63 protein-coding genes, 1 other RNA gene and 1 pseudogene (2 of these 65 running past the window's edge) are annotated in these 55,254 nt (G+C 65.8%); 17 read left to right on the top strand and 48 right to left on the bottom strand.

What is annotated here, in order from left to right; translation table 11 throughout:
• From nuoH to hisN, 24 genes are all read right to left on the bottom strand, one after another.
• On the bottom strand, window positions 1-730 hold the 5' portion of the coding sequence (gene nuoH, locus ACIUM1_RS07950; protein WP_406817587.1) for an NADH-quinone oxidoreductase subunit NuoH. 533 nt of this gene lie to the left of the window's left edge; 730 of the gene's 1,263 nt are visible here — the first part of the coding sequence; it begins with the start codon at window positions 728-730; the stop codon falls past the left edge of the window.
• A gap of 5 nt (window positions 731-735) precedes the next feature.
• Complete coding sequence (locus tag ACIUM1_RS07945; protein ID WP_406816655.1) at window positions 736-3,153, bottom strand: NADH-quinone oxidoreductase subunit G; 2,418 nt, start codon at window positions 3,151-3,153, stop codon at window positions 736-738.
• A gap of 7 nt (window positions 3,154-3,160) precedes the next feature.
• Window positions 3,161-4,501 (bottom strand): NADH-quinone oxidoreductase subunit NuoF, encoded by a 1,341-nt coding sequence (nuoF, locus tag ACIUM1_RS07940; RefSeq protein ID WP_406816654.1) that lies wholly within the window; start codon window positions 4,499-4,501, stop codon window positions 3,161-3,163.
• Window positions 4,501-5,256 (bottom strand): NADH-quinone oxidoreductase subunit NuoE, encoded by a 756-nt coding sequence (gene nuoE, locus ACIUM1_RS07935; RefSeq protein ID WP_406816653.1) that lies wholly within the window; start codon window positions 5,254-5,256, stop codon window positions 4,501-4,503. The genes nuoF and nuoE overlap by 1 nt, the downstream gene beginning before the upstream one ends.
• Window positions 5,253-6,578 carry an NADH dehydrogenase (quinone) subunit D gene (gene nuoD, locus ACIUM1_RS07930; RefSeq protein WP_406816652.1) on the bottom strand — a complete coding sequence of 442 codons (1,326 nt, stop codon included), beginning with the start codon at window positions 6,576-6,578 and terminating at the stop codon, window positions 5,253-5,255. Before nuoD ends, nuoE begins: the two co-directional genes overlap by 4 nt.
• Entirely contained in the window at window positions 6,578-7,285 is a 708-nt protein-coding gene (locus tag ACIUM1_RS07925) for an NADH-quinone oxidoreductase subunit C (protein WP_406816651.1), read from the bottom strand. Before ACIUM1_RS07925 ends, nuoD begins: the two co-directional genes overlap by 1 nt.
• On the bottom strand, window positions 7,282-7,836 hold the full coding sequence (locus ACIUM1_RS07920) for an NADH-quinone oxidoreductase subunit B family protein (RefSeq protein WP_007772881.1): 555 nt from the start codon (window positions 7,834-7,836) through the stop codon (window positions 7,282-7,284). The genes ACIUM1_RS07925 and ACIUM1_RS07920 overlap by 4 nt, the downstream gene beginning before the upstream one ends.
• An 8-nt stretch (window positions 7,837-7,844) precedes the next feature.
• Entirely contained in the window at window positions 7,845-8,222 is a 378-nt protein-coding gene (locus tag ACIUM1_RS07915) for an NADH-quinone oxidoreductase subunit A (protein WP_406817586.1), read from the bottom strand.
• 335 nt (window positions 8,223-8,557) lie between these two features.
• Window positions 8,558-8,959: a hypothetical protein gene (locus ACIUM1_RS07910; RefSeq protein ID WP_406816650.1), complete on the bottom strand. Its 402-nt coding sequence runs from the start codon at window positions 8,957-8,959 to the stop codon at window positions 8,558-8,560.
• Window positions 8,960-9,013: 54 nt separating this feature from the next.
• Window positions 9,014-9,550, bottom strand: a complete 537-nt coding sequence (locus tag ACIUM1_RS07905) for a YceI family protein (RefSeq protein ID WP_406816649.1) — start codon at window positions 9,548-9,550, stop codon at window positions 9,014-9,016.
• Window positions 9,551-9,582: 32 nt separating this feature from the next.
• Window positions 9,583-9,984 (bottom strand): nuclear transport factor 2 family protein, encoded by a 402-nt coding sequence (locus ACIUM1_RS07900; protein WP_406816648.1) that lies wholly within the window; start codon window positions 9,982-9,984, stop codon window positions 9,583-9,585.
• 25 nt (window positions 9,985-10,009) lie between these two features.
• Window positions 10,010-10,348, bottom strand: a complete 339-nt coding sequence (locus ACIUM1_RS07895) for a DUF6285 domain-containing protein (RefSeq protein WP_406816647.1) — start codon at window positions 10,346-10,348, stop codon at window positions 10,010-10,012.
• Window positions 10,345-11,337, bottom strand: coding sequence for a phosphotransferase family protein (locus tag ACIUM1_RS07890; RefSeq protein ID WP_406816646.1), 993 nt, complete (start codon window positions 11,335-11,337; stop codon window positions 10,345-10,347). The genes ACIUM1_RS07895 and ACIUM1_RS07890 overlap by 4 nt, the downstream gene beginning before the upstream one ends.
• A complete protein-coding gene (locus ACIUM1_RS07885) occupies window positions 11,337-12,575 on the bottom strand; it encodes an acyl-CoA dehydrogenase family protein (protein ID WP_406816645.1) in 1,239 nt (412 codons plus the stop codon). The genes ACIUM1_RS07890 and ACIUM1_RS07885 overlap by 1 nt, the downstream gene beginning before the upstream one ends.
• Window positions 12,576-12,583: 8 nt before the next feature.
• Window positions 12,584-13,261, bottom strand: coding sequence for a TetR/AcrR family transcriptional regulator (locus ACIUM1_RS07880; RefSeq protein ID WP_406816644.1), 678 nt, complete (start codon window positions 13,259-13,261; stop codon window positions 12,584-12,586).
• 14 nt (window positions 13,262-13,275) lie between these two features.
• A complete protein-coding gene (locus ACIUM1_RS07875) occupies window positions 13,276-14,172 on the bottom strand; it encodes a hydroxymethylglutaryl-CoA lyase (protein ID WP_406816643.1) in 897 nt (298 codons plus the stop codon).
• On the bottom strand, window positions 14,169-15,374 hold the full coding sequence (locus ACIUM1_RS07870; RefSeq protein WP_406816642.1) for a CaiB/BaiF CoA transferase family protein: 1,206 nt from the start codon (window positions 15,372-15,374) through the stop codon (window positions 14,169-14,171). The genes ACIUM1_RS07875 and ACIUM1_RS07870 overlap by 4 nt, the downstream gene beginning before the upstream one ends.
• Window positions 15,371-16,582 (bottom strand): alpha/beta hydrolase family protein, encoded by a 1,212-nt coding sequence (locus tag ACIUM1_RS07865; protein WP_406816641.1) that lies wholly within the window; start codon window positions 16,580-16,582, stop codon window positions 15,371-15,373. The genes ACIUM1_RS07870 and ACIUM1_RS07865 overlap by 4 nt, the downstream gene beginning before the upstream one ends.
• A complete protein-coding gene (locus ACIUM1_RS07860) occupies window positions 16,582-17,670 on the bottom strand; it encodes a homogentisate 1,2-dioxygenase (protein WP_406816640.1) in 1,089 nt (362 codons plus the stop codon). The genes ACIUM1_RS07865 and ACIUM1_RS07860 overlap by 1 nt, the downstream gene beginning before the upstream one ends.
• A gap of 237 nt (window positions 17,671-17,907) precedes the next feature.
• Window positions 17,908-18,879: an NADPH:quinone oxidoreductase family protein gene (locus tag ACIUM1_RS07855; protein ID WP_406816639.1), complete on the bottom strand. Its 972-nt coding sequence runs from the start codon at window positions 18,877-18,879 to the stop codon at window positions 17,908-17,910.
• A 22-nt stretch (window positions 18,880-18,901) separates the two neighbouring features.
• A complete protein-coding gene (locus ACIUM1_RS07850; protein ID WP_406816638.1) occupies window positions 18,902-19,900 on the bottom strand; it encodes an acryloyl-CoA reductase in 999 nt (332 codons plus the stop codon).
• Between the two features lie 88 nt (window positions 19,901-19,988).
• A complete protein-coding gene (locus ACIUM1_RS07845) occupies window positions 19,989-21,194 on the bottom strand; it encodes an acyl-CoA dehydrogenase family protein (protein ID WP_406816637.1) in 1,206 nt (401 codons plus the stop codon).
• Window positions 21,195-21,227: 33 nt separating this feature from the next.
• Window positions 21,228-22,631 (bottom strand): acyl-CoA dehydrogenase family protein, encoded by a 1,404-nt coding sequence (locus tag ACIUM1_RS07840; protein WP_406816636.1) that lies wholly within the window; start codon window positions 22,629-22,631, stop codon window positions 21,228-21,230.
• A gap of 79 nt (window positions 22,632-22,710) precedes the next feature.
• The gene (gene hisN, locus ACIUM1_RS07835; protein ID WP_406816635.1) at window positions 22,711-23,493 is read right to left on the bottom strand and encodes a histidinol-phosphatase; all 783 of its coding nucleotides are present in this window, start codon (window positions 23,491-23,493) and stop codon (window positions 22,711-22,713) included.
• An 86-nt stretch (window positions 23,494-23,579) separates the two neighbouring features.
• On the opposite strand from hisN, the gene ACIUM1_RS07830 reads away from it, so the two are divergent.
• Window positions 23,580-23,972, top strand: a complete 393-nt coding sequence (locus ACIUM1_RS07830) for a hypothetical protein (protein ID WP_406816634.1) — start codon at window positions 23,580-23,582, stop codon at window positions 23,970-23,972.
• A 3-nt stretch (window positions 23,973-23,975) separates the two neighbouring features.
• On the opposite strand, the gene ACIUM1_RS07825 is transcribed toward ACIUM1_RS07830, so the two are convergent.
• The 3 genes from ACIUM1_RS07825 to ACIUM1_RS07815 form a co-directional block, all read right to left on the bottom strand.
• On the bottom strand, window positions 23,976-25,067 hold the full coding sequence (locus ACIUM1_RS07825; RefSeq protein ID WP_406816633.1) for a PPE family protein: 1,092 nt from the start codon (window positions 25,065-25,067) through the stop codon (window positions 23,976-23,978).
• Between the two features lie 91 nt (window positions 25,068-25,158).
• Window positions 25,159-26,325, bottom strand: a complete 1,167-nt coding sequence (locus tag ACIUM1_RS07820; protein WP_406816632.1) for a PPE family protein — start codon at window positions 26,323-26,325, stop codon at window positions 25,159-25,161.
• Between the two features lie 472 nt (window positions 26,326-26,797).
• The gene (locus ACIUM1_RS07815) at window positions 26,798-28,159 is read right to left on the bottom strand and encodes an FAD-dependent oxidoreductase (protein ID WP_406816631.1); all 1,362 of its coding nucleotides are present in this window, start codon (window positions 28,157-28,159) and stop codon (window positions 26,798-26,800) included.
• A gap of 174 nt (window positions 28,160-28,333) precedes the next feature.
• Between ACIUM1_RS07815 and prfB the strand changes: the two genes are divergently transcribed.
• The 14 genes from prfB (at window position 28,334) to ACIUM1_RS07745 (ending at window position 40,062) form a co-directional block, all read left to right on the top strand.
• On the top strand, window positions 28,334-29,446 hold the full coding sequence (gene prfB / locus ACIUM1_RS07810) for a peptide chain release factor 2 (protein WP_406816630.1): 1,113 nt from the start codon (window positions 28,334-28,336) through the stop codon (window positions 29,444-29,446).
• A gap of 22 nt (window positions 29,447-29,468) precedes the next feature.
• A complete protein-coding gene (locus ACIUM1_RS07805; RefSeq protein ID WP_406816629.1) occupies window positions 29,469-30,422 on the top strand; it encodes a mechanosensitive ion channel family protein in 954 nt (317 codons plus the stop codon).
• Window positions 30,419-30,913, top strand: a complete 495-nt coding sequence (locus ACIUM1_RS07800) for a hypothetical protein (RefSeq protein WP_406816628.1) — start codon at window positions 30,419-30,421, stop codon at window positions 30,911-30,913. The genes ACIUM1_RS07805 and ACIUM1_RS07800 overlap by 4 nt, the downstream gene beginning before the upstream one ends.
• Before the next feature lie 43 nt (window positions 30,914-30,956).
• Window positions 30,957-31,646: a cell division ATP-binding protein FtsE gene (gene ftsE, locus ACIUM1_RS07795; protein WP_406816627.1), complete on the top strand. Its 690-nt coding sequence runs from the start codon at window positions 30,957-30,959 to the stop codon at window positions 31,644-31,646.
• Entirely contained in the window at window positions 31,647-32,540 is an 894-nt protein-coding gene (ftsX, locus tag ACIUM1_RS07790; protein ID WP_085290205.1) for a permease-like cell division protein FtsX, read from the top strand.
• 2 nt (window positions 32,541-32,542) lie between these two features.
• Entirely contained in the window at window positions 32,543-33,052 is a 510-nt protein-coding gene (gene smpB / locus ACIUM1_RS07785; protein WP_406816626.1) for an SsrA-binding protein SmpB, read from the top strand.
• Between the two features lie 53 nt (window positions 33,053-33,105).
• On the top strand, window positions 33,106-33,891 hold the full coding sequence (locus tag ACIUM1_RS07780; protein ID WP_406816625.1) for an EamA family transporter: 786 nt from the start codon (window positions 33,106-33,108) through the stop codon (window positions 33,889-33,891).
• A gap of 54 nt (window positions 33,892-33,945) precedes the next feature.
• Window positions 33,946-34,791, top strand: coding sequence for a maleylpyruvate isomerase family mycothiol-dependent enzyme (locus ACIUM1_RS07775; RefSeq protein ID WP_406816624.1), 846 nt, complete (start codon window positions 33,946-33,948; stop codon window positions 34,789-34,791).
• A gap of 185 nt (window positions 34,792-34,976) precedes the next feature.
• Window positions 34,977-35,939 carry a ferritin-like domain-containing protein gene (locus ACIUM1_RS07770; RefSeq protein WP_406816623.1) on the top strand — a complete coding sequence of 321 codons (963 nt, stop codon included), beginning with the start codon at window positions 34,977-34,979 and terminating at the stop codon, window positions 35,937-35,939.
• Window positions 35,940-36,090: 151 nt separating this feature from the next.
• Window positions 36,091-36,458, top strand: a transfer-messenger RNA (tmRNA) gene (gene ssrA / locus ACIUM1_RS07765).
• A gap of 33 nt (window positions 36,459-36,491) precedes the next feature.
• Complete coding sequence (locus tag ACIUM1_RS07760) at window positions 36,492-37,658, top strand: tyrosine-type recombinase/integrase (RefSeq protein WP_406816622.1); 1,167 nt, start codon at window positions 36,492-36,494, stop codon at window positions 37,656-37,658.
• Window positions 37,655-38,041, top strand: coding sequence for a hypothetical protein (locus ACIUM1_RS07755; RefSeq protein WP_406816621.1), 387 nt, complete (start codon window positions 37,655-37,657; stop codon window positions 38,039-38,041). The genes ACIUM1_RS07760 and ACIUM1_RS07755 overlap by 4 nt, the downstream gene beginning before the upstream one ends.
• A gap of 411 nt (window positions 38,042-38,452) precedes the next feature.
• Entirely contained in the window at window positions 38,453-39,076 is a 624-nt protein-coding gene (locus ACIUM1_RS07750; RefSeq protein ID WP_406816620.1) for a hypothetical protein, read from the top strand.
• Between the two features lie 92 nt (window positions 39,077-39,168).
• The gene (locus tag ACIUM1_RS07745; protein ID WP_406816619.1) at window positions 39,169-40,062 is read left to right on the top strand and encodes a DUF2971 domain-containing protein; all 894 of its coding nucleotides are present in this window, start codon (window positions 39,169-39,171) and stop codon (window positions 40,060-40,062) included.
• Between the two features lie 153 nt (window positions 40,063-40,215).
• Here the strand turns inward: ACIUM1_RS07745 and ACIUM1_RS07740 are convergent, their stop codons facing one another.
• The 16 genes and pseudogenes from ACIUM1_RS07740 to ACIUM1_RS07665 all read right to left on the bottom strand — a co-directional run bounded on the left by ACIUM1_RS07740 (window position 40,216) and on the right by ACIUM1_RS07665 (window position 49,232).
• The gene (locus tag ACIUM1_RS07740) at window positions 40,216-40,806 is read right to left on the bottom strand and encodes a hypothetical protein (RefSeq protein WP_406816618.1); all 591 of its coding nucleotides are present in this window, start codon (window positions 40,804-40,806) and stop codon (window positions 40,216-40,218) included.
• A gap of 27 nt (window positions 40,807-40,833) precedes the next feature.
• Complete coding sequence (locus ACIUM1_RS07735) at window positions 40,834-41,157, bottom strand: helix-turn-helix domain-containing protein (protein WP_406816617.1); 324 nt, start codon at window positions 41,155-41,157, stop codon at window positions 40,834-40,836.
• Window positions 41,158-41,281: 124 nt separating this feature from the next.
• On the bottom strand, window positions 41,282-41,575 hold the full coding sequence (locus ACIUM1_RS07730; protein ID WP_406816616.1) for a hypothetical protein: 294 nt from the start codon (window positions 41,573-41,575) through the stop codon (window positions 41,282-41,284).
• Between the two features lie 72 nt (window positions 41,576-41,647).
• Window positions 41,648-42,807, bottom strand: a protein-coding gene (locus tag ACIUM1_RS07725; protein WP_406814382.1) for an IS3 family transposase whose coding sequence is annotated in 2 segments (ribosomal slippage) — window positions 41,648-42,516 and window positions 42,516-42,807 — 1,161 coding nt in all. Because the reading frame shifts where the segments join, the coding sequence is not laid out codon by codon here.
• 413 nt (window positions 42,808-43,220) lie between these two features.
• The gene (locus ACIUM1_RS07720; protein ID WP_406816615.1) at window positions 43,221-43,367 is read right to left on the bottom strand and encodes a hypothetical protein; all 147 of its coding nucleotides are present in this window, start codon (window positions 43,365-43,367) and stop codon (window positions 43,221-43,223) included.
• A gap of 53 nt (window positions 43,368-43,420) precedes the next feature.
• The gene (locus ACIUM1_RS07715; RefSeq protein ID WP_406816614.1) at window positions 43,421-43,822 is read right to left on the bottom strand and encodes a hypothetical protein; all 402 of its coding nucleotides are present in this window, start codon (window positions 43,820-43,822) and stop codon (window positions 43,421-43,423) included.
• A gap of 49 nt (window positions 43,823-43,871) precedes the next feature.
• Window positions 43,872-44,006, bottom strand: coding sequence for a hypothetical protein (locus ACIUM1_RS07710; RefSeq protein ID WP_406816613.1), 135 nt, complete (start codon window positions 44,004-44,006; stop codon window positions 43,872-43,874).
• A 357-nt stretch (window positions 44,007-44,363) separates the two neighbouring features.
• Window positions 44,364-44,495 (bottom strand): hypothetical protein, encoded by a 132-nt coding sequence (locus ACIUM1_RS07705; RefSeq protein ID WP_406816612.1) that lies wholly within the window; start codon window positions 44,493-44,495, stop codon window positions 44,364-44,366.
• Complete coding sequence (locus tag ACIUM1_RS07700) at window positions 44,488-44,697, bottom strand: hypothetical protein (RefSeq protein ID WP_406816611.1); 210 nt, start codon at window positions 44,695-44,697, stop codon at window positions 44,488-44,490. Before ACIUM1_RS07700 ends, ACIUM1_RS07705 begins: the two co-directional genes overlap by 8 nt.
• Window positions 44,681-45,022, bottom strand: a complete 342-nt coding sequence (locus tag ACIUM1_RS07695) for a hypothetical protein (RefSeq protein ID WP_406816610.1) — start codon at window positions 45,020-45,022, stop codon at window positions 44,681-44,683. The genes ACIUM1_RS07700 and ACIUM1_RS07695 overlap by 17 nt, the downstream gene beginning before the upstream one ends.
• Window positions 45,022-45,327, bottom strand: coding sequence for a hypothetical protein (locus ACIUM1_RS07690; RefSeq protein WP_406816609.1), 306 nt, complete (start codon window positions 45,325-45,327; stop codon window positions 45,022-45,024). The genes ACIUM1_RS07695 and ACIUM1_RS07690 overlap by 1 nt, the downstream gene beginning before the upstream one ends.
• 439 nt (window positions 45,328-45,766) lie before the next feature.
• Entirely contained in the window at window positions 45,767-45,970 is a 204-nt protein-coding gene (locus ACIUM1_RS07685; RefSeq protein WP_406816608.1) for a hypothetical protein, read from the bottom strand.
• 11 nt (window positions 45,971-45,981) lie between these two features.
• Window positions 45,982-46,449: a glucose-6-phosphate dehydrogenase gene (locus ACIUM1_RS07680; protein WP_406816607.1), complete on the bottom strand. Its 468-nt coding sequence runs from the start codon at window positions 46,447-46,449 to the stop codon at window positions 45,982-45,984.
• 699 nt (window positions 46,450-47,148) lie between these two features.
• Entirely contained in the window at window positions 47,149-48,060 is a 912-nt protein-coding gene (locus ACIUM1_RS07675) for an N-acetylmuramic acid 6-phosphate etherase (RefSeq protein WP_406817585.1), read from the bottom strand.
• A 141-nt stretch (window positions 48,061-48,201) separates the two neighbouring features.
• Window positions 48,202-48,867: pseudogene (locus tag ACIUM1_RS07670) on the bottom strand (BadF/BadG/BcrA/BcrD ATPase family protein); the annotation flags it as partial.
• Window positions 48,864-49,232, bottom strand: coding sequence for a VOC family protein (locus tag ACIUM1_RS07665; RefSeq protein ID WP_406816606.1), 369 nt, complete (start codon window positions 49,230-49,232; stop codon window positions 48,864-48,866). The gene ACIUM1_RS07665 and the pseudogene ACIUM1_RS07670, both read right to left, overlap by 4 nt.
• 189 nt (window positions 49,233-49,421) lie before the next feature.
• Here ACIUM1_RS07665 and ACIUM1_RS07660 point away from each other — a divergent pair, with 189 nt between their 5' ends.
• The gene (locus ACIUM1_RS07660) at window positions 49,422-50,153 is read left to right on the top strand and encodes a class I SAM-dependent methyltransferase (RefSeq protein WP_406816605.1); all 732 of its coding nucleotides are present in this window, start codon (window positions 49,422-49,424) and stop codon (window positions 50,151-50,153) included.
• A gap of 7 nt (window positions 50,154-50,160) precedes the next feature.
• Here ACIUM1_RS07660 and ACIUM1_RS07655 read toward each other — a convergent pair whose 3' ends face one another.
• The 5 genes from ACIUM1_RS07655 to ACIUM1_RS07635 all read right to left on the bottom strand — a co-directional run bounded on the left by ACIUM1_RS07655 (window position 50,161) and on the right by ACIUM1_RS07635 (window position 54,298).
• Window positions 50,161-51,330 carry a glycosyltransferase gene (locus ACIUM1_RS07655; RefSeq protein ID WP_406816604.1) on the bottom strand — a complete coding sequence of 390 codons (1,170 nt, stop codon included), beginning with the start codon at window positions 51,328-51,330 and terminating at the stop codon, window positions 50,161-50,163.
• Window positions 51,327-52,298 carry a UDP-glucuronic acid decarboxylase family protein gene (locus ACIUM1_RS07650; protein ID WP_406816603.1) on the bottom strand — a complete coding sequence of 324 codons (972 nt, stop codon included), beginning with the start codon at window positions 52,296-52,298 and terminating at the stop codon, window positions 51,327-51,329. Before ACIUM1_RS07650 ends, ACIUM1_RS07655 begins: the two co-directional genes overlap by 4 nt.
• A gap of 112 nt (window positions 52,299-52,410) precedes the next feature.
• The gene (locus tag ACIUM1_RS07645; RefSeq protein WP_406816602.1) at window positions 52,411-52,848 is read right to left on the bottom strand and encodes a nitroreductase family deazaflavin-dependent oxidoreductase; all 438 of its coding nucleotides are present in this window, start codon (window positions 52,846-52,848) and stop codon (window positions 52,411-52,413) included.
• Between the two features lie 57 nt (window positions 52,849-52,905).
• Entirely contained in the window at window positions 52,906-53,064 is a 159-nt protein-coding gene (locus tag ACIUM1_RS07640; protein ID WP_406816601.1) for a hypothetical protein, read from the bottom strand.
• An 88-nt stretch (window positions 53,065-53,152) separates the two neighbouring features.
• Window positions 53,153-54,298 (bottom strand): LLM class flavin-dependent oxidoreductase, encoded by a 1,146-nt coding sequence (locus ACIUM1_RS07635; RefSeq protein WP_406816600.1) that lies wholly within the window; start codon window positions 54,296-54,298, stop codon window positions 53,153-53,155.
• Window positions 54,299-54,495: 197 nt separating this feature from the next.
• Here ACIUM1_RS07635 and ACIUM1_RS07630 point away from each other — a divergent pair, with 197 nt between their 5' ends.
• Window positions 54,496-55,254, top strand: the 5' portion of a protein-coding gene (locus tag ACIUM1_RS07630) for a cytochrome P450 (protein ID WP_406816599.1). It continues 702 nt past the right edge of the window; the window shows 759 of its 1,461 coding nt (coding positions 1-759); its start codon is at window positions 54,496-54,498; its stop codon lies beyond the right edge, outside the window.

Raw genomic sequence — 55,254 nt, 5'->3', positions numbered from 1 at the left:
ACATCGCGAACTTCAGCGACGAGTACTCCGTGTGGAAGCCCGCGACCAGCTCGCCCTCGGCCTCCGGCAAATCGAAAGGCGCGCGGTTGGTTTCGCCGACCATCGAGATCAGATAGATCAGGAACGACGGCAGCAGCAGGAACACGTACCAGACCCGGTCCTGCGCCGCGACGATCTGCGACGTCGACATGGTGCCCGCGTAGAGGAAGACCGCCGCGAACGACAGTCCCATGGCCACCTCGTAGGAGATGACCTGGGCGGTGGAGCGCACCCCGCCCAGCAAGGGGTAGGTGGACCCGGAAGCCCAACCGCCCAGCACGATTCCGTACACGCCGATCGCCGACAGCCCCAGGATGAACAGCACCGCCACCGGCAGGTCGGTCAGCTGTAGCGGTGTGCGGTGGCCGAACACCGACACCACCGGACCGAACGGGATGAACGCGAAGGCGGTGAATGCCGGGATCGTGGAGATCACCGGCGCGGCGAAGTAGACGAACTTGTCGACACCACCCGGGGTGATGGTTTCCTTGAGCGCCAACTTGATTCCGTCGGCCAGGCTCTGCAGCACACCCCACGGCCCCGCTCGGTTGGGGCCGGGCCGCAGCTGCATCCAGCCGAGAATCTTGCGTTCCAGCAGGATGGCCACGAGCACGTTCAGCATCAGGAACACGAAGATCGCCAGGGCCTTGCCGAGCACCAGCCACCAGGTGTCGTGCCCGAATGCGGTCAAGCCGGTCACTTGCCAACTCCGATCTTGACTGTGCTGCCAACCGATACGCCGAGTTGGCGGTGCACCGACGAGCCGGGCGAGTTCACCGGAAGCCACACCACCCGGTCGGGCATGTCGGTGATCACCAGCGGCAGGCTGATGGATCCGTGCGGCGTGCTGATCGTCACCGCGTCGCCGTCGGCGGCGCCGACTTCGGCGGCCGTATCGGCGGACAGCCGGGCGACGGGTTTGCGCGCGGTTCCCGCCAGATGTGGCTCACCGTCCTGCATGCGGCCGTTGTCCAGCAGCATCCGCCAGCCGGCCAATATCGCCTCACCCGCGGCCGGCTGGGCGACTTCCGGCGCGGCGACGTCCGGGCCGGCGGGACGCTTGCCGTCCCAGTGCCGCAGCGCGGCCAGTTCGTCGCGGGCCACCCCGACGGTGGACATGCCCAGATACACACCCATTTCGTCGGCGAGCGTGTCGAGCACCTGATGGTCGGATTGGCTGGCCTGCTGGGCGGTGCCGCGCAGCGCGGCTTCGAACGGCCGGATGCGGCCCTCCCAGTCGATGAATGCTCCGGCCTTCTGCGTCGTCGGCGCGACCGGGAAGACGACGTCGGCGCGGTCAGTGACGGCGCTGTGCCGCAGCTCGAGGCTGACCACGAAGCCGACGCCGTCCAGCGCCGCCAGCACGGCCTGCGGATCGGTGAAGTCGTCGGGCTCGACACCACCCACCAGCAACGCGCCCAGCGTGCCGTCGGCGGCGGCGGCCAGGATGGCGTCGGCGTCACGTCCACGGGCAGAAGGCAATGTGGACACGTTCCACGCCTGCGCGACCTGCGACCGGGCCGTCTCGTCGTCGACCGGACGGCCACCGGGCAGCAGGCCCGGCAACGCACCGGCCTCTAGCGCGCCCCGCTCGCCCGCGCGCCGTGGCACCCAGGCCAGCCGGGCGCCGGTGGTGTCGGCGAGCCGGGCCGCGGCGGACAATCCGCCGGGCACCGCGGCCAGCCGTTCGCCGACCATGATCACCGCACCCGCGGTAGAGAGCAGGTCGCCCACCTCGCCGGTGGCCAACCCGTCGAGCGCCGACGCCTCGGCGCCGGGAACGGTTTTGATCAGCCGCCCGGACATCTTGGTCAGCGCGCGGGTGGCAAACGGCGCGATGGCGTAGACCGGCAAGCCGTGCTTGCGGACCGCCTTGCGCAACCGCAGGAAGACGATGGGCGACTCGTCCTCGGGCTCGAAGCCGACCAGGACGACGACCGGTGCCGATTCCAGATCGGCGTAGCTGACGGTGATCGGCTTGCCCGCTATCCGCGCCGCCAGGAAGTCGGCCTCCTCGACCGAACTCGGCCGGGCGCGGAAGTCGATGTCGTTGCTGCCCAGCACGATTCGCGCAAACTTGGAGTAGGCGTAGGCATCCTCGAGGGTCGCCCGGCCGCCGACCAGCACGCCGGTGCGGCCAAGCGCCGCTTCCAGGCCCTTTGTCGCGACGGCGATCGCATGCGACCACGAGGCCGGTTGCAGCGAGCCGTCGGCGTCGCGGATCAGGGGAGTGGTGATCACATCGGCCTGGGTTGCGTAGGTGAAGGCCCACCGGCCCTTGTCGCAGTTCCACTCTTCGTTGACTTCGGGATCGTCACCGGCCAGCCGTCGCAGCACCTTGCCGCGGCGGTGATCGGTTCGCTGGGCGCATCCGGACGCGCAGTGCTCACAGATGCTGGGGCTGGAAACCAGGTCGAACGGACGCGCCCGGAACCGGTACGAGGTCCCGGTCAGCGCCCCCACCGGGCAGATCTGCACCGTGTTGCCCGAGAAGTACGAGTCGAACGGTTCGTCGGCGTAGATGCCGACCTGCTGGAGGGCGCCCCGTTCTTGCATGTCGATGAAGATGTCGCCGGCGATCTGCTCGGAGAACCGCGTGCAGCGCGCACACAGGATGCAGCGCTCCCGGTCCAGCAGGACCTGCGACGAGATGTTGATCGGCTTGGCGAAGGTGCGCTTGACATCGGTGAACCGGGAATCGGTGCGGCCGTTGGACATTGCCTGGTTCTGCAGTGGGCATTCACCGCCTTTGTCGCACATCGGGCAGTCCAGCGGGTGGTTGATGAGCAGCAGCTCCATCACGCCGTGCTGGGCCTTGTCGGCGGCCTCCGACGTGAGCTGGGTGCGCACCACCATGTCGTCGGTGGCGACCGTGGTGCAGGAGGCCATCGGCTTGCGCTGGCCTTCCACCTCGACCAGACACTGCCGGCACGCGCCGACCGGCTCCAGCAGCGGGTGGTCGCAGAACCGGGGGATCTGGATGCCCATCAATTCGGCCGCCCGGATCACCAGAGTCCCCTTGGGAACGCTGATCTCGTTGCCGTCGATGGTCAGCGTCACCATGTCCGGCGGACGGACCTCGTCACCGGTCTCGGTCTTGGCCGCACTCGTCATGGGTGCCTCAAGCCTTTCCGTTCGGCGTCAGCATGGAGTCTCGTGGGTCGAAGGGGCACCCGCCGCCCTCGACGTGCGCGACGTACTCGTCGCGGAAGAACTTGATCGACGACATCACCGGGCTGGCCGCGCCATCGCCCAACGCGCAGAACGACTTTCCGAGAATGGTGTCGGAGATGTCCAGCAGCTTCTGAATGTCCTCGCTGGTGCCCTTGCCGGTTTCCAGCCGCTCGTAGATCTGGTCGAGCCAGAAGGTGCCCTCCCGGCACGGGGTGCATTTTCCGCACGACTCGTGCTTGTAGAAGTACGTCCAGCGCCGCACCGCGCGCACCACGCAGGTGGTCTCGTCGAAGATCTCCAGCGCCTTGGTGCCCAGCATCGAGCCGACGCCGCCGACGCCCTCGTAGTCCAGGGGCACATCGAGGTGCTCGTCGGTCAGCAGCGGGGTCGACGAGCCGCCGGGTGTCCAGAACTTGAGCCGGTGCCCGGTCCGCACGCCACCGGCGTAGGCGAGTAACTCCCGCAACGTGATTCCCAACGGCGCCTCGTACTGGCCGGGCCGGGCGACGTGGCCGGACAGCGAGTACAGCGTGAAGCCCGGGGATTTCTCGCTGCCCATCGAGCGGAACCAGTCCACGCCGTTGCCGATGATCGACGGCACGCTGGCGATGGTCTCGACGTTGTTGATCACCGTAGGGCAGCCGTACAGCCCGGCCACGGCCGGGAACGGCGGGCGCAGCCGCGGCTGGCCGCGCCGGCCTTCCAGCGAGTCCAGCAGCGCGGTTTCCTCGCCGCAGATGTAGGCGCCGGCCCCGGCGTGCACCACCAGTTCCAGGTCGAAGCCCGAGCCGTTGATGTCACGGCCCAGGTAGCCGGCGGCATAGGCCTCCGCCACCGCGTTCTGCAGGCGGCGCAGCACCGGCAGCACCTCGCCGCGAACATAGATGAACGCGTGGCTGGCACGGATCGCGTACGCGGCGATGATGACGCCCTCGACGAGGAAGTGCGGCGTCGCAAGCATCAGCGGAATGTCTTTGCACGTACCGGGTTCCGACTCGTCGGCGTTGACCACCAGGTAGTGCGGTTTGGCTGCCGCTCCGGTGTCGCCCTGCGGGATGAACGACCACTTCGTCCCGGTGGAGAATCCCGCGCCGCCGCGTCCGCGCAGCCCGGAGTCCTTCACCAGCCCGATCACCGCGTCTGGCTCCATGGCCAGCGCCTTCTTCATCGCCTCGTAGCCGCCGTGGCGATGGTAAGTCTCGAGGGTCCAGGACTCCGGATCGTCCCAGAAGCGGCTGATGACCGGGGTCAGCGGCGTCGCCTGCGAAGTGTCAGAAGTTGTTGTCATCACTGGCCTTCCGGCGCGCTGGGCGCAGCCATGCCGTGTTCCTTGGCCACCTTCAGGCCGGCCAGGGTCGCGGCGCCGGCGCCGCCCTGCCCCTGGTCGGGACGCTCGTCGGGCAAACCGGCCAGGATGCGCGACGTCTCGCGGAACACGCACAGCGGAGCACCGCGGGTGGGTGGCTGCGGCTCACCGGAACGCAGCGAATCGACGAGTTCGCGCGCCGACTCCGGCGTCTGGTTGTCGAAGAACTCCCAGTTCACCATCACCACCGGTGCGTAGTCGCAGGCGGCGTTGCATTCGATGTGTTGCAACGTCACCGAGCCGTCGGCCGTCGTCTCGTCGTTGCCGATGCCCAAATGGTCTTTCAGGGCGTCGAAGATGGCGTCGCCACCCATGATGGCGCACAACGTGTTTGTGCAGACGCCCACCAAGTAATCGCCGGTGGGGCCGCGGCGATACATGGTGTAAAAGCTCGCCACCGCGGACACTTCGGCCCCGGTGAGGCCCAGCTGCTCACCGCAGAACTCCAGGCCGGCCGGTGTCAGGTAGGAATCCTCGGATTGCACCAGGTGCAGCAACGGCAACAGCGCCGAACGCTTGCTCGGATAGCGGCCGATGATCTCCTTGGCGTCGACCTCCAGCCTGGCCCGCACCTCGGGCGGATACGTCTTGGGTGCACCCTCGACGACGAACGCGTTGGGCTCGTCGGGCGGCGGACCGAGCCGGATGAAGACCGGCTGTCCCTGCGGCCCGGTCACCGGTCCACCCCGCCCATGACCGGGTCGATGCTGGCGACCGCGGTGATCAGGTCGGCGACCATCCCGCCTTCGCACATCGCCGCCACCGACTGCAGATTGGTGAATGAGGGGTCCCGGTAGTGCACCCGGTAGGGCCGGGTGCCGCCGTCGCTGACCATGTGCACCCCCAGCTCCCCGCGCGGCGATTCCACCGCCGTGTAGACCTGGCCCGCGGGAACCCTGATGCCCTCGGTGACCAGTTTGAAGTGGTGAATCAACGCCTCCATCGAGCCGCCCATGATCTTGGCGATGTGTTCGGGCGAGTTGCCCAGGCCGTCGGGGCCCACTTTCAAGTCGGCAGGCCAGGCGATCTTGCGGTCTTCAACCATGATCGGACCGGGCTTCAGCTTGTCCAGACACTGCTCGACGATCTTGATCGACTCCCACATCTCGTTGACGCGAATCATGTAGCGCCCGTAAGCATCACACGTGTCTTCGGTGATTACGTCGAATTCGTAGTTTTCGTATCCGCAGTACGGCTCGCTCTTGCGCAGATCGTGCGGCAGCCCGGTGGCGCGCAGGATCGGGCCGGTGATGCCCAGCGCCATGCATCCGGTCAGATCCAGATATCCGACGTCCTGGGTGCGGGCCTTCCAGATGGCGTTCTCGTTGAGCAGACCGCCCATTTCGCGCAGCACCTGCTTGAGCCCCTTGAGGCCTTCGACGATTTCGGCCTCGGCGCCCTGCGGCAGGTCCTGCGCCACGCCGCCGGGGCGGACGTAGGCGCTGTTCATCCGCAGGCCGGTGATCGATTCGAACAGCGTCAGCACGATCTCGCGTCCGCGGAACCCGACGAACATCGGGGTCATGGCGCCCAGTTCCATGCCGCCGGTCGCCAGCGCCACCAGATGCGACGAGATCCGGTTGAGCTCCATCATCATCACCCGGATGACGTTGACCCGCTCCGGAATCTGATCGGTGATGCCGAGCAGCTTCTCCACACCGAGGCAGTAGGCCGTCTCGTTGAAAAACGGTGCGAGGTAATCCATCCGGGTCACGAAGGTGACACCTTGGGTCCAGTAGCGGTATTCGAGGTTCTTCTCGATGCCGGTGTGCAAATACCCGATGCCGCAGCGGGCGTCGGTGACCGTCTCGCCCTCGATTTCCAGGATCAGCCGCAGCACCCCGTGCGTGGACGGATGCTGGGGGCCCATGTTGACGATGATGCGTTCGCCGGGGTCTGCGCCGCGGGCGGCCTCGACGACCTTGTCCCAGTCCTGGCCGCCGGCGACCACGAAGGTCTCGCCGGCGCCGTCGTGCGTCGATTCAGTGGTGGTGCTCATCAGTTGTACGCTCTCCGCTCGTCGGGCGGGGGTATCTGTGCGCCTTTGTATTCGACGGGAATGCCGCCGAGGGGGTAGTCCTTGCGCTGGGGATGTCCGTGCCAGTCGTCGGGCATCTCGATGCGGGTCAGCGACGGGTGCCCGTCGAAGATGATGCCGAAGAAATCGTAGGTCTCCCGCTCGTGCCAGTCGGTGGTCGGATAAATCCGGAACAGCGACGGGATGTGCGGGTCACTGTCGGGCGCAGACACTTCCAGGCGGACGCGGCGATTGTGCGTGATCGACTGCAACGGATAGACCGCATGCAGTTCGCGGCCCGTCTCGTGCGGGTAGTGCACCCCGCTGACGCCCAGGCACATTTCGAAGCGCAACTGCGGGTCGTCGCGCAGCCGGTGGGCGACCCGCTCCAGCGCGTCGCGTCGGACGTGCAAGGTCAGCTCGTCGCGGTACACGACGACTTTTTCGATGGCGTCGGTGAATTCGACGTCGTCCTTGCTCAGGGCCGCGGCCAGGCCGTCGACCACCTCGTCGAAATAGCCGCCGTAGGGTCGCGGGGTGCTGCCCGGAAGCAGGACTTCGCGCACCAGCCGTCCGTAACCGGACGTGTCGCCCGAGCCCTTGGCGCCGAACATGCCGCGGCGCACGTCGATGACTTCTTCGTCGGCGCGGCTGATTGCTTCTCCCGGGTCTTGGTTGGGTGAGCTCATCGCAGCAGTCCGCGCATCTCGATGGTGGGCCGGGCCGACAGCGCCGCCTGTTCGGCTTCGGCGATGGCGGTTTCCCGGTTGACGCCCAGCGGCATCTCCTGAATCTTCTCGTGCAGCTTCAGGATTGCGTACAGCAGCATCTCCGGTCGCGGCGGGCAGCCGGGCAGGTAGATGTCCACCGGAACCACGTGGTCGACGCCCTGCACGACCGCGTAGTTGTTGAACATTCCGCCCGACGACGCGCAGACGCCCATGGCCAGCACCCATTTCGGCTCGGCCATCTGGTCGTAGATCTGCCGCAGCACCGGAGCCATCTTCTGGCTGACCCGCCCGGCGACGATCATCAGATCGGCCTGCCGGGGGGTGGCCGAGAATCGCTCCATGCCGAACCGCGCGATGTCGAATCTTGGCCCGGCCGTTGCCATCATCTCGATGGCGCAGCAGGCCAACCCGAACGTCGCCGGCCACAGCGAGTTCTTGCGGACGTAGCCCGCGACCTTCTCGACTGTTGACAGCAGGATCCCGCCGGGCAGCTGTTCCTCAAGACCCACGTCTTACCTCAATCCCACGTCAGGCCGCCGCGGCGCCACACATAGGCGTAGGCCACGAAAACCGTCAGCATGAAAATCACCATTTCGACCAGCGCGAACGTGCCCAGCGCGTCATAGCTGACCGCCCAGGGGTATAGGAACACGATTTCGATGTCGAAGACGATGAAGAGCATCGCGGTGAGGTAGTACTTCACCGGAAAGCGCTGCCCGGCGGTCGCATGCGGGCCGCTCACCGACGTCTCGGTGGGTTCGATTCCACACTCGTAGGCCGCCATCTTCGACTTGTTGAAACGTGACGGGCCGGCCAGGCTCGCGATCGCCACCGAGCCCACGGCAAAGGCGGTGGCGATGGCGCCTAGCACCAGGATGGGTATGTAGACGTTCAACTCGCTCCATGATCCGTCGTACGAGCCGCCTGCAGCGGCCAGGCGGTAACCGGGCTGCTGTGACGAACCGGGCCACAAGCCCGTCACAGTGATTTACAACATAGCGGCGCGGCGAGCGGCGCGCTTGTCGGGGGTGGCCGTTTTGCAGTATTGGCGGCGGGATGTCGCGCTGTGCTGCGCAAACTCGGTAGCCGGTGGAAAAACACCAGCAAAGGCGTGGCGGCGCCGATCGCTGCGGCGCTCAAGATCAGACGGCGTCGCCAGGGCGGATGGGCCGTCGTCAGCAACGTCGCGTGGGCGACGGTCGCCGTGCCGGCGGGGCCGGCAGGGCTGGCTCAGCGAACCGGGGCTCGCAGCAGGCTGAGCACGGTGCGGCCCAGCAGGATGGGGTCGATGGGATGCGGCACCGCGCCCTCTGCGCGCGACCAGGAGGCCAACCACGCGTCATCGGGCCGCCCGGTCAGCACGACAATGGGCGGGCAGGTCTCGAGTTCGTCTTTGAGCTGCTTCGCGATTCCCATGCCGCCGGTCGGGGTGGCCTCGCCGTCCAGGATGGCCAGGTCGATACCGCCCTTGTCCATCGTGGCGATCACCATGGGCCCGGTCGCCACCTCCACGTAGCTCAGCTCGGGCAGATCGGGATGCAACTGCTTGCCCAGCGCCCGCATCACCCGTTCGCGGGTTTGGACATTGCTGCTGTAGACGAGGATCCGCAGGGCGATGGTGGAGTCGGACACGGTGCAGATGCTACTGGTGCGGTACCGGGTTCAGCGGGGTGCCCGCAGAAATCATTATCGCGATACGCGCACGAAGATCAGGTCCGCCGCGACCGTTGCCGTCGAACTCATCATGCCGAGCTGGTTCCAACCCAGGTCGAACCGACCGCGATCGAGCTTGGTCTCGCCGGTGATTCGGATCGAGCCGTCGTCGAGCTCGCAGATCGTGACCGGTAGCGGAACCTCCTCGGTGACGCCCTTGATGGTGAAGTTGGCGCGAAGGTCGGCGGCCTTGCCCTTCGTCGGCTGCACCGCGGTGACGACGACGCTGATCTCACCGAACCGGTCGACGTCGAAGAAGTCCGCCGAGCGCAGGTGCTTGTCGCGCCGGCCGATGCCGGTGTCGATCGAGGCGGCCCGGATGTCGACGCGGCCGAAAACCGCTCCCTTGTCGGTCAGTTGGCCGTCGCCGGTGAAGTCGGTGAAGCGGCCCTTGACGTTCAGCAGACCCCACATGTTCCTGACCTTGAAAGTGATGGCAGAGCGATCCGGGACCAGGTTCCACACGCCGGCCATGTCGGGATCGTGAAGCAGTGTCTCCAAAGTCGTCATGTCACCCCCAATGTGTCATGGCGAATCTAGCGCTAGTTCAGCAGTGGCGCGATCCCGGCGGGATCGAAATATTCATCGATCCGCTCGATCAGGCCGTCGGTTCCCACCCGGATCACGATGCAGACCCGCAGCGAGATCGACTGCCCGGCAAGCCCGGTGGCGTGCAAGATGTGCTGCTGGACGAAGCCCCGGGCGGAGCCGTCATCGAAGAGCTGCCGGTCCAGGATTTCGTAGCGACGCTGCGTGGTTGCGCCGATGAACCAGTCGATGACCCGCATCGCGCGCCTCTTGTCGTCGTCGCGCCGCGAGCCGACGCGCCACACCGCGATGTCGTTGCTCCACATCGCGTCAACCGCGGCGACATCGCTTCGCTCGATCGCCCTGAACAGGCGGTTGGCCGCCTCGATGACGGTCTCGGTGCTGGAAGCCGGCATGTCGGGCTCCTATCTGATCGCCGGGCTACTCGCTGTCGTATCGGGGGTGGGCGACGGCCAGTCGGCGTCGTACCAGGGTGCGCAGGCAGGCGGTGACCTGTTGCGCGTGCCCGTCCATTCGGCCGGCCCGGATGGCCGCGGCCAGCTGTTCCTCATCGGCGAAGCCCAGGCCGGCCAGCGCCGCGCGGGATTCCTCGTCGCTGTCGTCGAGCAGTTCGCGCTCGACGATGCGCAATGCGTTGGCCGCGACCCGGGCCTGGAAGTTGACCTGTCCTTCGGTCGCACCGCGCACGTCGTTCTCCAGGAATTCGGCGACCGCGGCCACGAGTTCGGCGGCCAGCGGGCGACCGTATGCGCCGATCACGGCCGCGCCTCGAGCAGCTCGAGGAGATCCCACTCCGTCTCACACACGCGGCGGCCGATGGTGGCCAACTCGACCGAGCGGTGTTGGCCGCTCAGGTGCCGTTCCGCCTGGAAACGGCAGATGACACCCCAGCGCAACGTGGCCAGCACCAGCCACCAGTGAAAGGCCACCCGGTCGACGGTAGTCGCGCTGGCCTGCTCGTACGCTCGCAGGAAGCTTTCGACGCTGCCCAGGCCACCCGCGCCGAGGCTGGCCGGGGCGCCGAACCGCCAGGCCCGGATGCAGAACCAGGCCAGGTCTTCGTAGGCCTGCCCGACGTGCACCAGCTCCCAGTCCAGCACGGCGGCAAGGTTCGATCCGTCGACGATGAGGTTGCCCATCCGAAAGTCGCCGTGCACCAACACCGCCGGCGACGGTTCGGGACGGTGGGCCGCCAGCCAGCGAAACCCCCATTCGAAGGTCGCGGTGGTGTCGCCCATGTCGTCGAGGCGCTGACGCCATTCGGCGAGTTGGTCCTCGTGGGCGAGGTCCGGAATGTCCGTATCGGCGCGATGAATGGCGGCCACCGCCTGCGCGCACTGCTGTAGCAGCCGCGCGCGGGCCGGGTGTCCGTCGGCGCCGTCGAGCTGACGCTGGATGCGCCGCACGATGGTCTCGCCCTTGATCTCGTCGCAGATCAGGAACGGATTGCCCAGGGCGGCAGGCGAATTGTCGGCGATCAAGACATGGGGAACCGGAGCGCCTGCTGCGCGCGCGGCGGCCTGCGTCCTGGCTTCGAGCTCCATGCCGGCATGCACATCGTCGGGTGGGCCGGTGCGCAGGATCAGGGCACGACGCTGCGCGTCGGTGACGGCCTCGAACGCCCAGGTGGTTCTGCTGGCGCCACCGGTCAACGCGCGCAGGTTCTCGACCGCGGTGTCGGCCCCGAGGACTTTGGTGAGCAGCCGGGCCAGTTTGGTGCCCAGTTCTGCTGCCTCGCCGCTGCCCATCACTTCTTGCCGAACTTGAACAGCCGCTGCGCCACCCGGCGAATCTGGATTTCCTCGGCGCCCTCGGTGATCCGGTAGCGGCGGTGGTGGCGGTAGATGTGCTCGAACTGTTCGTGCCGGCTGTAGCCGAGGCCGCCGTAGACCTGCATGGCGCGGTCGGCGGCATCACAGACCAGCCGGTTGGCGCGGTAGTTGGCCATCGACACCTTGTCGGATACCTCCATGTGGTGGTCGCGGTCCAGATGCCAGGCGGCGTACTGCACCAGTAGACGCACCATCTGTGCCTCGGTCGCCAACTCGGCCAGCGGCCATTGCACGGCCTGGTTGACCGACAGCGGCTTGCCGAATACCGTTCGGCCAGCGGCGTATTCGGCCGCGCGGTCGATGCAGTACTGCGCCGCGCCCAGGCTGCTTGCCGCTTGCCGGATTCGGTTCTCGTGCAAGAAGGTTTGGGCGACTTCCAGGCCGCGGTCCACCTCGCCGAGTACCGCGTCGGCGGGAATCCGAACATCGGTCAGCTCGACCTCGCCGTGGTCGGTGGGCATGTTGAAGGTCCACCAGTAATACGGGACGTCGAATCCGGGGGAGTCGGTCGGCACCAGGAACGCGGTGATGCCCACGGGGCTGCCCGGCTCACCGGAGGTGCGTGCGAAGACCAGGTCGTGGGTCGCGCGGTGCACGCCGGTGTTGAACCGCTTGCAGCCGTTGATCACCCAGCTGTCGCCGTCGCGTTCGGCGTGGGTTTCCAGCCAGGTGGCGTCCGAGCCGTGTTGCGGCTCGGTCAGGCCGAAGGCCATGGACCGTTCCCCGGTGATCAGCGCCTCCGACCATTCCTTGCGTTGCTCGTCGGTGCCGAACCGCTCCATCATGATCACCTGCGGGAAGTTGCCGACGATCGACGATTCGTTCTGCAGGTCGTTGTGCAAGCCAAGACCCTTGTGCGCCAGGTGTTCCCGGATGACTGCCATGTCGAGGTTGCTGCCGTCGCGGCCACCCAGCGACGCCGGCAGGCCGTAGCGCAACCAGCCGGCCCTGTCGGCGCGCCTGCGCATCTCGGAGAGCAGATCCTCCCACTCGCGGGTCGGGATCCCGTCGTTGTCCCAGTCGGTGCGTGCGTGCTCGCGGCGCTGATCGAAATACTGCATGTTCTCGCGTTCCAGCGGCTTGATCTCGGCCTCGATGAACTCATCCATCTCGGCGAGCAGGCCCGGAAGGTGCTCTGGCAGAGTGAAATCCACGTGTCTCCCTAAGGTCTCGTCGGGCCGCCGTACAGGGTTTTCTTCCAGACCGTCGCCAAGGTCGCCACGGCATCTTCGTCGCTGATGTTCAGACCGAGGCCCGCTTGGGCCGCAGGCCCCAAAGTGCTGGCGAACACGGTGGTGAAGTTTTCGAACAGCAACGCGATGGCCGCCGCGGTGTGCTGGGGGTGCAGCTCGGCGCCGTAACCCTGCTCCTGCGCCCGGCGCACCGAGGCCGCCACGAGATCCATCCCGAATCGCCGGAATTCGTTCTGCACGGCCGCGAAGCGCCGTTGGGTGGCGGCCAGCTGCGCCACCGCGATCATGATGCCGATGTTCTGTTTGAACAGGTTCCAGTAACCGGTGACCACCGCAGTAAAAAAGTCGTCGTCGTCGGTGCGGGCACCACCCGCTTGCGGGGGAGAGTCCGGTAGGTGGACGCTCAGTCCCGATCGGGTCACCACCTCGTGCAGGAACGATTCCGCGAGGGCGGCCAGCAGGTCTTCCTTGTCGGTGAAATATCGGTAGAACACCGCCGGGGATTTCCCCGCGGCCGACGTGATGTCGGCTAGGGTGGTGCCGTGAAAGCCCCGTTCGGCGAACAGCTTCCGGGCGGCCTGCTCGATCGCCTGCCTGGTCTGGCGGCCTTTGGCGGTCAGCTCGCGGTTCGCCTCCGGGGCTGACATCAGTTCCCCCGCACTTAATGTCTCCGGCGGTCGCCGGCGCGCAACAGGGCGCTCGGCAAATCGTGCCCCACCACCGACTTCGCCACGCCGGCCGCGGCTATGGCGGCCTGCAGGTCGACGTCCACGTCGATCCCGCTGTCGCCGAGCAGGTACACCAGATCCTCGGTGGCGATGTTGCCGGTGGCGCCCGGCGCGAGGGGGCAGCCGCCCAAGCCGCCGACCGAGGCGTCCAGCCGGGTCACCCCGGCGCCGGCCGCGGCGTAGGCGCTGGCCAGTCCGGAGCCTCGGGTGTTGTGGAAGTGCCCGCCCAGCGGCAGGTCGCCGATCACCGGACGCAGTTGTGCGATCAGCGAACTCACCCGGCCCGGGGTGGTGGTGCCGATGGTGTCGGCGATCGACAGGCGGTCGGCGCCGCGGTCGCGGGCGGCCGCGGCGATTTCGAGCACCCGCTGGGGCGGGGTGGGGCCTTCGAACGGCGAATCCCAGGCGGTGGCGATGACCACTTCGACGGTGACGTCGCTCTGGTGCGCGATCGCGACGATCTCGTCGATCTGGTCGGTGGCCTCGGCGCTGGTGCGCCCGACGTTGGCCTTGCTGAAGGTGTCGTCGGCGGCCACCACGTATTCGATGGAGCGCAAGCCGGCGGCGACGGCCCGCTTGGCGCCATTGGGACTGGCCACCAGCGCCGAGAATTCGATGTCGGGATAGTCATGCAAATGGGCGGCCAGCTCGGCGGCATCGGCCATCGACGGCACCTTGGTCGGCGAGACGAACGCGGTGACCTCTACCTCACGAACTCCGGTGGCCGCCACCGCGGCCAGCAGTTCGAGCTTGGCGGACAACGGGATCGGCGCTTCGATCTGCAGCCCGTCGCGCAGGGCCACCTCACGGATGTCCACACGGGCGGTCATAGCACCTCCTCGGCGCGCAGCTCCTCGAGCTCCTCGGCCGTCTTGCCCAGCAGCCCGATGAAGACGTCGTCGTTGTGCTGGCCGGGTCGCACCGGGCCGGCGTTGCGAACCTGCCCGGGTGACTCGGAGAGCAGCGGAACGACGCCCGGCCCCAACACGGTGCGCCGCAGGCGCTCGTCGTAGTGCTCGACCAGCATGCCGCGGGCCCGCAACTGCGGGTCGTTGACGACTTCGGCGACCGTGTTGATCGGTCCCGCGATCACGCCTGCGGCGGAAAGGGTTTCGATGATGTCGCCGGGTTGTCGTTGCGCGGCCCAAGCGCCGATGATGTTGTCGAGTTCGTCTTGATTGCGGCCCCGGGCGACGTGCGTGGCGAATCGGTCGTCGGTGGCCAGCTCGGGGCGGCCCATCGCCTTGCACAGCCGCGCGAAGACGGTGTCCTGGTTGGCCGCGATCACCACCCACGAGCCGTCGGCGCTGCGGTAGATGTTGGACGGGGCGATGCCCTCCAGCCGGGTACCCGACGGCCCGCGCACCACCCCGCCGACGTCGTAGTCGGGAATGGTGGATTCCTGTACGGCCAAGCATGATTCGGTCAGCGCGACGTCGACCACCTGACCGCGTCCGGTGACACTGCGTCGGTACAGCGCGGCCAGCGCGCCCTGTGCGCCGAACATGCCGGCCAGGCTGTCGCCGAGCGACAGCGCCAGCCGGGGCGGCGGGCCGCCCGGGAAACCGTTGAGATGGCGCAGCCCGCTGGCCGCTTCGGCGACCGAGGCGTAGCCGGCCTTGGTGGCCTCGGGTCCGGTCTGCCCGTAGCCGGAGACCCGGACCAGGATGATGCCCGGATTGCGCTCACTGAGCACGTCGTAGCCCAGGTTCCACTTTTCCAGTGTTCCCGGACGGAAGTTCTCCACCACGATGTCGGATTTCTCGACGAGGTCGCAGAACAGGTCACGTCCGCGGGGCTGGCGCAGGTCGAGGGTGATCGCCTTCTTGTTGCGTGCGTGCACGGTCCAGAAGACGTGCTGGCCGTCCAATTCGGCCTGGCCCCAGGTGCGCAGCGGGTCCGGGGCTTTGGGCAGTTCGACCTTGATGACATCGGCGCCCATGTCGCCCAGCAGCCGGCCGGCGAACGGCCCGGCGATCAGGGTGCCCAGCTCGAGCACTCGCACGCCGTCCAGCGGGCCGGTGACGTTCATTCGGCGCTCGCGAAATCGTGCCGCACCAACCAGTCGGTGACGATGGTGGTGGCGGTCCGCAGCGCGTCGCGCTGGTCGGGCCCCGCGTAATAGTGTGTGGCGCCGGGGATTTCGTGCATTTCCTTATCCTCGTGTCCGATCGCCTGGAACAGCCGCCGGGTATGGCTGGGTGTGCAGGCGTCATCCGCCAGATTACCGATCACCAGCGCGGGAATCGCGATGTCGGGTCCGCAGGCCAGCGCGTCGCCGCGGGCGTCGTCGTAGCTCCACTGAGACAGCCAGCCGCGCAGGGTGCAGAACCGGGCCAGCCCGACCGGGCTCATGTTCACCACCTGTGGATCTCCCAGGTAGCAGGTGCCGGGGACGCGTTCGTTGGGATCGACGGCCGGGTCCAGCCACCGCGGGTCGGCCATGGTGCCGTGCACGACGAAACCGAACTCGTCATGGGGCCGGCCTGCGGCCGCCAGTTCGGCCAGCTTTTCCCTGACCCATGCGGTGATGCGGCGGTTGCGGTCGATCTGCGCCTGCCGGTAGCGGTCCAGGAATTCTTGGCTGTAGGGTGGCTGGTTCGGGTTGTCAGGGTTGTACAGATCCAGCTCGGGATCGCGCTTGGTGGGGTCGGTTTCGTCGAGGATGGACGCGTCCAGCCATTCGGTCAGCGTGCCGTGCCGGCTGATGTGCGCGGCCAGCAACATGATGCCGTCGGCGGCGGGCAGGTCGAGCTTGGTCAGGTCGGGGCCGTCGCCGGTCGGGCTGGACGTGATGGTCGGATTCTGGGCCTGTTGCTGGTAGAACACCGACAGCGAACCGCCGCCGCTCCACCCGGCCAGTACCACCTTTTGGTAGCCCAGCCGCTTCTTGGCGTCCTTGATGCACTCACCGAGATCCTCGACGACCTTCTCCATCAGCAGCGCCGAGTCGGTGCCGCGGAAGCGGCTGTTGCAGTAGATGACGTGATGGCCGGCCCGGGCGAGCGCGTTGGTCATCGGCAGGTAGGCGCCGCCGCCGATGGGATGCATGAACACCAGCACGGTGTCCGACGGCCGGTCCTTCGGCTTGAGCAGGTAGCTCTCCAGCACGGTGATCTCGGCCAGGCCGCCGTAGACGTCTCGCACTCCGGAATCGTTCTGGAAGGCAACGAGATAGGGGATTCGGTCGTACTCGAACTTCTTGGGCTTCGCGGCTGCGGTGTCATCGGCGTGCGTCATCAATGTTGTCCTAGGTCGTGGGCCAATACCTCTGCCGACGGGATCAGCCGCCGGCGTGTGTCGATGGCGATCACCTGCCAGTCGACGCGCGAGTAGTCGTCGAATTTCCGGCGCGCCCGTTCGCGTGCTTTTTCCGGTGCGCCGTGGTGAACCCCTTGTGGCGCATGGGAAATCAACCCGGGTGGCATCGGGATGCCGTAGAGCGAGCCGCCGTGGAAGAAGGCGATCTCGTCGTAGTCGACGTTGCGGTGATACCACGGTGTGCGTTCGGTGCCCGCAACCCCTTCGGCGGGCTTGGGCAGGAAGTTCATCACGTAGACGCCAGTGGCCTGCATGAAGAGGTGCACCGTCGGGGGCAGGTGCACACTGTCGGAGGTGACCACGTTGTAGTCGGCGATGTTGAAGGTGAACGCGAAGTTGTCCCCGCGCCAGCCTTCCACGTCGAGCGGATTGTGCTGGTAGAACAGCCTTGTCGGGCCGCCGTGGTGGATGAGCCGCACCTCGAATTCGCCGTCGGCCTCCTCGCCCGGTACCGGCTCGGGGATGACGACCTGCGACGGGTCGAAGGGGAAGTGGCGGCCCAGCGCGCCGGCAGGGGGCACTCGAAACTCGTCGGTGGCCTCGATCATCAGCATCGTCGTCGCGCTGTCGGGCAGCTGACGCCAGGTGCACGCCTTCGGGATGTAGAGCCAGTCGCCCTCCCGGTAGCGCAGCGGCCCGAATTCGGTCTCGGCCAGACCGCTGCCCTGGTGGACGAAGCACAGCAGGTCCCCGTCGACGTGACGGACGAAGAACGACATCGGCTCGCGGCGACGGCTCAACAGGATTCGGCAGTCGTCGTTGCTGAACATCAGCAGCGGTCCACCGTCCGCGTCGGTGGCGTCGCACGGCTTGAGTTCGCTGGACAGCACGTCGATGGGCCGTAGCGGGCCGACCGATCGGTAGGCGGTGGGATCGTGGCGCCGGTACAGGTTGGCGGTGCGGCCGGTGAATCCGCCCCGGCCCAATTCGTCGTCCTTGAGGCCTTCGAGGTCGGCGTGCAGGCGGCGCGGTGTTCGGCCTTTTCGCAGGTGCACAAAGGATTCCATGGTCGGCTCCTCTGCTGGGGACCAGCTGGTGGGCGATCGGGTGTGCAAAACTGAAAGTGACATTACTTTCTCTTTTGGGGCCACACAAGGTAATGGCTGGCCTGATGTCGTCACCTTCGCCCGTTGGTCACCACCGCCACAGGCGTCTCGCCCGGCCAGATCGGCCTGATGCCCGCCTCACAGCGGCCAGATCACCCGGCGGTGAAACCGCGGGGCGGATGGGGGCAAGCGCCGCGCCTAATCGCGGACGCGCAGCACGACCTTCCCCTTGGCGCCGCGGTTCTCCAGGGAGGCGATGGCGGCTCCGGCCTCTTTCAGCGGGTAGGTCACCGGCTCGGGCGGCGCCAACTCTCCTGAGGTGAGCAACCGCTCGAGTCCGGCCCACTGCTCGTCCAAGGCGCCCGGGTGAGTCCCCGTCCAAGCGCCCCAGCCCACCCCCACCACGTCAACGTTGTTGAGCAGCAACCGGTTCACCTTGACGGTGGGAATCTCGCCGCCGGTGAAGCCGACCACCAGCAGCCGTCCGCCCGGAGTAAGCGAGCGCAGCGAATCGGTGAACCGATCGCCACCGACCGGGTCGACGACGATGTCGACGCCGCGGCCGTGGGTCAACTCTTTCACCGCGTCCTTGAAACCGTCGGCCAGTACCACGTCCGTCGCGCCGGCCGCCGTGGCGATGTCGGCCTTGTCCCGCGTGCTGACCACGGCGATGGTGCGGGAGGCGCCCAACGCCGGCGCCAGCCGCAGCGCCGAGGTACCGATGCCGCCGGCCGCACCGTGCACCAAAACCGTCTCGCCACGCTGCAGCCGGCCCCGGACGGTCAGCGCGAAATACACCGTCAGGTCGTTGAACAGCAGGCCGGCGCCCGCTTCGAAGCTCACATTGTCGGGCAGCTTGAACACTCGGTCGGGGGCCAGCACCGCGACCTCGGCCATGCCGCCGGACAGCATCGTGAGGCCGACTACCCGGTCGCCGGCGCGCACGTGCGCGCCCTCGGGTGCCGAGCGGACCACGCCGGCGATCTCGGCGCCGAGCACGAACGGCAATTCCGGGCGGTACTGGTAGAGACCGCGGGTGAGTAGGGCGTCCGGGAAGGCCACCCCGGCGGCGTGCACGTCGACGACGACCCCGTCGCCCGACGGCTCGTCAATGTCGGTCAACTCGACCGCGTCCGGACCATCGAGCCGAGTCACCTGTACCGCGCGCATGCCAGCAGAGCCTACTGGTGGCTCAAAATCCACCTGCGACCCGCACCACGGCCCGGCCGGAGAATTTTCCGGCGCGGACCTGATCGATCACGCCGACGACGTCTTTCACGTCGACGTCGGTGACCAGCGAGTCCAGGTGACGCGGCCGCAACGAATCGCCCAGTCGCGCCCACAATTCGCGGCGCGGCCCGATCGGCATCAGCACCGAGTCCATGCCCAGCAACGCGATGCCGCGCAGGATGAACGGCAGCACCGTGGTGTGCAGGGCCGGCCCGCCGGTGAGCCCGCTGGCCGCGACCGCGCCACCGTATTCGAGCGTGCCGAGCACGTCGGCCAGTGTCGCGCCGCCCACACAGTCCACCCCGCCCGCCCAGCGCGCCTTGCCGAGCGGCCGTGGCTTCGCATCGGGATCGGCGGGCAGCCGGCCGATAACCTCCGCGGCGCCAAGGGCTTTGAGCCGCTCGGCGGCCTCGGCTTTGCCGGTCGAGGCGACCACCCGGTACCCGGCGGCCGCCAGCAGATCCACGCTGACCGAGCCGACGCCGCCGGTGGCTCCGGTGACGACGATGGGTCCGGCGTCGGGCGCGATGCCCCAGTCGATCAGCGCCTGCACGCTCATCGCGGCGGTGAAGCCGGCAGTTCCGATCGCGGCGCCCTCATGTGGGCTCAACGCGCCGAGCGCCACCACCTGGTCGGCCGGCAGCCGCGCGTATTCGGCGTAGCCGCCGTGGTGGCCGGTGCCGATCGCATATCCGTGGGCCAGGACCTGGTCGCCGACGGCGAACTCGGTCGATGCCGACTCGACAACCTCGCCGGTCAGGTCGATGCCCGGGACCACGGGGTAGTGGCGCACCACGCCGCCACCCGGCGTCAACGCCAGTGCGTCTTTGTAGTTGACGCTCGAATACAGGACCCGGATGGTCACATCGCCGGGCGGCAGGTCGGAGTGGTTCAAAGTCTCGACCGACGCGGTTATCCGGTCACCATCTTGTCGCGCGACGAGCGCCTGAAATGTGTCCATATCTCGACGCTAACCTCACCGTATGGATCCATTTCCACTCGGTGCGTTTTCGGTCAACCGCCCGCCAACGAGCGCCTGAACGCTATCGCTACTTGAGCTCGGCGGAGGACAGGCCCAGCAGGCGGCGGGCGACCACCAGCTGCTGAATCTGTTGGGTGCCCTCGAAGATGTCCAGGATCTTCGAGTCGCGCGCCCATTTCTCCAGCAGCAACTGCTCGGAATACCCTGCGGTGCCCGCCAATTCGACCGTCTTGAGCGTGACGTCGGTGACCATCCGGCCGGCCTTCGCCTTGCTCATCGACGCTTCCTTGGAATTGGGAATTTTGTTGTCGGCCTGCCACGCCGCACGCAGCGACAGCAGGTAACTGGCCTCCCAGTCGGCTTCCATCCGCAAGAACTCCGATGCCGCAGCGCTCTGGACGTGCGAGGGCTTGTCGTAGGAGATCTCCACGCCGGCCTCGGTGAGGATCCTGCGAATCTCCTCCAGCGCGGCGCGGCCGACGCCGACGGCCATGGCCGCGACGATGGGCCGGGTGTTGTCGAAGGTCTCCATCACCCCGGAAAAGCCCTTGCCCACCTCGATTTCGGGGTTGCCGAGCAGGTTCTCCTTCGGAATGCGGGCGTTGTCGAACCGGATGACCGCGGTGTCGGAACCCTTGATGCCGAGCTTGTGCTCGAGCCTTTCGACCGTGACCCCGGGATGCTCGCGCGGCACGACGAACGACTTGATTGCCGCGCGGCCCTGCGACTTGTCGAGCGTCGCCCACACCACGATGTGGGTGGCGCGGGAGCCGGCGGTGACGAAGATCTTCTCGCCGTTGATCACGTACTCGTCGCCGTCCAGGATGGCGGTCGTCGACACCGCCGCCGAGTCCGATCCGAAGCCGGGTTCGGTGATGGCCATCGCCGCCCACACCTTGCCCAGGCGCTGCAGCTGCTCCTCGTTGGCGACGGCCGAGATGGCCGCGTTGCCCAGCCCCTGATAGGGGACCGACAGCATCATCGCGAGGTCGCCCCAGCTGGCTTCCAGGGTCTGCAGCAGCGCGGCCATGTTGGCGCCGTTGTGGTTCTTGTCCCGTTCTTCATCCTCGCCGCCCAGCGCGTTGGCTCCGGCGAATTCGATTGATTCCGAAGCTCCTTCGAAGAGGCTGAACAAGGTGTCGAGCTCGACCGGGTACGCGTGTTCCTTGAGGTCGTACTTACGCGCGATCGGTCGCATCAACTCGGCGGCGCCCTGATGCGTCTTCGTCGTCACCGCTTGCATCTTGCGGGGAAGTTCCAGATTGATTGCCATGATTGAACTTTCTCACTCGAGTTAGATAACGACTTAGATGACGACGACGCCCTCGGCGACGCCGATGGCCCGCAGGTCGCGGTACCAGCGTTCGACCGGGTGCTCTTTGGTGTAGCCGTGACCGCCGAGCAGCTGGACACCGTCCAAACCGATCTGCATGCCCTTGTCGGCGCCGAGGCGCTTGGCCAGCGCCGCCTCGCGGGTGAACGGCAGGCCTTGTTCGGCACGGGCCGCGCCGCGCCAGGTGATCAGCCGCAGCCCGTCCAATTCGATGGCGATGTTGGCGCACATGAAGGCCACCGCCTGCCGATGCGCGATCGGCTCGCCGAAGGCCTCGCGTTCCTTCACGTACGGGACGACGTAGTCCAGCACCGCGTGCGAGGTGCCGACGGTCAGCGCCGCCCAGCCCAGCCGGGCCAGGGCGATCGCCTCGGAGTAATCCTCGTCGGTCGCTTCGTCCTCACCGAGCCGGGCGCTCACCGGCACCGTCACCCCGGACAGTTCGACATGCCCCAGGGCCGCCGCGCGAATCCCCATGCTCGGATCCGCTTTCACGGCAAGGCCTTTCGTCGATGATTCGACGATGAACAGCGCCGGCTTGCCTTCCAGCTGTGCGCCGACGATGAACAACTCGGCGTCGGCCGCGGCCGGCACCAGCGACTTCACCCCGTCCAGCCGGTATCCACTCGGCGTGCGCACCGCGGTGGTCTTCAGCCGGGTGGGGTCGAACAGCGGTTGCGGCTCGGCGATGGCTACGCATGCCTGCGGCACGTTCTCGCCGGCGAACTCGGGCAGGTAGGTGGCCTGCTGGTCGGCGCTGCCCCAATGGGTCAGCGCGGAGGCCACGCCACCGGGGGCCAGCAGCGGCAACGCCAGACCCATGTCGCCGTAGGCCAGCGCCTCGGCGACCAGCACGTTGGTCACGCTGGACCGGTGCGCGGCGATGCCGTCGAAATCCTCGGGGATGTTGATCGCGGTGATGCCGAGTTCCGCGGCCTTGCTGATCAACTCGTGGGGGTAGGTCGCCGCCTCGTCGGCGTCGTGTGCGGCGGGCCGCAGCACTTCCTCGGCGAACTCGTCGAGGGTCTCGACGATCATCTTCTGCTCGTCGTCGGGCGTCAGGTCGAAATAGTCCTTGCCGCTGGACTTGAGCCGGGTGGGCCCGCCGCGGAGGTTCTGAATCCGCTTGAACTCGCGGGAAGATGCGGCGGCGGTGGAGAACACCGTCTTCGTGCCGTAGCGCAGCGCGCGGTTGAGCGGGTCGCGCAGGTGGTATTTGTCCAGGAACTCCTGCCCGACGAGCGGGGTGATCAGCGCGATGGCGATGTCGACGCCGGTGCGCTTGTGTGCTTGCAGTCCGACGGCCGACTTATGGTCGCGCCGTTTGACGCGGGAGCGGGCGGATTTTGAAGTTTCCTTGGAACCGGAACCGGTCATTTCAGCAGCCTCAGGTCGTTGGGCAATGCGGATAGCCCCAACCTTACTCCGGAGTAAGATCGGAGAGAACAGTTGTTAACTAATTCACAGTGAGGCTGTCGAGCACCTGCTGCTGCAGCAGGCCGTTGGTGGCCACGGCGCTGCCGTGATGCGGTCCCGCGGTGCCGTCCAGGGCGGTCAGCGCCCCGCCTGCTTCGCGCACCAGGATGTCGAGCGCCGCGAGATCCCACACCGACACTTCCGGTTCGGCGGCGATGTCGACCGCCCCTTCGGCGAGCAGGCAATAGGACAAAAAGTCGCCGAAGGCGCGCACCCGCCACACCGCGTCGGTCAGCGCGATGAATCGGTCTCGCACACCCAGCTGCGCCCACCCGGACAGGCTGGAGAATGAGAGACTGGCCGAATTCAACTGTGCGACTGAGGAAACCGAGAGCCGGCGCGCGGGCGCACCGTTGACCGCGACGAAAGCACCAAGACCTTGGGCGGCCCACCACCGGCGCTGCAATGCCGGGGCGCTCACCGCGCCGACGACGGGGACACCGTCTCGCAGCAGCGCGATCAGGGTGGCCCACACCGGCACCCCGCGGACGAAGTTCTTGGTGCCATCGATCGGGTCGATGATCCACTGACGGCCGGTGAAGGTGGTGTCGCCGCCGAACTCTTCGCCGACGATGCTGTCGTGCGGCCGTTCGCGCCCGAGCACCGCGCGCAGCTCGGTTTCCACCGCGCGATCGGCGTCGGTGACCGGCGTCAGGTCGGGCTTGGTGTCGACGCGCAGGTCCAGCGCACCGAAGCGGGCCGAAGTCAATATGTCCGCGCGGTCGGCCAGCGCCAGTGCCAGCGTCAGGTCGTCCTGGCTCATGCGCGCCGCCCCTTTTCATCGCGTCGCGCTGCATCGTCACCGGTGCGGCTCATGACGCAGTCTTATCACGGTCCTACCATGGCCTCGTGTGGGAATTCGGGCTGCTGCTCCTGCTGACGGCCATACTGGCGGTATTTCTGGTCCAGCGGTTCGTTCCGCGCGGCCCGCGCGGAGAGCTGCTGAGCGGCACGTTGCTGGTCACCGGAATAAGCCCGCGACCCGACGCCACCGGCGAGCAGTTCGTCACCATCGCCGGTGTGATCAACGGTCCCACCGTCAACGAACACGCGGTGTATCAGCGCATGGCCGTGGACGTGAATCAGTGGCCGACCATCGGCCAGCTGTTCCCGGTGGTGTATTCGCCGAAGAATCCGGACAACTGGAAATTCGCTCCCGCCGCACCGCCGCCCGAGCCGCCCGCCGCACCGCCGCCCGAGCCGCCCGCCGCACCGCCGCCCGAGCCGCCGCCGGCGGGCTGACCGTCAACCCGCCGCGGGCGGGCGCGCCATCACCATGATCCGCCTGCCGTAGCGTGGCACCACCAGGGCTGCTCGCCGCGCCGTTCCGCCGGGGACCCCGGGGACGCCGGGTGCGGGGGACCCGCTGCGGGCCACCGCTTCCGTCAGCGCCGGATCGGACAAGCCGCCGGCCGGTAATGGCGTAACAGGGTTGCCGGTGGTAGTCGCCCAACCGGCGGGTACCGACATCGGGCCGACTCGTCCGGCACGCGCGAATACCGCGTTGACGTTGCCCAGGCCCGCCGCGGTGCCGCTCAGCGCGGGCGCCTTGGGGAGCGCGGCCGGTACCGCCCCGAGGTTCGGCAAAATCCCTAGTGTCTTGTCCGCCTGGATGATTCCGGCAGGCGTCCCTTCCGCAGTGAAGATGGACCTGAATACCGCCTGGGTGCCCTGGATGGTGTCCAGGATCCGAAAGAATTGCGACGACGAATTGGAAGTCGAGGAGTTCACCACCACCACCTGCGATCCCGAGTCCGTGGCGTTGGCGGTAGCTTGCAGGACGGCGTCGCGCTGTGCCGTCGCCCCCTCGGTGGTGGTGTTCTGGCGCGGCGAGGTAAACGGTGAGAACTGGACTGCCGCAGCCGAACTGGCGGAATAGCTGTACATCGCGGCGGCGTCCTGCGCCCAGTATTCGGCGTACTGAGCTTCGGTGGCGGCGATGGCCGCGGTGTTCTGGCCGAAGAAGTTCGTTGCCACCAAGGTCGCCAATTGGGTGCGGTTGGCCGCGACCGCCGGTGGGGGCACGGTCATCGCATGCGCCAGCTCGTAGGCCGCGGCGGCCGCCCGGGCCCGCATGGCCGCCTGCTGTGCGCGTTCGGCGGTGGTATAAAGCCACGCCACGTAGGGGGCGGCGCTGGCCGTCATCGCTTGGGCTGAGGGTCCGTGCCAGTACACACCCGTCAGGCCGGACAGCACCGATTCGTACACCGCGGCGGTGATGCCCAGCTCGGCCGACAGCGAGTCCCAGCTTCCCGCGGCAGCCAGCAGCGAGCCCGACCCGGGACCTGCGTACATCCGGCCAGAGTTCACCTCTGGGGGAAGAAAGCCGAATTCCATGTCTTACAGCTCTGATAGCTGCGTAAAGCGAAACTGCTTGCGGTGAAAGGTTTCTCCTATGACCGATCGCAGTTGGCGGGGTGGCGGCACGTCACCCGGCGGCCGGCGGGCGTGGCATCACGGTGAGCCGCACCCCGTAACGGGGCGGCACACCCGCGCCGACGGACTTCGCGGCACCTCCGCCGGGCATACCCGGGTACCCGGGATATCCCGCTGCCATCGGCTCCTCGGTGCCCGGCAGCGTGGTGAAGCCGGCGGGCTCCAGCGGCGAGAAATGTGTGCTCGTGGGTGCGGCCCAGCTCGCGGGCACCGACATCGGCCCGATGGTGCCGGCGTGCGACAGGGTCGCGGTGACGTTCCCCAGGCCGGCACCGAGGCCCGATGTCGCACCCCGCAGTGCGGGCGTCGCGAGCGCGGGAGCGAGGTTGGCCGCTGCCGCTCCGGGCTTGGCCAGAATGCCCAAATTGTTTTCCGCCCCGATGACTCCGGATACGAACTGCTCCATGTTGTAGGGAGCGGCAAAACCGAGCTGGCCCGCCTGAATGACGTCAAGGGCCCGGAAGGCGGCGTTGCCCGAGCTCGTCGTCGATGCGTCAACGTAGTAGATGTCGCCTGGGGTAGGTCCGGTTTGCTGCATCGATACCGGTGAAAACGTCTGGGTAGCAGCCTTATTCACCCCGGCGTTGGTGTTGGCGGTGGTCACGGCGGCGTTTTGGGCGCTCACCCCGGACTCATTGGTGGATTTGTTCGCCGCAGCAAACCGGGGCAACTGTGTCGTCGCCGCCGTCGACGACGCCGAGTAGCCGGCCATGGCGGCGGCGTCCTGAGCCCAAAAATCGGAGTACTGCGCCTCGGTGTCGGCGATGGCCGCGGTGTTCTGGCCCACGATGTTCGTCGCCACCAGCGATGCCAACAGCGCGCGGTTGGCGGCGATCACCGGTGGGGGCACCGTCATCGCATACGCCTGCTCGTAGGCTGCCGCGGCCGTCCGCGCCTGCATGGCCGTCTGCTTCGTCTGCTCGGCGGTCGCCTGCAGCCAGCCCACGTAGCGGGCGGCCGAGTATGCCATCGACTCGGCGGCGGCTCCGCGCCATTGCAGGTCCAGACCCGCGAGCACCGACTCGTAAGACTCGGCGGTGGAGGCCAGCTCGGCCGATACGGCGTCCCAGCTTCCCGCGGCGGCCAGCAGCGAGGCCAGCCCCGGGCCGGTGTACATCCGGGTTGAATTGATTTCGGGTGGAAGAAACGCCCAATCCATCTGTGATATCCCCTCAAAGTGCGGTGTTCGGGCAAACGCCACCGGCGCCGGAGCTCGCCGCATCGGCGTTGTTCTGAGAAATGTGGACCGCCCCTGATTCGCCTTGCCGGCCGGCAAAGCTCACCCCGCGTCAGGTGGGAGGCAGCCCGGCGCGATCACACCGCTACTGCCCAGCGGGCAGTAGCGGCGCTTATCGGGTCGGCGGTGCGTGCGCGCAGGGCATTGCAAAAGACCTTCGGGTTTCGGGCACTCTAAAAGTCTCAGGTGCGGCCGTAGCCTGCGGGGTTTTGCTTATTTCACGGCACTGACCACTCAGAATTCAGCTGCCGTTAACCTTTTGTTCACTTGACGTTCACTTTGCCGGGCGCGCCGTCTACGCCTGTTGAACGACGAAAGCACCTGAGGTGCTTGGCAATTGACGGTGCGGACCTGAGGCACCTGCCGAGCCGTCCGCCGAGTTTCCGGCGCGGGCTCAGCCGTGGCTGACCCGGAGCAACTTGGCCAGACTCGGTAGCTTGACGCGTGGACGTCCGTGCGGTTCGCCGGCCGCTCGCTCGTGGGCATCGATGAGGTCCCAGTGCGCCGAGGTGACCAGCTGGGGCTGGCGTGACGCCAACCAGTCGGCCAGCTGGTCGGCGTGGTCGTCCGGGAAATCCGCGAGACCGTCGGCACCGGACAAATCGGCGAGCAGCGTGTCGACCGTGTCTTGGGAGTCCTTCTTATTGGTGCCGATGACGCCGGTCGGTCCGCGCTTGATCCAACCGACTACGTATTCGTTGCGGCTGCCCTCGACCCGGCCGCCGCTGTTGGGGATCGTCGCGGTCTTCTCGTCGAACGGCAGCCCGGGGGTGGGCACACCGCGGTACCCGACCGAGCGCACCACCAGCTGAACCGGTAGCTCCTCGCGCTCGCCGGTGTCGACGGCGGTTACCCGCCCGTTGTCGTCGGTGACCAGCTCGTTGCGGCCGAGCACGATTGCTTCCACCCTGTCGCCGCCCTTGATCTCGATCGGGGAGGTCATGAAGCGCAACACGATGCGGCGATGTCCCGGGCGTGGGTCGCGCTTCGCGTAATCGCGCAGCACGTTGATGTTCTGCTTCGCGGTCTTGCCGACCGCGGCCGCATCCTCGTCGCTGATGCCCTCCAGCTGGGCGGGGTCGACGATCACGTCGACGTTTTCCAGGTCCCCGAGCTCACGAAGCTCCAGAGTGGTGAACGCGGTCTGCAGCGGGCCGCGCCGACCGATGACCACCACTTCGTCGACGCCGCACGGCCGCAGCGACTCCAGCGCGTGGTCGGCGATGTCGGTCAGTCCCAGCACGTCGGGGTCGGTGACCAGGATGCGTGCCACGTCGAGTGCGACGTTGCCGTTGCCGACGACGACGGCCCGGGCCCCGGAGAGGTCGGGGGTGGCCGCCTCGAAGTTCGGGTGGGCGTTGTACCACCCCACGAAATCTACGGCGGCGATGCTGCCGGGCAGGTCCTCGCCGGGGATGTTCAACGCACGATCGGATTGGGCCCCGACCGCGTAGATGACGGCGTCGTAGCGCTCGGCGAGCTCGTCTGCCTGCACATGTTCGCCGACCGAGATGTTGCCGAAGAAGCGGAAGCGCGGGTCCTGAGCGGTCTTCTCGAACTGTTTGCTGATCGACTTGATCTTCGGGTGATCGGGCGCGACGCCGGAACGCACCAGCCCCCACGGGGTGGGCAGCATCTCCAGCATGTCGACGACGATTTCGATGTCTTCGGACCCGTCGGCGGCCTTCAATAAGGAGGACGCGGCGAAGAAGCCCGACGGACCGGAACCGACGATTGCAACGTGGTAAGGGCGCATTCTCGACCTTCTATTCGTGCCCGGATGCGCGCAGGGGGCTCCCCAAAACAGGCCGGCGCGCAAAGCGGGGCGCTCATGATCGTGACTCGATGCTAAACGCATGACCATCGGTCGTGACCTGGACACTCGCTGCCAGCGGAAGCCGCTTCGGGCGTCCCGGTAACGTTGTCGGCTGTGGAACCCGACCGTCAAGCCGATATCGCCGCCCTCGACGCCACCCTGACCACGGTGGAGCGGGTGCTCGATGTGGACGGTCTTCGCGCGCGCATCGAAAAGCTCGAACACGAGGCATCCGATCCCCAATTGTGGGATGACCAGGCGCGCGCCCAGCGGGTGACCAGCGAGTTGTCGCACGCTCAGGGCGAGCTGCGCCGTGTCGAGGAGCTGCGCGGACGCCTGGACGATCTGCCGGTGCTCTACGAGCTGGCGGCGGAGGAGGGCGAAGGCGCCGCCGACGCGCTGGCCGAGGCCGACGCCGAGCTCAAGGCGCTGCGGGCGGACATCGAAGCCACCGAGGTGCGCACCTTGCTGTCCGGCGAGTACGACGAACGCGAGGCGCTGGTCACCATTCGTTCGGGTGCGGGCGGGGTGGACGCCGCCGACTGGGCCGAGATGCTGATGCGGATGTACATCCGGTGGGCCGAGCAACACAAGTATCCCGTCGAGGTGTTCGACACGTCCTACGCCGAAGAGGCCGGCATCAAGAGCGCCACGTTCGCCGTGCACGCCCCCTTCGCCTACGGCACGTTGTCGGTGGAGCAGGGCACCCACCGGCTGGTGCGAATCAGCCCGTTCGACAACCAGAGCCGGCGCCAGACATCGTTCGCTGAAGTCGAGGTGCTTCCGGTGGTCGAGACCACCGATCACATCGACATACCGGAAGGCGATGTGCGCGTTGACGTTTACCGCTCGAGTGGCCCGGGAGGTCAGTCGGTGAACACCACCGACTCTGCGGTACGTTTAACCCATATCCCAACGGGTATCGTCGTGACTTGCCAGAACGAAAAATCACAGTTGCAGAACAAGATCTCGGCGATGCGGGTGCTTCAGGCAAAGTTGTTGGAGCGCAAGCGTTCCGAAGAACGCGCTGAGTTAGACGCGTTGAAAGGCGAGGGCGGCAGTTCGTGGGGCAACCAGATGCGCTCCTACGTTCTGCAGCCGTATCAGATGGTCAAGGACCTGCGGACCGAGTACGAGGTCGGCAACCCTGCCGCCGTCCTGGATGGAGACATCGACGGATTCCTGGAAGCGGGAATCCGTTGGCGCAACCGAAAAGATGACGAATAACACACGTTTTCTCGCGGCACCGATGACGCACCGCTGGCACGACTTCTGGCGGGGCGAACTCGGTGAGTGGATCATCGCCAAGGGTCTGCGGATCGTCATGGTCCTGATCGCGGCGGTGCTGGCGGCCCGGTTCGTCAACTGGGTGGCGCAGCAGGTGACCCATCAGCTGAACCTTGGCTTCGCCGAAAGCGACGCGCTGGTGCGCTCGGAAGCGACCAAGCACCGGCAGGCCCTGGCGTCGGTGATCTCCTGGGTCTCGGTCGTCATCATCGGCATCTGGGTCATCCTGCAGATATCTTCCGTACTGCAGTTCTCGGTGGGCGGGTTGGTGGCGCCGGCCACCGTGGTCGGCGCCGCGCTGGGTTTCGGCGCACAACAGCTGGTACGAGATCTCTTGGCCGGCTTCTTCATTTTGGTGGAGCGCCAGTACGGCTTCGGGGACCTGGTGACGATCACCGTCGTGTCCGCGACGGATGCCAGCGGCACGGTGGAGAACGTGACCTTGCGGGTGACCCGCCTGCGGTCAGCGGATGGCGAAGTCTTGACCATTCCGAACGGTCAGATCGTCAAGGTGGTCAACCTGTCGAAGGACTGGGCGCGCGCGGTGGTGGACATCCCCGTGTCGACCAGCGCCGACCTGAACCGGGTCTACGAGGTTTTGCATCAGGAATGCGAGCGGGCCATGGACAACCCGCTGCTCGGGGAGTTGCTGCTGGACCCACCCACCGTGATGGGCGTGGAAAGCATCGGGGTCGACACCGTCACCCTGCGCCTGGTGGCCCGGACGCTGCCCGGAAAGCAGTTCGAGGTCGGCCGGCAGTTGCGCGTGCTGGTCATCCGGGCGCTGGCCCGCGTCGGAGTCGTCACCGCGGCGGACGCGACGGTGGGCCTGGTGGAAGACCCGTCCGTCCCGGCCGCCCAGGCCGCCGAACAGCAAACCGACGATGAAGTCCAAGGTGCGGTGCAGAAGCGTTGAAGTTCACCCTGAACATCCTCGAGAAGCGCGGCGACGACACGGATGCGGAGCATCGCTGGCCCAAGCACGTGTTCGGCGGGCGGATGCGCACGTCGACCTTTGTATTGATCATCGCTTTCATGCTGGCGTGGTGGGTCTACGACACCTACCGCCCGGAACCGGCGCCCAAGCCCCCGGCCCCGCAGGTGGTCCCGCCCGGCTTCGTGCCTGACCCCAACTACACATGGGTGCCGCGCAGCCGCGTTCAGGCGCCGCCGGCGACCGTCACCTATACGCCGACCCCGACGAGCACCCCGCCGCCGCCACCCCCGCCACCGCCCCCGCCGGTGACGACGACCACGACCACCACCCCGCCGTTCCAGCTGCCGCAGCTGCCCTGCATCCTGCCGGCGCCGTTCTGCCCGCCCAGCTCGAGCCCGGCCACACCACCGCCGCAGCAACCCCAGCCGGGGCCCGGTCCCGTTCCGACTTCGCCGCCGCCGTCCAGTTGACTTCGCCTGCCAGCGAAATTCACCGCTACACTGGCGTGCCGTGATGATCACCCTGGACCATGTCAGTAAGAAGTACAAAGCGTCGGCCCGCCCGGCGTTGGAAGACGTCAACGTCAAGATCGACAAGGGTGAATTCGTCTTCCTGATCGGCCCGTCCGGGTCGGGCAAGTCCACCTTCATGCGGCTGCTGCTCGGCGCGGAGAACCCGACCAGCGGCGACGTCCGGGTATCGAAGTTCCACGTCAACAAGCTGCGCGGTCGTCACGTCCCGAAGCTGCGCCAGGTCATCGGCTGCGTTTTCCAGGACTTCCGCCTGCTGCAGCAAAAGACTGTCTACGAGAACGTCGCGTTCGCGCTGGAAGTGATCGGCAAACGACCCGACGCGATCAACCGGGTGGTGCCGGACGTGCTCGAAACAGTGGGCCTGTCCGGCAAGGCCAATCGGTTGCCGCACGAGTTGTCCGGTGGCGAGCAGCAGCGGGTGGCGATCGCCCGCGCGTTCGTCAACCGGCCGCTCGTCCTGCTGGCTGACGAGCCGACGGGCAACCTCGACCCAGATACCAGTAAGGACATCATGGATTTGTTGGAGCGGATCAACCGCACGGGGACGACGGTGCTGATGGCAACGCACGATCACCACATCGTCGACTCGATGCGCCAGCGCGTCGTCGAATTGTCGCTGGGCAGGCTGGTTCGCGACGAGCAGCGCGGCGTTTATGGGATGGACCGCTAAGTGCGCTTCGGTTTCCTACTCAACGAGGTACTGACCGGGTTTCGCCGCAACGTCACCATGACGGCCGCGATGATCCTGACCACCGCCATCTCCATCGGCCTGTTCGGCGGCGGTCTGCTGGTGGTCCGGCTGGCCGACAACTCGCGAGAGATCTACCTCGACCGCGTCGAGACCCAGGTGTTCCTGACCGACGACATCTCGGCCAACGACACGACGTGCGCGTCCGCGCCGTGTAAGGCGCTGCGCGAGAAGATCGAGGCACGGCAAGACGTCAAATCGGTGCGGTTCGTCAACCGGCAGGACGCCTACAACGACGCCATCAAGAAGTTCCCGGAGTTCAAGGACGTGGCGGGCAAGGACTCGTTTCCCGCGTCGTTCATCGTCAAGTTGAACAACCCCGAACAGCACGCGGAGTTCGATGCCGCGATGCAGGGCCAGCCCGGGGTGCGCAGCATCCTCAACGAGAAGGACCTCATCGACCGGCTGTTCGCCGTGTTGGACGGCTTGCGTGATGCCGCGTTCGCCGTTGCGCTGGTGCAGGCCGTCGGGGCAATTCTGTTGATTGCCAACATGGTGCAGGTCGCGGCCTACACCAGGCGCACCGAGATCGGGATCATGCGGCTGGTGGGTGCCAGCCGGTGGTATACCCAGCTGCCCTTTTTGGTGGAGGCGATGCTGGCCGCGGCCATCGGTGTGGCCATCGCCGTCGTCGGACTCATGTTGGTTCGGGCATTGTTCCTGGACAACGCGCTGAGCCAGTTCTATCAAGCCCACCTGATCGCCAAGGTCGACTACGCCGACATCCTCTACATCTCGCCGTGGCTGTTCCTGCTCGGCGTGTCGATGGCGGCGGTGACGGGGTACGCGACCTTGCGCCTCTATATACGGCGGTAGCTGTGGCCAAGGGTTCCGGCCGAGCCAAAGCGGCGGGCGGCAAAGGTGGCGGCAGACAAGTCATCGCCACCAATCGCAAAGCGCGGCACAACTATTCGATCATCGAGTTGTTCGAGGCCGGAGTGTCTTTACAAGGCACCGAAGTCAAAAGCCTTCGGCAGGGCCAAGCATCGTTAGCTGACGCGTTTGCAACGATCGACGACGGCGAAGTTTGGTTGCGTAACTTGTACATTCCGGAGTACCAGCACGGTAGCTGGACCAACCATGAGCCGCGTCGAAACCGAAAGTTGTTGTTACATAGGCAACAAATTGACAGGCTGGTCGGCAAGATACGAGATGGTAACCTCGCCTTGATGCCGCTGTCACTGTATTTCTCCGAGGGCAAGGTCAAGGTCGAACTTGCCCTCGCGCGCGGCAAAAGGGCTTATGACAAGCGCCAGGACATGGCGCAACGCGATGCACAACGCGAGGTGGTCCGTGAAATGGGACGTCGAGCAAAGGGCATGACCTGATCGGGGCGGCTTACGCCCAGCTGTCTGCCGTTACCTACGGTGTCAGCGATTTCGTGGGCGGCGTTGCAGCGCGGCGAGTGGCCGCGCTGCGCGTGATGCTGGTCGCCTACCCCATCGAGACGCTGTTGCTGGGCGTGATGGCCGTGTTCGTCGGCGGCCCTATTCATGCCGGTGCCGTGCTATGGGGCTGCCTGTACGGCATCGGTATGGCCTTCGGCATGTGGGCGTTCTTTGCGGCGCTTGGCTCCGGGCCGATTTCGGTGGTCTCGCCGTTGGCGGCCGTGCTCAACGCCGCAGTGCCCGTCGCCGTCGGTATGGCGTTGGGGGAGCGGCCCGGACAGGCGGCCCTGGTGGGCGTGGTGTTGGCCCTGGGCGCCGTGATGCTCGTGAGCCGTGAGGCCCCGGTCGAGGGAACGCCATATCGGTTCACGCCAAAGGTGGCCTGGCTCACAGTGGTTGCGGGTTCGGCGATGGGGCTGAACCTGGTGTTCTTGCACCAGGCTCCGCACGTGTGCAAACTCTGGCCGCTGGTCTTCGCGCGGGTGGCGGCCAGTCTGGTGGTGTTCGGCATGGCCAGAACCAGCCAGAACCTGGTGATGCCGCGCGGACGGCCGCTGAAACTGGCCGTGACCGTCGCCGTGCTGGACATCTTCGCCAACATCACCATGCTGGCGGCGCTGCACACCTGGCTGCTGTCGTTGGCCAGCATCCTGATTTCGCTCTATCCGGCGGCGACGGTCGTGCTGGCGATGGTCGTGCTGCGCGAGCGGGTGACCCGCCTGCAGGGGATCGGCATGGTGCTCGCCATGGGATCCGTGGCGATGATCGCCTCCGCCTGAGCGCCCGAGGCGCCTGCTGTTGATGCGAAAGCTGACCGGCCTACGATCCTGACCATGGCCGATCGTCCCGTCACCAAACTCGACAAGTCCGCCGTACTCTCCGGTCTCTTCGCGGTATGGGACGACATCGACGCGCTGCTGGCCGGGTTGTCCGAAGCGCAGTGGCGGGCGGCCAGTCCGCTGCCGGGCTGGGACGTCAAAGCCCTGGTGGCGCACATGATCGGCACCGAGTCGTTCCTGGCCGGCATCGCCGCACCCCAGCCCGATATCGACGTCTCGACGCTGCAGCACGTGCGCAACGACGTCGGCGTGATGAACGAGTGCTGGGTTCGCCACCTGAGCGCGCACGCCGCCGCCGACGTGCTGGAAAGCTTCAGGGCGATCACCACCGACCGCCGCGAAGCGCTGACGAGGTTGTCCGCGGAGGAGTGGGACGCGGTGACGATGACCCCCACCGGCCCGGATTCCTATGGCGGGTTCATGCGGATCCGCGTGTTCGACTGCTGGATGCACGAAGAAGACATTCGCGTGGCGCTGCAACGGCCGCCGTCCGACGCCGAGTTGTCCGGGCCTGCAGCGTCGCTGGCCGTCGACGAGATCGCCGCGACGATGGGCTACGTCGTGGGCAAGCTGGCCAAAGCGCCTGAGGGTTCGCGCGTCCAGTTCGACCTCACCGGACCGTTGGCCCGCACCATCCGCGTCAGCGTCGATGGCCGGGCCGCGGTGGTCGACGACTTCGCCGGCCAAGATCCGACCTCGACGATCCGGCTGGACGGCCTGCAGTTCACCCGGCTCGCCGGCGGCCGGCCGATGTGCCCGGCGCGCGCCCAGGACATCGAGCTCAGCGGCGATCGCGACGTTGCGGCACACATCGTCGAGCGCCTCAACTTCGTGATCTGATCTCCAATTTCGTTATCTGGCTGCGTATTTGGCACTCGCTCAACTCCATCAGCAACCGCAGTGGACCCCTGGAGCGACATATCTCACACTCGGGACCTCGGGTGGGCTGGAGCCGGGTGAATGGGTAGCCGATTACGTGAGCGCACCTTGCGCCGACCCCCATAGTCAACGCCAGGAGGCCGAAAGTGACTGCACCCGATACCTCGAGACTGCTCGCGCAACTGCGAACGCTGCTCGATTTGACCAACACCGAGATCCAGATCGCGGAGACCCGCGTGGCCCAAGCGCGCACCGAGGCGGTGCGCCGCGAGCTCTCCCAGAACGCCGCAAATGGCCGCGACCGTGCCGAAGCCATCGAGTCGGCGATCCGGGATCTGGGCGGATACCCCGACGTGATCGGTCCGTTCCTGGGTCGCGCCGCCGCGGTGGTCAAGGCCTTGACCGAGCAGGCCGAGCCATTCGACGAGGCGCTGTTGGGTGATCTCGCGCTCGAGGACCAGCTTCTGGACCGGGCTCGCTACGCGAAAGCGCTGGCAGTCGCCGCCAAGCGCCAGGACATCGTCGATCTCGCCGACCGTTTGATCACCGCCCACGCCGCGACCGTGGACTGGCTCACCACCGTGCTGGCCGAGGACGCGCTCGGCGGTCCGGCGGCGCTTCGCCGGACCCCGATCCAAATGGCCGCCGGCACCGCGGTGAAACTGGTCAACCTGCCGGTCACCTGGTCGGCCCGCGGGGTGGACCGGGCCGTCGACGCGCTGCGTTCCACCGGTCCGGCGATCAACGACCTTGTCAAGCGCGGGGGCAATGCCAGCGAGATCGCCGTGAAGGCGCTGTCGGCGTCGCAGAGCGCCGCCCTGCGTGCCGCGGAAAGGGTTACCCGCTCGGAAGGGGCGGACCGGGCCGCCGACGCGTTGCACTCGAGCCGCGCCGCGGTCGGCGTGCTGGATGAGTCCGAGTTGCCCATTCCCAACTACGACGACCTCAACGTCAACGACGCGGTGGCCGCGATCAAGGATCTCACCACTGCCGACGACGTGCACGTCGTTATCGCCTACGAAGAGGCGCACAAGAACCGGCAGCGCATCGTCTCGGCGGCGCAGACCCGGATTGCTGCCATCGCCCAAGAGGTGGTCGGCATCAATTAACGGACCGCGACTGCGAACGAGTGCCCCCGGTATACGACACCGGGGGCACTCGGCTTTGCGGTGCGCGCGCCGGCCGGGGAAGATATTCGCGTCGCCGCTGGTTGATACACAGGTACCATTGATATTCCTGCCGAAAGTCGGCGGGGTGCGAGGGGCTGAAAGGTTTCGACTTCGCGCATCGAATCAAGGGAAGCGTGCCGGTGCAGGCAACTGACCACCGTAAGCGTCGTTGCAAACAGATAAGCGCCGATTCACATCAGCGCGACTACGCTCTCGCTGCCTAAGCGACAGCTAGTCCGTCAGACCGGGAAAGCCCTCGACCCGGAGCCTGGCGTCAGCTAGAGGGATCCACCGATGAGTCCGGTCGCGGGACTCATCGGGACACCAACAGCGACTGGGATCGTCATCCTGGCTTGTTCGCGTGACCAGGAGATCCGAGCAGAGACATAGCGAACTGCGCACGGAGAAGCCTTGAGGGAATGCCGTAGGACCCGGGTTCGATTCCCGGCAGCTCCACCCATTTGACCTGCAGTTACGCTATCATCAGACTCCATGTCAAAGAGTTTGTCAAACGATTCGCGGTGGGCCAGCGTCCGCAAACGCCCTCGCAGCAACGGCTCGACGGCCTACGCGGTGCTCTATCGGATCGACGGTCGGCAGTCGGCCATCACGTTCGATGACGCTCGCCAGGCCGATGCCCTGGTGGCTCTCATCAAGGCGCACGGTGCCGAACGGGCCTTGTCCATGCACAACATCGACGCGGCACCGCGACGTCAGCACGGTGCGGTCCTGACGGTGGGCGGGTGGATAGATCAGCACATCGAGGCGCTGTCGGGTGTCGAGCGCAAGACGGTCGCGGAGTACAAGCGCTACCTGGTCCGCGACATCGAGCCGACCCTCGGAAGCATCCCGCTGTCGGCGCTGTCCCGCATGGACCTGAGCCGATGGGTGAACAAACTGCGCGAGGACGGGGCCAGCGGCAAGACGTGCTCCAACAAGTTGGGTTTTTTGTCCGGCTGCTTGAACGCGGCTGTGCGGGAAGGGCACATACCAGCCAACCCTGCTACCGGCGTCCGGCTGCCGCGCACCGTCCGGCGCGAAATGTGCTTTTTGACGCCGACCGAGTTTGATTTACTCAAGGCCGCGTTCACAGAACGCTGGCACCCGTTGCTGGATCTGTTGGTAACCAGCGGGTGCCGCTTCTCGGAAGCCACCGCGTTGACGCCCGCCGACGTAGACCGCGACAACACCAGCATCCGCATCCGGCAGGCATGGAAGCGCGTCCCCGATGGCAGCGGCGAACGCTACGAACTCGGCCAGCCCAAGACACGGCGCAGCGTGCGGACGGTGAGCGTTCCGGCCCCAGTGATAGAGGGCCTGGACCTCACCCGCGATTGGGTGTTCACCAACAGCCAAGGCGGTCCCATCCGCCTCTACTCTTGGCGGTCGAACGTGTGGGTGCCGAGTGTGGCCAAGGCCAAGGCGACCGACCCCAACAAGCCCGACAAGCCGGTGCTGACCAAGCCCATACGCATTCACGACTTGCGGCACACCTGCGCGTCGTGGCTGCTCGGCGCGGGCGTCCCGCTCATCGTCGTCAGTCAGCACTTGGGCCATGAGGATGTATCGGTGACGGCCAAGGTGTACGGACACCTTGACCGCACAGCCGGAAACGCTGCCGCCGACGCGATGGCGAAGATGCTGGGATCACACGGTTGAGCATCATCTCCCGGCTTCATCCGATGCTGTCTGCGATAGTGGGCGTCATGCCTGCGCAAGCATGGGTGACCCTGATAGTCGGCGCGTTGGCTACGGTCGGGGTACTCATCACATGGCAGCAGAAAAATCGGGCTGACCGGCGCAGCGAATGGTGGCGGCGGACGCAATGGGCTTTTGAGCGAACATTTAGCGACGATGACAGCCAGGCCGTGCTTGGCTGGCGGATGCTCGCAGCGCTGGCCGGTTCTAAACTGGCGACAGGCGATGACTCGACCTTTGTGCAGGTAATCGCGGAACATGCAGCCCTAGGTGATGACGAGCAAGGGGAGAGTGGCGATGGCAACGAATCAATCAGCGAAAGCGGGCAAGGTGCAGTCACCTAAGACCGAAACCCGTAGTCACGCTGTGCGCCAGGCGGCAGCCCAAGCCGCCGTCGCTGCCAGCAAGAAATCGGGGCGTCCCGTAGACCCGCGCGTGAAAAAGATAGCCGGGTCTTAGCCGTCCCGGCCATAGACAACCTGGCAACCAGTGCATGGCGCTGCCGCCGCAGCACTGCCCGCACCGGCACCGGCTCGGGCCGAACCGCGTGTTGGTCGGCCACCAGCCCTGCGGTTGCGGACGGCATGGGCATCTGACATGGGCCTGCCCGACTGTGCGGCGCGGTGAGCTGTGCGCCGCTCGTGAATAGTCGCTGCCGCGTGTTGCATGGCGCGGGCTATCGAAACCCGCGATAGCAAATATCTCGGCGACCGGCTTGGTACGTTCCCCCAAACGAATTTTTGGGAGGGACGAACGTGGGCGATTTCCACGAAGCGCTCAGGCGGCAGGATCAGCTGAGCAACGCCGAAGCAAAGCGAGCGGCATCCGCCGCAGCGTCTGAGCATCAGCAGGCGCAGGAGCATGCGCGGATGATCCAAAAAGGCTTCGTGGACCTCGCCAAGTATTTGGTGTCCGAGAACGTTCCGACTTTCCAGTACCGACACTTTCACTATGACCCGCGCATGCTGCGCTCGCATTACCTGCCCCCGTCGCCGCGAGGTTTCATCGCCTCCGCAGACGGTGGTAAGTCTGGAAGTTCATCCCCACGGTTCAAACGCGGCAACCTTGGGAAAGCGGGCCGCAACCTACTTAGTCTGAGTCTGCTGCTGCCAGACGGGCAGCTGTGGGAACACCGGGTACACGGCGTCGGCAAAGTGACACAGGGCATTAAAGACATGAGCCCCAAGAAAATTGAGGACGGCCTCCTTGGACTCCCGGCTCTGCGGGGTGGAATCTTTGGCGTGGACGTGCAGGGCAACCCCGAAGTCCGGTATGGATATGGAGAGTCAGACCCGTTCCATGATTTTCTCGCCAAGTTGGCGCAGCAGATGCGAGACGAGAACACTTACGCATGGGTCTGGGAACACACTGGCTGCTGACCCCCCGCACGCAACGCTGTGGTTTATGCACCGCCTGTGGATAGTCACTGCCGGGTGCTGACCGGCGCTGGCAGTCCACATGGGATTGTGTGATGATGCCGGATCATCCTGACATTGACGACTGCCTGTTCCATTACACGACGGCGGGAGGACTACTGGGAATCCTCACCAGCCGCAGTATTCGCGCCACTGACTCAGCCTTCCTAAATGACTCATCCGAAATCAGCTTTGCCGGACGGGCAGTAGAGCGATTTTTGGGAGACCTCTATCTTGAGCAGGAACGCCTATATAACCATCCGCCAGGTTCGGTGGAACGCCAGCGTATGGGCCTGATGGAGGAGGCGAGAGCGGCGCTGGCCGATTTCAACGAAGCTGAATACCACCTCGACGGCAATCATCGGTCTGTGTATGACGGCGCTACCTATGTTTCCTGTTTCACAGAAAAACCCAACCAGCTCAGCCAATGGCGCGGATATGGGGGGCGAGGATACTCGATAGGATTTACCAAAGATGGTCTAGGCAAATTGGTGGTTGAGCAAGACGACGCCCCGGTAGGGGAAATCGTGCAGGTGGGTTACGGCGAACCGGCACTTGCTGAGCTATATAAGGAAGTCAACACCTTTTTCCGCAGCCGTCCGGTTGCACCATTACCCGGACCTATTAGTGACCTTGCTGGCTCATTTGACTTCATCTTCCCGAGGCTGGCCAAGGTGAAGCATGGCGCGTTTGAGGAGGAACGTGAATGGCGCGCAATCGTTTCCAGGTATGTCCAGTGGTCAGCGGACCCACTATCTTTTAGGGAGGGAGTACGCATCGTCCCGTATCTGAATCTCAAGTTTGAGCCGGAAGCCTTGGCGTGGATTTACATTGGGCCAGGCGGGAATATGCAGGACAAGCGCGCGCTTCGCGCATTCCTCGCTAAGAACGGATACAACCTGGACCGAGTGTGGATCGAACTCTCTGGCGCTCCGTATCGCGGTGACTGAAGGGAGCGACTTTCCGCACGCGAGGCTGAGGTCGCTGAGGCAAGCGCTACGGTGTCACCGCTCGGATCGCACTTCACTGCACCCCCACCCGGTTGCACCTTGCGACGACCGCAAAAAGATCGGCAGTCACTTCTGTGTCCCTCGCGCCAACCGTTACCCGTCCCGTTTGGGATTCTTTAACACAAAATCACCCATTCCGTGAACTCCATCTCTACCGCTGGCAGGAGGAAGTTTGCTATACGCTTCGCGGATATTGGGCGGGAGCTTGAATCTATGACCCGAGCGCCGTTTGCCCTCAAGTGCCTCTTTAACGCGAGCCTGCACCCAATTCTTGATTTCTGGATCTTCCATTGCGGCACCGTAGCTCTTAGGAGAAGTCACTAACCCAACTTTGTGTCTCAGCTTGACATTCCGCGATACTGTGACGATGAGCTCGTTGTTATCGCGGAGAAACGCAACAGTCGGCGTCGAATTTTCCAGCCAATAAACGAACCCGCCGAATATCAGCACTAGTACCATGACAATGCCGACGGCAGCAAGTGATAATTTCAGAGCTTGCATGCGCAGGTGGTGGGTACCGAAACCGGAGATGGCCAGAGCAGTACCCACCGCGATTGCCGTGACAGCTGACGTTATAAGTGACGACAACGTTTTGGAGGCAACGTCTTTCCAGAATTTCTCGTCGCGCACCCACTGGCGCACCCACCCCGCAGTCTGCACTGGTTCCTGGGAAGCTTCCGACATTCCAGCATTTAAATATGCCGATTACCGTCACACGCTGCGCAATCGACGCCGGGACCGTTCGCTCAAGCCGTCGACAATCGACGCCGCTGGCGTTGTCTGTGGCTCGGGCTGTGGTACCGGCTGCGCCAGCTCGGCCTCTGCGCCATGCTGGTTCGACAGCCGGTCAAACATGGCCTCAACATGGTCGTCGGCCATGTACCACGTTCTACCCACCTTCACAGCCGGAATCTCGCGGCTCCGTACCTTATTAGCCAGCCACCGGGTGGCGTCCTTAAGCCCTGCCGGAAGATGCTTGCTGGCAACTTCATCCAACGTCATCAGCTCATCACTGCTGTGCTTGCGTCTGGCCACAGACCACTCCCATGTGTCGGGTAGGTCTCCGGCCTGGTGCCAGGATGGCGACCGCCTCTAGCTCACGGCTCATCCCCATGGGAGCGGCGCGGTGTTGCGCCGAGTCAGACTCTATCACCCTTGGTCATACAAACAACTCAAAGCGCTTGTGCTGCAACGTATGCGGATAGATATACGGAAGGACTAACCACAGCGCGCTGGTGATGTGTCCGACCGCTAACACAATGGCAATGACGGTCAAAGCCACGGAGAAGGCGACATGGACAGACGGAAATCCGAACTGTGCTGCCATATCACCGACTACCGTCCGACCGAACAGCGTGCAGATGGCAGCCATTGCAGCCCACACGGTCAAGCCGATTCCGGCGATGTGCGCGCCAGTCTTTAGGTACTCCGGTTTAACCTCACGCTCAGGCATCGCCAGCTTGCTCGTCGGTCTCAGGGGCGTTGGGGACTGCCCCGGGTTCAGTTGACTCGCGGGGTGTGATTTTCAAGCCGCGGTTGCGACTGGTGTGTGGAGCAGTTCGAACTCTATCGGGGTGAGCCTGCCGAGTGCGCGTTGCCGGCGGCGTCGGTGGTAGGTCCGCTCAATCCACGACACGATCGCAAGGCGCAGTTCGGCTCGGGTGGTCCAGCGTCGCCGGTCGAGCACGTTGCGTTGGAGAAGGGCGAAGAACGACTCCATGGCAGCGTTGTCCCCGCACGCACCGACGCGACCCATCGATCCGTGTAATCCGTTGTGTGACAGTGCGCGGACGAAGTTGCGCGAGCGAAATTGACTACCCCTGTCCGAATGAACGACCGTCGCGGCAGGCGAACGCAGCGCCACGGCGTGATCCAGGGCTGCCACCGCCAGCGAGGACTTCATCCGCGAGTCCATCGAGTAACCCACGATCCGGTTGGAATAGACATCTTTGATGGCGCAGAGGTAGAGCTTGCCTTCATCGGTGCGATGTTCGGTGATGTCGGCCAGCCAGACCTGGTTGGCGGACTGGGCGCTGAACTGACGCTGCACGAGGTCGTCGTGGACCGGTGGCCCCGATCGACGGTTCAGTCCTCGCTTCTTGGCGAAAATCGACCAGATGCGCTCTTGGGAACATAACCGTGCGACACGGTTCTCGCTGGCGGAGATCCCGCGCCCGGGAAGTTCGTCGGCGATGAATCGGTAGCCGAATGCGGGGTCGTCGGCATGGATGTCGCGGGCGGCGTTGATCAGGTGCGCATCATCCCAATCTCGCTGTGATACAGGTGCTTTGCGCCATTTGTAGAACGCCTGGGTGGAGAATCCCAGGACCCGGCAGGTCACCGTGACGGGCACGCCGTCATCGGCAAGGTCGAGGACCAGCGGGTAGATCATTTTGGGTTGGCATCCCGGGACAGGTAGCCGACCGCGCGACGCATCACTTCAGCCTCCTGCTCGAGGAGCTTGATCCGCTTATGCGCCTCGCGCAGCTGCGCCGACACATCACCAGAGGCCGCCGCAGACCCCGGCCGGTTGGCACCGTCCTCGCGGTCGGCGATCTTGAGCCAGCGATGCAGGCAGGCCTCCGAGATCCCGAAATCCTGCGCGATCTGGCGCAACGGCGCCTCACCCTTGCGGGCCACGGCGATGACATCGGCTCGGAACTCAGCGGGAAACGGCTTCGGCACGAGATTGATCCTTCCAGCAAGGACGAATCCTCACAGGTCAGGAGTCAACCAAACCGGGGGCAGTCCCCTCTATCTTCATCTAGCCAATCGAATCTCGCCGCGCTTTGATCCTGTCCACCTGCTGTTCGCCGTCGCCAAGGCGCACCGCATCGTGCGGGCAGCGTAGCGGGCGGCTCTTTTGTCGTTTCAGGGCTACTCACCCCCACGGCGAGTTACGGTTATGCCATGCCACGTCTTACCAAAGTCATCGTTGCCCTGATGATTGCCTGCAGCGCCCCCATGACGGCGGGCTGCACGTCCTGCACCACAGATGCTCTCGGTTACAACGCCTGCTGGTAATCCTGTAGCGGTCAAACGAAATAGCCCCCGGTGGACACTGGTCGCCGGGGGCTATTCGTCGTTCTGAGGGCTTCTCAGCCGGTGTTCTCGTCGTCGTATTCGTCATCGGGCACAAGGGATTCCAACCGCTGGACGCGGCTGTGCAGGTTGCGAAAGGCGACGATGGACATGATTGCGTAGGCCAATAGGCCGAACGTCAGGCCAACGGTGAAGTGCTCCATAGTTACTTACCCTCTCGCTCGGCCAAGACGATGGCGACACTGCCTGGTTCCCATTAGCCGCACCCGCTAGCAGCCGCGTTGCAGTAGGGATTCTGGTTGTATTCCTTGCCATCGAATGCCAGCGTTGCCACGCTGCCGCGAAGGCCCGAAGCGGGGTAGGCGGGGTCTACGCGGGCGTGGTAGTCCGTCGCACTCTCAACGTCCACCCTTACATGCGCGCCGACCGGGACCTCACGGGAATCTGAGCTGTCCTTAACCACGCCGAGGGCGTAGTAGTGGCCGTAAACACCGGGTGATGGCGCAGCCGTCAGGGTGATGTGTACGACGGCCTTTGGTGTACCCGCCTCGCTGCAGCCGATGTCCGGGGACATGGGCGGCGAATCCGTGCAACCTTCCTTGGCTGCCGGGTAGTCCTGGACATGCAGTTCGATCACACCATCGGGATAGACGGTCATCCAGTGATGGTGCCCCTGCCAATCCCCTACGAGAGGGGTGTAGGAGGGATCAGCCGCCGCCACCGACACAGATGGGGTCGATGTGGTCGATGCGGTGGGCGGCGGCGGTGAGACCGTAGAGGACGCCCATGTCGGTGCCGGGTTCGTTGTCGTCGCCACCGAACCACCGTGGTCGGACGGCCACCCCTTCACGATGACAACCGCAATCACCGCGCAGGCCGACACGCCGACAATGGCCGCGCAGCACACACCGACCCATGACCGTTGGATAGATGGGGACATGAGCCGGAGGCGCTGAGTCAGCCAGGACTCATCAGATTCGTCGGCCTCTGGCCAATCTTGTGTGTCTCCGTAGCCCTGCTCAGCCGACCATGCGAAGCCGGGGGCTGGCTGGGCGATGGGCGGGACTATCTCGGTGTCGGCAGCAGCTCCGCTACCGGGCGACATGGTGGTGCCCCATTCGGCTTGCACGATGGCAGCGAACTCCGTCAGCGCGTCAGTCTCCGAAGGAAACAGCGGGGCTACTCCCGTCACCTTCCGCTTAGGCATCGTCGTCACCACCCTCCATATCGCCAGCGAGGCTGTCGAGAAGATCATCTTCCAGGAATCCGCCGTAGCCGTCCCGAAAGTCTGCAAAGAAGGCACGGCCCACTTCCGTCAGCCGCTTAGGCATCGTTGCCACGGCCCTTGCGGGTGCGCGCTTGGGTGCTGGCAGCGCGTTCGTTGATGCGTTGATGCCAGGCGTTGATGTGTTGGTGCCAGGCGTCGTGAATCCTGATGTTGTAGACGATGGAACCGCACCCTCGACACGCATACTGGTTCTGGTGGTTGGAGACCTCGTAGTCCGGCCTTCCGCTGTTAGGCATCGTCGTCACCGGCCCTATAGATGCGCTTGGGGAAATCCTGGTCGCTGAATAGGTCCTCCCGGTCGCGGATTAGACCAAGTTCGTCCGCCAAGCTGTCCAGAATGTCCTCAAGGAAGCCGCCGTGGCCATCCCTGAAATCAATGAAGGCAGCGCGACCTACCTCGGTCAGGCTCTCGTCGTCGGCGAACAAGTCAACAAGCTGGCTCGGCGTGACGACCTGGCCCCGGTAGCAGTACCCGGCTATCTGCGCCGTCCGAAACTCCATCTGTGCTTCCCACAGCTGCAGATCAGCGCCCAAGTGGTCCCACAACGCTCTGGCGTCACTCATTGCCATCACCGACCTTCCTCGGCATCGCCCTTGGCGAACGGTTCATCCCACTCGGCAATGAACTCACGCGCCTTCGCCAAGGTGATCGCCTGAACCATGAACCCGTCGAACGGACGACCGCCCCCGTCGCTCCGTCGCTCGCCCTCACGCCGGACCTTCTTGGCGCTGCGGTAATACAGCAGCCACCAGGCCATCGGGGCACAGCCCTCTTTGCGGTTGTTCCGGCGAATCCGCCAGCGGTGGTCCGGTGTCTCGTAGTCGCCAGGCCCCAACTTGACTAGCTCAACCTGTGTGGCGATGGACTTACTCATGCGTGCCGCCCTCCTTTGTATGAGGGCCGAAGCGCAGAAAACCCGACCCCAATGACTGTGATTGGAGTCGGGATGGTCGGTGCGCCGCTCACGCGAGACCACGCTGGCGGCGTGGGTGCCGTGTCGATTATCCCACGGCGTGGCACGCCCGCCGAGGGTCTGGTTGTGGTTATCACCTAGCGAACTCCCTTTGACTCGTTGAAACGGCTTTGACACCGTTTGTCACGGTCAAATGGATGTCGCGTTTTCCCAGGAAATTTGACGAATTTTCGCGTATCGAGTGCGAGTCACGTCACTGTGTTTTCGCAGCTAGATGCCTATTTCCTGGCGCTTTGCTACGGGTTCGATTCCCGGCAGCTCCACAAGAGAATATGCAGCTCTAAGAGCTCCTGCGGGTCCGCACCGGGAAGACTGTGTGAAAGCCCAGTCGCAGCAGGGGCTACTTGTCCAATCTGTCCACGATTTTGCGGGCCGTTTCGTCGGGACAGTTAAAGCCGGCCTCGCTGAGCTGCTCTTGAACCGCCTGAACCTTTTCGTCCTCGCTGACGTCGGCGGGGATCTGAAGGCCGTCCGGGAAGTTGTCCTCCAGGTACCGCTCTATCTGCTGCTCGATCTCGTCGATCCAGTCGTCATCGTCCGTCATGATGGCGCGGTTTACACGGTCAGATCCACCCGCAGCGCCAGGTGCTCATCGAGTATCCGGCGCAGGGCGAAGTCCATCGGATGTGCGGACGCGAGGTCGCGGCCCAACCGGCTGTCCACCGCGGCTACCGTGCCCTCATGCAGTTCAGCGGTGTCGACCTGATCGACCAACGGATCGAACAATGCGGGTGGGGTGGCCAGGTAATACAGCGCCCGGCGCGACTCGTTCACCCCCGCGGCATACATCAGCCCGTGCTGGGTGATCACGAATAGTTCCGAGGTGATCATGGCGTTCGGGGTTTCGGCTTTGGCCCATGCCATTGCGGCGCACCGGGTCTGTGCCAATCTGTCGGGAACGTCGTCAGACAGGGTGAACAACCTTTCGACGAGTGCTCCACCCGTTCGCGGATATGCGTCGATGGCGAGTCTGAAGAACCGTTGGAAGATCTCGCCGAAGAAGTCGTGCAGTTGCTCGGTCATCGCAGCTCCCAGGTTTTGGACCGACACCTCAATTGTGCGCCCGTACCCTCAGTGGCACACGGACTACCTTGCCCGACAGAACCGGCGCGAACCTCCGCACAGCAGGACGAGGTTGTGGCGTTCGAATCGACTTCGGAGACCCAAACGTCGCCGGCCCGCCCGGGGTTCGCTTCCCGCAGCTCCACAACAGAAGGTGCTGTCCAAGGCGATGGATGGGTACACCGCATCACGAGAACGTGTGCGAACTCCCCAGCTAGAGTAGGAACCCTATGACTTATCGCCGTCTTGCTTGGGCGCTCGGCGCGGTGGTCGCGGCGGCCATCATTCCCGTCGAGGCTCATGGCCAGCCGCCGACGAAGTGTCTGACCAACACGCCCAAGGGCAAGCAGGTCTACGTGCCCTGCGATCTGCTCAACGCCGGCGCCAATTTCCCGCCGGGTCAGCGTTGTCCTCCGCCGCTCGAGCAGTACCCGAAAGATGTGGCGGAATGGTGTGGCGAAGGCCCAGGCCTCGCGAGTGCCACTCCCACTACTCCGCCGAGCCCGACGGGCCCGCCGAACCCTGCGGGTACTACCGGCCCGACAAGTCCTACCAGCCCTGCGCGGCCTACGAGTTCAACCAGTCCCAGCAGCCCGACGAGTGCTGCGACTACAACGAGTCCCACGAGCTCGGCGGCTCCGAACAATGCTGGGTGACGGTTCAGGCGTCACCCATCCCACCTAGGGCGTCCCGCACGCGTCCGCGCGCCCGGTCGAGCCGGGCCGCGGCCTCGGCCGCGTCGATGCCCATGAGCAGTGCGACGATCGCGGTCTTGGCATGACCGCCCGCGGCGGCGAGCGCGGCGATCGCGGTCTGCTCGTCGACGCCGGCCGCGTCGCGGACGATCCGCACGGCGCGACGACGCACCTTCGCGTTGGTCGCGCGGACGTCGACCATCCGGGGTCCATACGCCTTGCCGAGCGCGATCATCACACTGGTTGAGATCGCGTTGAGCACCACCTTCTGCGCGGTGCCCGCGGTCAGCCGCGTGGAGCCGGCGAGCACCTCGGCCCCGGTCAGCAGCTCGATCAGCACGTCGGCGGCCGCGTGGCTGCCGGGGTTGTTGACGATCGCGACGGTCAGCGCACCCGCCGCGCGCGCGTGCTCGAGCGCCCCGAGCACATACGGCGTGCGGCCCGACGCCGTGATCCCGACGAGCGCGTCGGCGGCGGTCAGATCGGCGAGATCGGCGGGGTCGAACACGTCCTCGGCATCCTCGATCGCCTCGGTGAGCGCCGCGGGCCCGCCGGCGATCACGCCGCGCACCAGGTCGGTGCCGAACGTCGGGCCGCACTCGGCCGCGTCGAGCACCCCGAGCCGACCGGGTGTTCCGGCGCCGGCGTAGATCAGGCGACCGCCGCGTTCGAGCCGCGCGGCGATCGCCTCGGCCGCCGCCGCGATTCGGGGTATCGCCGCCGCCACCGCGTGGTGCGTTTCGGCTTCGGCGGCGACGAGCAGCGCGACAACCTCCGGGATGGGGCGCGCGTCGAGGTCGTACAGGTCTGGTCGGGACGCCTCGGTGGCGAGCGCGTCGAGCCCTTGCGGAGCAACGGATTTCGGATCCGCCTGCACGCGAATCAGATACGGCTCATGGATCGCCCGCAGTTGCAGCGCGCCGTCCAGCGCGTCGCCGGCGGCCGGGATGAGGTGGAGCCGCGCGCGCAGCGCCTGGACACCCGCCAGTCCGCCGACCAGCGCCACCGGGCCGTCGCCGGCCGCGCGGGCGGTCGCGGCGAGTGCCTCGGCGGCGGCACTGACGATCGCCAGCGCCGCGGCGTCGCCCCGCGCGGCCAGGACGTCGGGCGCGAACGACGCGACTGCGGCGGCATCGGTGAGCTGCGCGGGCCAGGTCTCCAGCGCGCCGAAGCGGGCGCGGGCGGCGTCGAGCAGGGTGGTCGACGGTCCGCGCCCGTCGTGGGCACGCAACGCCGCGCGCAGCCCGGCGGCGCCGATCCACGCACCGCCGCCCTCGTCGCCCAGCCAGGGCCCCCACCCGTCGGCGGTGCGCAGCGCGCCGTTCGCGTCGATCGCGACCGCCACGACGCCGGTGCCCACGATCAGCACCACACCCGGTTCACCACCCAGCGCCCCCGCGTGCGCGATCACGGCGTCACTGGTCACCGTGACGCGCTGCGCCCGAAGCGATTTCAGCAGCGCGTCGCCGAGTGCTCGCGCCGCGTCCGGCGCCGACAGCGCCCCTGCGGCACCCACCACCACCTCGTCGACCGGGCCGAACTCTCTCGCCAACGCCAGGATCGCCGCCTCCGCGGCCCGCGCGCCGCCAGGCGTCGCGAGCCCCGGCGCGCCCGTGCTCCCGGCCCTGCGGCCGCCCGCCGCGGCGCGGCAGGACGTCTTGCCGAGGTCGACGGCGAGGATCACCGCAACTTCTGCGCGAACTCGATGATGTTGCCGTCCGGGTCGGCGATATGCAGCGTCTTTTCACGCCACGGTCGATCCACCGGGCCGCTGAGGATCTCGACGCCGAGCCCGCGCAATCGCCCCGCTTCCGCGTCGACGTCGTCGATCAGGAAGCCGATCTCGCCGCACGGCGGGCTGCCGCCTTCGCGACCGATGAGCTCCGGCAGCTTCGAGCGTTCGAAGAGCGAGAACTTCGTGTTCTCCATTTCGAACTCGACATAGCCGTCGCCCTCGATCCGCACCCGCAAACCGATCACGTCACGGTAGAACGCCACCGACCGGCGCAGCGACTCGACGTAGTGAATGACGTAGTCCACACGACGCATGAAGGCACCGTAGCGTTTCCGGCAGCCGGTTTCTGCAGCTCCGCCAGACAAAGTTGCCCGGCCAGCGCATCGATTGCGGCTGGCCGCAGAACTGATAGCGTTTCAAACGGCAGCCGGCCCGCCATATCGATCGCGCGAAAATCGGCGGGCCATCGCCGCCCTGGAGGAGTTCATGCGCAGGAGCGCGTCATGACCGATGCCGGCTGGGCCCTCTACACCGAGCAGATGAACAACGTCGACGGCTGGTTCTTCGAAGCCGACGTCGAGCTCTTCAGCCAGCTGCTCGCGTGCCAGACGGCCGAGGGCATCAAGGGTGACATGTTGGAGATCGGCGCATACCAGGGCAAGTCCGCCATCTTGATGGGTTACGGCCTACGCGACGACGAAGATCTGGTGATCTGCGATCTGTTCGGCGCCGTGATGGATCACGCCGACATCGCGCAAGCCCCGCGCCAGGAGTACTCGGGCCTGGATCAGCAGCAGTTCCTGGCTAATTGGGATCGTTTCCACACCCGCCGGCCAACGCTGGAGGTGTGCGAGTCATCGGCGCTCGATCTGGGAGAACGGGCACTGCGCTTCGCCCACATCGACGGTTGCCACGCCTACCAGTGCGTGGCCAAGGACATCCGCCTCGCCGTAACCCACACGGCCGAACGGGGCGTGATCGTGATGGACGATTATCGCGGGGTCGAAACCCCCGGGGTGGCGGCCGCCGTCTGGCAGGCCGTCGGCAATGGCTTCGTGTTCCCCTTCGCGGCAACATATATGAAGATCTACGCCTGCGCGTCGGCCGCTGATCAGAGTTACTGGCTGGAACGGGTCCGGGACCGCGGTGACATCTGCGCCTTTCCCGACTTCGACTTCCCCTCTTATAGGAGCGTTTCGGAAACGCAAATCGGTCACCCGGCCGGTGAGCACTGACGGGTGGTCAGCCGGGGTCTTGGCCGACCGTGGTCTCCAGCAGATCGGCGGCCCTGGCGGCGCTTTCGGCGGGTGTGGCCATCTGGGCGGCCACCTGAAGCGTCCGAGCGATGCAGTGCGGAGTGAGGATGGCCCGCAGATCGGCGAGCAGCGAATCCGGGGTGGTTGCGGAAAAGTGCCGTCCGATGCCGACGCCCAGCTGGCCGACCGCGGCGGCCCACATCGGCTGATCGACCGAAACCGCAAGGGCCAGCGTGGGTTTGCCGGCGCGTATGCCGGCGAACGTGGTGCCGGGACCGCCATGGTGGACGACCGCGCGGCAAGCGGGAAACACGGCCGAGTGGTTCACCGCGCTCACCACCTTTATGTGGTCGAAGTGCGGGGTATCGGCCAGATCGCTTACGCCGCTGCAGATCAGCGCACGCTCGCCCAACTGTGCACAGGCCCCGCTGATCATCTCGAGCAAGCCGGCGTGAAACGCGACTCGCGCGCTGCTGCCGAAGCCGAAGTAAATCGGCGGCGTTCCCGCGGCAATCCATGACGACACCTCGTCATCGACGTCCGTCGTCAGCTCCAGCGTCAGGCCGCCGACGAAAGGCCGTCGGACATCCCACTTCGCCCACTCGGCCGCCAGGCCCGGGAAGAAAAGTTCATCGTAGGCCTGGATCTCCAGCGGTTGTCGCGCCGAGGGCGCGGTTTCCTCCGGCAGCCCCAGCGTGTGGCGCAGGGCGTCTTCGGCCTCTTTGGTGACTTGCGTACCCGTATCACGCCCGAGCGGATAGATGTGCAGCGCAGCCTGCGGAATGCCATGATATTGCGCAACATTGGCGGCCAGCCCCTGCTGACTCGCGTCGGTCAGCAACAGGTCTGCCCCGTCCGCCAGCGAGGTGAGCGCCGTGCCCAGCCGGGGCCAGAGTCGTTTGAGATCCTCTGAGATCACCCACGCCATGAAGACGGGGTTCGGCGACTCCCCGTATTTGCGGGCGATATTCGCGTTCTGCTCTGCCTGATCCGGGCCGTGGGGGACCGCAGCAAGCCCCGCCGATTCGACGAAGCCCACATAGTTAGGCGGCACCGCCATGGTGACATCGTGACCCCGGCGCTGTAGCTCCCGACCGATGGTGGCGCACGGCTCGACATCACCCCGAGTTCCCAGGGTTGCCAGCACAAACTTCACCGTTGGACGCCTCCCGGGCAGCTGCATCCGACGACGCTTCGGAAGTATCGGACCGTCCGTTCGACCCCTTCTTCGAAGGAGACTCGGGGAACCCAGCCGAGCCTGGACTCGGCAAGGGTGATGTCCGGCCTGCGCTGCTTCGGGTCGTCCGGCGGCAACGGCTCGAAGACCGTCGCCGAGGGCGATCCGGTCACTTCCTTGATAATCCTGGCGGTTTCGAGGACGGTGAGTTCGGCTGGGCTGCCGAGGTTGACCGGCCCGGTGAACGAAACATCGCTCGCCGCCATTTTCACCAGCCCTTCGACGAGATCGTCGACATAACAAAAGGAACGCGTCTGGCTGCCGTCCCCGAAGACGGTGATCGGTTCTCCGCGCAGCGCCTGGACGATGAACGATGAGACGATGCGGCCGTCCTCCGGATCCATCCTGGGACCGTAGGTATTGAAGATGCGGACCACTTTGATCTGGACGCGGTGGCGACGGGCGTACTCGAGCATCAGCGTCTCCGCGACCCGCTTGCCTTCCTCATAGCAGGCTCGCACGCCGAAGCAGTTGGCGTTGCCCCAGTAGGTCTCGGCCTGCGGATGGATCGTGGGATCCCCGTAGACCTCGCTGGTGGAGGCCTGCAGAATCGTCGCCCCCTGCTCGCGCGCCAGTTCCAGGAGGTTGCGGGTGCCGACGTAGTTGGTCTCCAGGGTGAACAGGGGATCCCGCTGGTAGGCGCGCGGCGATGCGGGGCAGGCCAGGTTGAAGATGACGTCCAGCGGCCCCGACACGACCGTGTCCATCGGCCGGGTGATGTCGTGCTCGACGAAAGTGAAGCCCGGGTCCCCGTCCAGCTGCATGACGTTCTCGCGCCTGCCGGTACAGAAATTGTCGAGTCCGATGACTTCGGCGCCGTCGCGGCGCAGACGATCGCAGAGGTGGGACCCCAGGAACCCGGCGGCGCCCGCGACGAGGGCTCTCACTGCTTGTTCTCCTTAGTTCCGGGCCATCGAACACGACGTAGCTTCGCATGATCGACCCGACGTCCTGCAAGACGGCCGCTGGAACCGCCGTGAAGATGGGCCTCCGGTGTTTCTAGCCCCGCGGGGTCAGGACGACGATGGGGATGGGGCGCGACGTCTTCTTCTGGTATTCGTTGTACCGGTTTTGATTGTTTTTGTTGACGATCTGCCACAGCCGCGGGTAGTCGGGATCGTCGGGCAGCACCGGTCGTGCGGTGACGGCGAAACGTCTTGGGCCGACGTTGATTTCGACGTCGGGGTTGGCCTTCAGGTTGTGGTACCAGCCGGGGGCCTCGGGCGCACCGCCCTTGGAGGCGACCACAAGGTAGTTATCACCGTCGCGGGCGTAGGTCAGCGACGTCGTGCGTTGCTTACCGGTCTTGGCGCCGACGGTGTGCAGTAGCAGGCTCGGTACCCACAGTGTGCGGTGACCGATCCAGCCGTTCGTCTTCTGATAGACCGTGTTGTGCACCCGCAACACCTGCGGGAGCAGCTTCTCCGCGAGACTCATAGCTTCCAGTCTCACTCAGTGGTGTCCAGCGGCGCCAGTGCTGTCCGTGTAGCGGGGTCAGTGGTGATGCGGCGGTTGCTCGTCCCGGAGTCGACGCTCGTCCCAAGCCTCGCGGGCCTGTTCCTCGTCGGCGTACCGCTCCACGTCCTCGGGTGCGACGTGCACCCGCTTCGGCTTTGGTGTGGCCGGCCGTGGCCGTGAGGGTTCAGTGGGCATACGGCGATTGTCCCTCATTTGGGGACGAAGGTCAGGTCTCGGCTCGGGCGATGTTCTCGACCTGAAAGTTTTTGGCGTACGGCGGACTTCATAGTTTCTTGAGCCCCCGCAGAATTTGGAAAAATGGCGCGCTGGATGCCAGGCCTTTCCGGAAGGCCGGCTGCAGGTAGCTGAGGTTATTGACAACGAAATAGCGCACTCCGTGGTCACGCCACTGCGCAGCCTGATCGACGACCTGGTCGGGCGTCCCGGCCAGAAGCGCGTTTTTGAGCAGTGATACCGGGACGTTTTTGGTGTAGGACAACACGGTGTGCTCGTCCAACGTTTGCGGAACAAGATCTTGCGCACCGGTGAATTCACGTCCCAGCGGATGCTGTACGCCGTGGTTGGCCCACATCTGGCCCGGGATGATGAGCGCGAAGGCCTTCGCCGCGGCTGAGTTGAGGGCCTGCTCGACGTCGTCGGGGCTTCGTCCGGTGACGACGAACGCTGAGATTGCCGGCGTGATCGAACCGGGAGGCCGGCCGGCGTCGGACGCCGCTGTTCGCACTGCTTCCAGACCCGAGGCGTAGTCTTCGGGTCCGGCGATCAGCCCAGGGAACCAGGCGTCGGCGTAGCGGCCGGTGACCCGCAGCATCCGCGGTCCCTTGGCGGCGATCCAAATCTCGGGCCATTTGCCGCGGTACGGGGGCAGGTCGAATACTGCGTTACGCAAGGGAAAGTACGGCGACTCACGGGAGATGGGTTCGCCACCGGAGTTCCACAGCGCACGGATCGTGGCGACCGCCTCTTCAAAGCGCGCCACGGGTTTGGTCCAGTCCACCCCATAGGGCTCATTGCCCTCCCGCTCTCCCACACCGATGCCCAGAATGGCGCGGCCACGGCTGATCAAGTGCAACGTGGCGGCAGCCTGTGCGGTGACCGCGGGATGACGTCGATTGGTGTCCGTCACGCCAACACCAAGCCGTAGCCTTCCAAACCGCTTGCGGGAAGCAAGATGTCCCAGCATCGTCCACGGCTCGAGTTGAGCATCAACCTTTGGGATCAGTTTGGCGACTCCGAGGTAGCCCGGCGTGGCGATCGAGCGTGGAAACAGTGAATTCAGGTGGTCGGCCGCCCAGTACGAGTCGACACCGCTGGCCGCAGCCATTCGCAAGTTGGTCCGCGCGAGCATGGTCGGCGAATATCGAGAATTGAGCAGCTGACTGCTGATGCCGACTCGGATGTGGTTCATGAACGTCGCCTTTCGCAGGAGTCAAAGCAGTGCGACGCCGGTCGATGGTCGGCCAGGCTAACAGCCGTTGACGGGATGGGAAACTGCGTCGCTCACGTCGCCGAACTCAACGCGTTTTCCGACCTGCGTGATTACCATGATGCCGTTACTCTTGCATCATTCCGCAACCTAACTAACTTTCTTGGGATCGGGGGCTGATGACGGCGACGCTATCGGGTGCCGAAGAAGCAGCAGGTTGGGTGCGGCAAGGCGGGTGCCCCTTTGGGCGCGGTGGCGCGTACTCTGTGCCGGCCGCGCGAGACTCGCCGTTGCCGATCGGCGAGGTCGCGAGTCGGCGCGTCCCGACGCTCGCGACAACGATGAGGCGCGACGCCCAGCTTGCGCGGGCGTGCGCGCCGATGCTGGCAAAAGTACTCGCGCTCACCGCGGTCAGAAAGGTCCGCTCCAGGCTGGTCGGCAGCCAGGCCCCAGAGCACGTGCAGATCACCGAATTCGACCCGATGAGTCCCGAGATCGCCCGCGACCCATACCCGCACTATCGAAAGCTTTTGGCCGGCGAGCGGGTGCAGTACAACCCCAAGCGCGATGTCTACATCCTGAGCAGATATTCCGACGTCCGCGAGGCTGTGCGTAATCACGAGATGTTGTCCAGCGCTGAGGGAATCACGTTTTCCCGGGGTGCGCCGCCTTTCCTTCCCACGTCTGATCCGCCGGCGCACACGCGGATGCGCAAGCAGCTGGCGCCTGGAATGGCTCGCGGCGCATTGGAATCCTGGCGTCCGGTGGTCGACGAACTGGCCCGAGAGTTGGTCGGCGGTCTGAAGACACGCAGAACCGCGGACGTCGTCTCCCTGGTGGCAGCACCGATGCCGATGCGCACCATCACCAATGTTCTCGGCATTGCTGGACCGGACGAGGCCGCTTTCATCCGCTTGTCGAACCAGGCGGCTCGTATC

It is taken from the genome of Mycobacterium sp. M23085, from assembly GCF_045343915.1.
In the GTDB taxonomy this organism is placed as follows: Bacteria; Actinomycetota; Actinomycetes; order Mycobacteriales; family Mycobacteriaceae; genus Mycobacterium.
Note: the sequence above shows the minus strand (reverse complement) of the source record. Positions and strands in the feature narration are given on the sequence as shown.

Excerpts from the sequence above, each read along its gene's own strand:
- ACIUM1_RS07945 (WP_406816655.1), bottom strand. The coding sequence starts at position 3,153 with ATGACGAGTGCGGCCAAGACCGAGACCGGTGACGAGGTCCGTCCGCCG.
- nuoF (WP_406816654.1), bottom strand. The coding sequence starts at position 4,501 with ATGACAACAACTTCTGACACTTCGCAGGCGACGCCGCTGACCCCGGTC.
- nuoD (WP_406816652.1), bottom strand. The coding sequence starts at position 6,578 with ATGAGCACCACCACTGAATCGACGCACGACGGCGCCGGCGAGACCTTC.
- ACIUM1_RS07925 (WP_406816651.1), bottom strand. The coding sequence starts at position 7,285 with ATGAGCTCACCCAACCAAGACCCGGGAGAAGCAATCAGCCGCGCCGAC.
- ACIUM1_RS07905 (WP_406816649.1), bottom strand. The coding sequence starts at position 9,550 with ATGACGACTTTGGAGACACTGCTTCACGATCCCGACATGGCCGGCGTG.
- ACIUM1_RS07900 (WP_406816648.1), bottom strand. The coding sequence starts at position 9,984 with ATGCCGGCTTCCAGCACCGAGACCGTCATCGAGGCGGCCAACCGCCTG.
- ACIUM1_RS07890 (WP_406816646.1), bottom strand. The coding sequence starts at position 11,337 with ATGGGCAGCGGCGAGGCAGCAGAACTGGGCACCAAACTGGCCCGGCTG.
- ACIUM1_RS07880 (WP_406816644.1), bottom strand. The coding sequence starts at position 13,261 with ATGTCAGCCCCGGAGGCGAACCGCGAGCTGACCGCCAAAGGCCGCCAG.
- ACIUM1_RS07875 (WP_406816643.1), bottom strand. The coding sequence starts at position 14,172 with ATGACCGCCCGTGTGGACATCCGTGAGGTGGCCCTGCGCGACGGGCTG.
- ACIUM1_RS07870 (WP_406816642.1), bottom strand. The coding sequence starts at position 15,374 with ATGAACGTCACCGGCCCGCTGGACGGCGTGCGAGTGCTCGAGCTGGGC.
- ACIUM1_RS07865 (WP_406816641.1), bottom strand. The coding sequence starts at position 16,582 with ATGACGCACGCCGATGACACCGCAGCCGCGAAGCCCAAGAAGTTCGAG.
- ACIUM1_RS07860 (WP_406816640.1), bottom strand. The coding sequence starts at position 17,670 with ATGGAATCCTTTGTGCACCTGCGAAAAGGCCGAACACCGCGCCGCCTG.
- ACIUM1_RS07855 (WP_406816639.1), bottom strand. The coding sequence starts at position 18,879 with ATGCGCGCGGTACAGGTGACTCGGCTCGATGGTCCGGACGCGGTCGAG.
- ACIUM1_RS07850 (WP_406816638.1), bottom strand. The coding sequence starts at position 19,900 with ATGGACACATTTCAGGCGCTCGTCGCGCGACAAGATGGTGACCGGATA.
- ACIUM1_RS07845 (WP_406816637.1), bottom strand. The coding sequence starts at position 21,194 with ATGGCAATCAATCTGGAACTTCCCCGCAAGATGCAAGCGGTGACGACG.
- ACIUM1_RS07840 (WP_406816636.1), bottom strand. The coding sequence starts at position 22,631 with ATGACCGGTTCCGGTTCCAAGGAAACTTCAAAATCCGCCCGCTCCCGC.
- hisN (WP_406816635.1), bottom strand. The coding sequence starts at position 23,493 with ATGAGCCAGGACGACCTGACGCTGGCACTGGCGCTGGCCGACCGCGCG.
- ACIUM1_RS07825 (WP_406816633.1), bottom strand. The coding sequence starts at position 25,067 with ATGGAATTCGGCTTTCTTCCCCCAGAGGTGAACTCTGGCCGGATGTAC.
- ACIUM1_RS07820 (WP_406816632.1), bottom strand. The coding sequence starts at position 26,325 with ATGGATTGGGCGTTTCTTCCACCCGAAATCAATTCAACCCGGATGTAC.
- ACIUM1_RS07815 (WP_406816631.1), bottom strand. The coding sequence starts at position 28,159 with ATGCGCCCTTACCACGTTGCAATCGTCGGTTCCGGTCCGTCGGGCTTC.
- ACIUM1_RS07805 (WP_406816629.1), top strand. The coding sequence starts at position 29,469 with ATGACGCACCGCTGGCACGACTTCTGGCGGGGCGAACTCGGTGAGTGG.
- ftsE (WP_406816627.1), top strand. The coding sequence starts at position 30,957 with ATGATCACCCTGGACCATGTCAGTAAGAAGTACAAAGCGTCGGCCCGC.
- ACIUM1_RS07775 (WP_406816624.1), top strand. The coding sequence starts at position 33,946 with ATGGCCGATCGTCCCGTCACCAAACTCGACAAGTCCGCCGTACTCTCC.
- ACIUM1_RS07760 (WP_406816622.1), top strand. The coding sequence starts at position 36,492 with ATGTCAAAGAGTTTGTCAAACGATTCGCGGTGGGCCAGCGTCCGCAAA.
- ACIUM1_RS07745 (WP_406816619.1), top strand. The coding sequence starts at position 39,169 with ATGATGCCGGATCATCCTGACATTGACGACTGCCTGTTCCATTACACG.
- ACIUM1_RS07740 (WP_406816618.1), bottom strand. The coding sequence starts at position 40,806 with ATGTCGGAAGCTTCCCAGGAACCAGTGCAGACTGCGGGGTGGGTGCGC.
- ACIUM1_RS07730 (WP_406816616.1), bottom strand. The coding sequence starts at position 41,575 with ATGCCTGAGCGTGAGGTTAAACCGGAGTACCTAAAGACTGGCGCGCAC.
- ACIUM1_RS07720 (WP_406816615.1), bottom strand. The coding sequence starts at position 43,367 with ATGGAGCACTTCACCGTTGGCCTGACGTTCGGCCTATTGGCCTACGCA.
- ACIUM1_RS07715 (WP_406816614.1), bottom strand. The coding sequence starts at position 43,822 with ATGACCGTCTATCCCGATGGTGTGATCGAACTGCATGTCCAGGACTAC.
- ACIUM1_RS07705 (WP_406816612.1), bottom strand. The coding sequence starts at position 44,495 with ATGCCTAAGCGGCTGACGGAAGTGGGCCGTGCCTTCTTTGCAGACTTT.
- ACIUM1_RS07695 (WP_406816610.1), bottom strand. The coding sequence starts at position 45,022 with ATGGCAATGAGTGACGCCAGAGCGTTGTGGGACCACTTGGGCGCTGAT.
- ACIUM1_RS07690 (WP_406816609.1), bottom strand. The coding sequence starts at position 45,327 with ATGAGTAAGTCCATCGCCACACAGGTTGAGCTAGTCAAGTTGGGGCCT.
- ACIUM1_RS07685 (WP_406816608.1), bottom strand. The coding sequence starts at position 45,970 with ATGACGGACGATGACGACTGGATCGACGAGATCGAGCAGCAGATAGAG.
- ACIUM1_RS07680 (WP_406816607.1), bottom strand. The coding sequence starts at position 46,449 with ATGACCGAGCAACTGCACGACTTCTTCGGCGAGATCTTCCAACGGTTC.
- ACIUM1_RS07665 (WP_406816606.1), bottom strand. The coding sequence starts at position 49,232 with ATGCGTCGTGTGGACTACGTCATTCACTACGTCGAGTCGCTGCGCCGG.
- ACIUM1_RS07660 (WP_406816605.1), top strand. The coding sequence starts at position 49,422 with ATGACCGATGCCGGCTGGGCCCTCTACACCGAGCAGATGAACAACGTC.
- ACIUM1_RS07645 (WP_406816602.1), bottom strand. The coding sequence starts at position 52,848 with ATGAGTCTCGCGGAGAAGCTGCTCCCGCAGGTGTTGCGGGTGCACAAC.
- ACIUM1_RS07640 (WP_406816601.1), bottom strand. The coding sequence starts at position 53,064 with ATGCCCACTGAACCCTCACGGCCACGGCCGGCCACACCAAAGCCGAAG.
- ACIUM1_RS07635 (WP_406816600.1), bottom strand. The coding sequence starts at position 54,298 with ATGAACCACATCCGAGTCGGCATCAGCAGTCAGCTGCTCAATTCTCGA.